This window comes from Psychrobacter sp. UBA6291 (assembly GCF_002439405.1).
In the GTDB taxonomy this organism is placed as follows: domain Bacteria; phylum Pseudomonadota; class Gammaproteobacteria; order Pseudomonadales; family Moraxellaceae; genus Psychrobacter; species Psychrobacter faecalis.
Window position 1 is genome coordinate 1 of sequence record NZ_DJUD01000069.1, and the last position, 57,671, is coordinate 57,671.

A 57,671-nucleotide genomic window follows, 5' to 3' on the forward strand; every position below is an offset into this window, starting at 1 on the left:
GGTTATGTATTGGTATGGTCATCAGTAGATTATACTATATATTTTGGGTTTGGTATAAGTTTTAAAAAATAAAAGCCCGCTATATAAAATGTAGCGGGCTTTTTGTTGCGTTAATTTTTCTTGATTAGTTTTAAAATTAATAACAACACAACCGCTATCAGCTGACTCTATTAACCACTTGTAATGGCAAATGCTTCATCGCTTGACCGACAATCGACCATGGCAAACTTGGCACGCAAGCTTCGTCTACTTCCGCCTCAATCGCAGCGACGATTGCTTTGGTGCCTGTTTCTGCATCTACTTCAAACGGTAAAGGTTTGGCATTTTCATTGATTTCGGTGCGCACATAACCTGGATAAATAGTCGACACCTTAATCGGCAATTTGGTCAATAGCATATCGGCACGGATACCTTCTGCAAGATGCGCTAAACCCGCTTTACTTGCGCCGTAAGCGGTTAAATGCTTAGGCAGGCCGCGCATCGCTGACATACTAGATATCACCACCAGATGACCGCTATTTTGGGCTCGGAAAATATTCATCGCCGCTTCACATTGGGCAAGCGCTGAGATGAAGTTAATCTCGACGGTTTTGCGATTGGTATCAAAGCGCCCTTTGCCAATGCGGCGGCTATCACCGACGCCCGCATTGACCACCACGCGATCAATATAACCAAAATCCGCTGCGAACGCATCAAACACCTCGAATATCGCATCGTAATCACTGACATCCAAAACACGGTATTCAATACGAATATCAGGATACTGCGCTAATAGCTCGGTTTTTAAATTTTCTAAACGATCTGCACGGCGAGCGCAAATGGCAAGATTATAACCAAGTTTTGCAAAGAGTCTTGCCATACCCTCGCCCAATCCAGAGCTTGCGCCAGTGATTAAAATCGTTTTGCCATGCCCAACCTGCTGCTTATTTAAACCTTTAAGATAACGCGCCGGCTGAATGGCACTAAATAACTGATTTTTATGGTGGTTAGCGCTACTGGTCACTAAGTTTATTAATTTATTTTTCATAAACCATCCTGTTGGTATCCATATAAATGACGTCGATTGTCTATCATAGCGTAAATCTACAGAGTAAGTTTAGCAGTTATAGCCTAAAGCAAACACGCAAGCAACCTAAAGCAGCATAGAATTAAACTAATTTAAAGATAGTAATGAAAGCTCATGTAAGAAAGCGGCTACCTATTTACAGTAACCGCTTTATGATGTTTTTAAGTAGCTTCTTAATTATTGCTTTAAGATTTCATTTATTACTTTTTTAGCGCCAAGTCACAAAGCGTTTACCTTCAGCAAATAAATGACTGTATTCGTTCAAAGACAACAGGCGACTCCGTTCATTTTTAAGTGTCAGCGATGTCACGCCAGTGTTGACCAAGCTTTTATTGATTTGATACGCGGTCGAGCTGCCTTGTTGCAACAACTGGGCGGTAATCGCAGCGATGATACCACCTGAGGTAAATACCAACACCGTACTATCAACGCCTAACTGCAAATTGGCAACTTGTTGACGAACCTGCTCAAGCGCTTGCTTGGCACGCTCATTAAACTGTAGCCAGCTTTCGATATAATCACTGTCGTTTTCGCCCGCATGCCAACGCTGCATCGCGTCGTCAAACAACTCTGCCAGCCGTGTGACTGGCACCTCTGCTTTAGCAATCTCAGCAGCAATTCCCACACGACTAGCAAAAGCAGGATTGGATTTTATCAGTACATCTTTATGATTAAACTCATCAAATTGCGGCAGTACATAGCTATCAGGCTCATCTAGATTGATAGCAGTTACGCTTGGTTTTTCGTTACTCTCGCCAAAAGATGATTGATAACTTTGCCAAAAATGGCGCGCAGAATCTTGCTGCCTAACCAAACTACCGCTAAAAATCGCATCGATTCGGCGCTGGGTCATTGCATAATGCTGACCCAGCATTTGCGCCTGCATACTACCAAGCTCTGAGAGCTGGTCATAATCCTCTTGCCCAAATGACGCTTGACCATGACGCGCTAAAAGTATGGTTGTCATAAAAAACTGCCTTATTAATCGTACTTTTCTAAGTTTTTTAGATTGAATCAACGGCTATAAATTTGTGCATTTACTATGCGTTTAAAGCGCTTATTCTTTAGCTTTAGAATGACTTTGTCCAAAATAGCTTTTTGGTAAAATGCCCTTGATAACCGTTTGAATCGGACTTGGCAGTTGCTCGATCATCGACGCATCGACGCCCATATCTTGCAGATGCGGTTGCACGTGGCTTATAAATAAAGCCTCACCTTCATACTGAGCAATCAGCTTGAGACATTTAGCATGTAAGACATGGACGATAATCCAAAAGTTCTTAAAAGCTGGATTGCTGGTTTGTTTATTATAATAACGATAATAAATCTGCTGCACGATACTGGCTAGGCGAAATAGTCCAAACACTTCATAAAACGTCCAGTTGTCTATCTTAAGGCCCGTCTTTTCAAGATAATAGGTTACCACTTCATCACGGGTCATCATGCCTTTTAAATGCGTTGGCTGACGGCGAGATTGCTGCATGATGATGTTGTCATCTTCTTCAATCCAATACGCTAACGCGCTGCCTAAATCCATCAAAGGGTCGCCTAAGGTAGCCATTTCCCAATCGAGCACACCGATGACCTTGGTCGGATCATCAGCCGCCAAAATCACATTATCAAAGCGCCAATCATTATGGATAACACAAGTTTTACTATCGGCAGGTGTGTGCTTGCCAAGCCATTGTCTTACCAAGGCAAAGCTTGGCACATTGGGCGTTTTGGCTTTGACATAACGCTTATCCCAGCCCGTCACTTGGCGCTCACAATACCCTTCGCCGCGACCAAGATTTACCAAATCAGGGTGCTTGGTATAATCGACTTCATGCAACTCAATCAAAGCATCGATGACATTGGTACATAACTCGCGTGTTTGCGCTTCGTTTAAATCAACGCCTTTTGGCAAGTTAGCCCGCGGAATGATACCTTCCATTCGCTCCATGACATAAAAATCTGCGCCAATAACGTCTTCATCAGTACAGAGCGCGACCATTTTCGGTACATACGGATAAGCGTCCTTTAAAGCTTTTTGCACGGTATATTCGCGCACCATATCATGTGCCGATTTGGCCTTGGTGCCTTTTGGCGGACGGCGTAAGATCAAATCTTGGCTGTCACCTTCGCCTTCATATTGCAGCCGGTAAGTCCAGTTTGAAGCGCCACCTGAGAACTGGGTAACGGTCGGCTCGCCTTTTATATCAACGCCTTGCTCGCGTAGCCAGTTGCTGACCGCTTTGGCGTCAAGCTCTTCGCCCTCGCGCACTTCGCCGCCTTTATCTAGGACTTTATTAACGGTTTGATTGTCAGCATCAGTATGGTTGGCATGATGTTCAGTTGCCATAAGACATTCCTTATCGTGTGGTCGTTTGTTTTTTACCAGTTACTTGTTGTTTATAAAAGCTTAAGAGTTAAAAATTCACTATCAAATCATTGATAGTGAATTTTTGGTCATATAATTTAAATGACAATGTAGCCGACTTTTTAAGATTTAGCAGGTTTAGACGAGCGGCTAAAACCTTGACGTTTTAATTCTAATTTGGCAATCATGGTTTTATGCACTTCATCAGGACCATCGGCTAAACGTAGTGCGCGAGCTTGGGCAAAGAAAGCAGGCAACATCGTATCTTGACAAACACCCATGCCACCGTGAATTTGAATCGCCATATCAACCACTTCTTGCAAGACAGTCGGCGCAACCACTTTAATGGCAGAGATTTCACTTAGGGCCGCTTTGGTCCCCTTCGCGTCCATTTTTTGCGCCGCGTATAGTGTCAATAAACGCGCTTGATCAATTTTGATACGGGCGTCAGCAATACGCTCAAAGTTACCCCCTAATTGCAGTAGTGGCTTACCAAACGCGGTACGCTGCATACCACGCTTAACCGCGAGCTCAAGAGACTTCTCAGCAGCACCAATACAGCGCATGCAATGGTGAATACGACCCGGTCCTAAGCGACCTTGCGCAATCTCAAAGCCCATACCAGGCCCACCGATAAAGTTATCAGATGGCACACGTACATTGTTAAAGCTGACTTCGCCATGACCGTGCGGTGCATCGTAATCACCAAATACCTTTAACATACGCTCGATGTTAACGCCTGCGGTTTTTGCTGGCACCAAGACCATCGAATGCTGATGGTGACGGTCTTTATTCTCATCAGGAGTATACGCCATGACAATCAAAACATCGACCGCAGGGTCACCAAGACCCGATGACCACCACTTGCTACCATTGATCACAATCTCATCGCCATCGACGACAGCAGTCGCTTGCATATTGGTTGCATCACTTGACGCCACATCAGGCTCAGTCATACAAAATACCGAACGCGTTTTACCTTCTAATATCGGCGTCAGCCACTTGTCTTGCTGCTCCTGTGAGCCATAACGCCATAACAGCTCCATATTACCGCTATCAGGGGCATTACAGTTAAAGACATAAGGCGCGAGCAAACTGCGACCGGTGAGCTCGGCAATCGGTGCATAATCAGTAACCGACAGCCCAGCGCCAAGCTTATCATCAGGTAAAAATAAATTCCATAAACCCGCTTCACGCGCTTGTTTACGTAGGCTCTCGTACTTTTCTGGCCAGCGCCAATTTTTCCAATTACCATCTGGATTTTGCGCATGGCAATCCGCCCAAAACTGTGCTTCTATTGGTTCGATTTGGGTTTCGATAAATTCTTTGACTTTGGTATGCATGGCTTGACCATGTTCGCTGGCGGTAAACATTAATGTGTCGGTAGACATAGTTGACATCCTTTTCTTTACTGATGATTAATGGCTCATAAAATTCACATCAAGATTCTATATATCAATAATTTATATATCGAGATTTCATAAAAAGATTAATGAGACTTTATAGTGTACGTGCGTATACTCTGTTTTATCTGCCCCATTTATAACACAGCATTTGCGATTAAACAGCAAAAAAGGCGCGACCCGCTAGGACACGCCTTTTACAAAATGCAAACAATGCACGATTCGCTGTTGAAATACTAGAACGCTAGCTATCAATTAACCTAATGATATTTAAACTTATTTTAGGATATTTAAGCGAGTGTCTAAATCAAAACGTGCCAATGCATCTGGTAACTTATCAATCGCCATGCTGAGTGTTGCTTCTGCGGCTTGTGATAAACCCAATTTTTCGGCAAGCGTTGGCTTTTGACGTGAATGCAGCGCGTACACTTCATTATTTTCCATACGCTCTAAAATATAACTGTCAGAGGTTTGCAAGCTATCAATTAAGTTAAGTTTCAATGCATCTTCTCCATACCAATGCTCACCAGTGGCGACTTTCGCAACATCCAGTGTTGGACGATAGGTATTAACGAAGTGCTTAAATAACTCGTGCGTCTGCTCCAGCTCTTCTTGGTATTTGGCGCGGTCTTCGGCGTCATTTTCACCAAACACGGTCACGGTGCGCTTATAGTCGCCTGCGGTGAACATCTCGTAATCGACGTCGTGATTTTTGAGCCATTTATGGAAGTTTGGTAATTGCGAGACCACACCGATTGAACCAATTATCGCAAAGGGTGCGGCAACGATATTGTCGGCGACACAAGCCATCATATAACCGCCACTGGCCGCGACTTTATCGACACAGACGGTGAGTTTTAGACCCGCGTCTTTTAAACGTGCTAATTGTGCCGCTGCCAAACCATAGCCATGAACCAAACCGCCTCCTGATTCTAAGCGTACGACGACTTCATCGCCTTTATTGGCAGTACTGATGAGCGTGCTGATTTCTTCGCGTAAATGCTTCACCGCCGTGGCTTTGATATCGCCATCAAAATCAAGCACAAAAACTTGCTGCTTCTCATCGCTATTATTCTTTTTGTTTTTACTCTTATTTTTTACTTTTAATGCTTGCTTGGCTTTTTTCGCCATGGTTTTTTTAAGTTGTTTAAGCGCCGCTTTTCCTTGCGTCGCCTCCATCAGATCTTCACGACGTTGCTCTTGGCTTTTATTGAGATGGATAACTCTTAGCTCAACAGGATTTTTAGAAGGATGAAAAAGCATGAGCAGGATTCCTTGATAGTTGAAATAAATAATTTTAATAAATAATTGAAGGGGTTTTAATACGGTTTAATAAGTTAGCTTGATATGCGCACAGTGACTAGTATTTTCAAGCAAAATGATAATATTTAACCCAAGACAAATACTACTGCATAAATACCACCTCTACTGATACGTCCCTACCCTTCGTTTGAACACTACTGATTGGACGCCACAGGTTGTATAACAAAGGCAGATTAGGCATAATATGCGTTTACACCAAATTTTCTGCAGCCAACGTGATGACCATTTGTCTTATATCGCGTTATTCGTGCTTTTTTAGCTAAATGCTCAAAGGCACGGCGCTTATATTACACGCTAGCGGCTGCATTATTGTATTTCGAATTGGGCTGACAACTGGATAATTATATTATGACGCAAAGCACTATGACGCATAGCGAATACCGAGACGAATATTGCGGCGCTGTAACCGAAAGCTTACTTGAGCAAACCATTAGCATCGTAGGCTGGGTACATCGTCGTCGCGATCACGGTGGTGTGATTTTCTTAGACATGCGTGACCGCGCAGGCATCTTACAAGTTGTCGTTGACCCTGACACCCCAGAAGCGTTCGCGACTGCTGATGCGGTACGTCCTGAATATGTTTTAAAAATTACCGGTCGCGTTCGCCGTCGTTACGAAGGCACTGAAAACGCTAATATGACCAGTGGTCAGATTGAGCTATTGGGTAAAGAGATTGAAGTATTGGCAAAATCTGAAACCCCGCCTTTCCCATTAAATGATGAGAAAACCACGGTATCAGAAGATCTGCGTTTAAAATATCGCTACCTTGATATGCGTCGTCCGCAAATGCAAGAGCGTATGGTTTTCCGTGCTAAAGCCACCTCAACGATTCGTCGTTATTTAGACGACCATGGTTTCTTAGACGTTGAAACCCCTATCTTGACTCGTGCCACACCAGAAGGCGCACGTGATTATCTAGTGCCTTCACGCACCCGTCCGGGTAACTTCTTTGCCCTGCCGCAGTCACCACAGCTATTTAAACAGTTGTTAATGGTGTCAGGATTTGATCGTTATTATCAAATCGCTAAGTGTTTCCGTGACGAAGACTTACGTGCTGACCGTCAGCCTGAATTCACCCAAGTCGATATTGAGACTTCTTTCTTAAATGAAGAAGAAATCATGAATATCAACGAAGGTTTGATTAAGCATCTATTTAAAACCATGATGGATGTGGAGTTTGAAGATTTCCCACGTATGACTTACGCGGAAGCCATGCGCGACTATGCCTCAGACAAGCCTGACCTACGTATTCCATTAAAATTGGTCGACGTTGCTGATTTAATGAAAGACGTTGATTTTAAAGTCTTTGCCGGTCCTGCCAACGACCCTAAAGGCCGCGTTGCTGCTCTACGTATTCCTGGCGGCGCGTCGCTCAGTCGTAAGCAAATCGATGCTTATACCAAGTTTGTGAGCATCTATGGTGCGCGTGGTTTGGCTTATATTAAAGTCAACGACGCCAATAACATCAACAACGGCGTGGATAAAGAATCTGGTCTACAGTCGCCTATCATTAAAAACATGACCGATGACATCCTAGCGAGCTTGATTGAGCGTACGGGTGCCGAGAGTAATGATATTATCTTCTTCGGTGCTGATAAAGCCAGTGTCGTCAACGATGCCATCGGCGCACTACGTCAAAAAATTGGTCTAGACTTAGAGATGCTGACCTGTGAATGGGCGCCTCTTTGGGTGACTGACTTCCCAATGTTTGAAGAAACGGATGATGGCCGATGGACGTCAATGCACCATCCGTTTACTAAGCCAAAAGGCTCTGTTGAAGAATTAAAAACCAATCCTGAATCAGCGCTTTCTATCGCTTATGATATGGTGTTAAATGGTACTGAAATCGGCGGTGGTAGCTTACGTATCAATACCCTTGAGATGCAAAAAGCGGTATTTGAAGCGCTAGGTATCGATGAGGCTGAGGCCGAAGAGAAATTTAGCTTCTTACTTGATGCTCTAAAATTCGGTGCGCCTCCGCATGGTGGTTTAGCATTTGGTTTGGATCGCCTCATTATGCTAATGGTCGGCGCAAGCTCTATCCGTGACGTGATCGCCTTCCCTAAAACCAAAACTGCTGAAGACCCATTGACGCAAGCGCCTGCTCCGGTAGATAGCAAACAGCTACGTGAACTTGGTATCCGTGTACGCGAAAAGGCCCAGCCTGATACCAATAAACCTGCACAATAATTGGTTTAGTCATGCGCAGATATTGTTTGCATTACCCGTTATGCGATTCATCACTGTGTGAATGGTCATGAATCCGTACCATCTCTTCAAATTCGTGCCGCTGTCTGTTTTACAGATGCTGGCACGTTTTGTTGCCTGGGTAATATTACGCCTACCAAATGCTAGTATCATGCGCACTGTGCGTATCAATATGGCGCTGATTGCGCCGTCGTTATCTGCTCATCAAAAACGCGCATTAACCAAAGACATTATTTATCATCAGTGTTTAACCAGTATCGAATCTATCAAAAGCTGGGCGATGCCACCGCAGTGGAGCATTGCCCAGATTCGTGACGTTCATAATAAAGAGTATTTATTAGAAGGGCTTGCCAATCCCAATGGTATGCTAGCGATTGTCCCACATCTCGGTACGTGGGAGATGATGAACGCGTGGCTTAATCAGTTTGGCGCGCCAACGATTATGTATAAGCCTGTTAAAGGTGAGCTGACTAACGATTTTGTCTTGCAAGGTCGCTCGCGTCTTAATGCCACACTGGTTCCGACCGATGGTAGTGGCGTCAAAGCGGTTTTTAAAACCTTAAAACAAGGCGGTTTTAGCATCGTGTTGCCTGATCACGTTCCTGAACCTTCAGGTGGCGTAATTGTGCCCTTTTTTGGTATTGAAACTTTAACCAGCACATTGGCGTCAAAACTGGCAAGCAAAACCAAGTGTGCCTTGGTTGGCTTATCCTGCATACGCCGTGACGACAGGCAGGGTTTTGATATTTATTGTTATAAATTAGACGATCCAGCGCTCTATGATCGTAATACCGAAACTGCTGCTCATGCGCTCAATATTGCCATGCAGCATATGATTGAAGCTCATTACAGTCATTATATGTGGGGTTATCGCCGTTTTAAACAAATCCCTTTATTAGACAACCCTTATAGGGCTGACGAAAAAGCTTTGGCTGATTTTATCAACGGTAATATCCAAAAACATGCCTTACATGATAATAAGCAAATGTCGAATAATTCTGAATTTTAATTCTAATAAGCAACATTCGTACAATCAGTTAAGCATCTAGAAATATCGTCAATGATAGCTATGCTAATATGAGCAAGCGGTTATTTATTAGGATATTTTTTGGCTGACTAATGACTGAACAAACCTTCCTTGACTTTAATATGAGTACATTATGGCGACTGACGTAACCAGCCTTTCATCGACCGAGCAACTACAAACCGATCCTAGCACTGCCGAGCAGCGTTATATTATTTGTATGAAATGGGGTGATAAATATGGTCCTGAATACGTCAACCGTCTTTATAATATGGTCAGTCGTCATTTGACCTTAGATTTTCAAATGGTTTGCCTAACCGATGATAGTACTGGCATCGACCCTGCAGTTGCTTGTTATCCCATTCCAGAAATGGATTTACCAGCAGGCCCTGAACGTGGCTGGAAAAAATTGACCACTTTTAAGCCAGAGTTATATGATTTAAAAGGTGTCGCCTTATTCTTAGACATCGATATTGTTATCGTCGATAACATTGATGCTTTTTTCACTTATAAAGCTGAGTATGAAGACAGCGTGGTCATTATTCGTGACTGGAAAAAGCCCTGGCGCATGATTGGCAATAGCTCGGTTTATCGCTTTAATATCGGTATGGGTACCTATCCTGATTTGCTCGCAAACTTTGAGCGCAACTTTGAAACCATTCGTACGCAGGTTCGTCATGAGCAAGCGTATTTATCTAATTATTTACGTGAGCATCACCATTTAGAGTACTGGGATAAAAACTGGTGTGTCAGTTTTAAATATCAGTGTATGGCGCCTACTCCGTTGAATTTTGTACGTGCACCGACGTTACCTGAAGGCGCAAAAATTGTTATCTTTCATGGTGAGATTAATCCACCAGACGCCATCAAAGGTGGCGGCGGTAAATGGTATCGTCATGTGAAGCCTAGCCCTTGGTTGCAAGAGTATTGGGTGTAACTAAGTTATAGAAACATCTGGAACTCAACATGGAATTACCTCCTAGCGCCACTTTTAATATTGACAATCAGAGTGTTGGTATTTCTGCTTTTGATGCAAGAGAAGCTGAGCAAAACCTTCACCAGCAAGCAGTCAATATCATTGCTTCTGGGCCATCGATTGCAGATTTAGCATTTGCGAACTTAGTAGATACGGCAACTATTTTTGTGAATGGCAGTATTAGCCTAATGGCTCAATACAATTTTACCAATGTTGTCGGTTATGTCGTTAGTGATGCGCGCTTCGTCAAACATCAACCAGATATTTTAAACAAGTACTACACAGGCCAGCCTTTGTATGCAACTCTAGCAGTGTTTGAGGCATTAGCAATCTCACACCCCAGCATGATAAGCAAATACCATAATGCAATGCGTATTATCTATCCTGCCGATCGAGCTTGGAGCGTAAAAACAAATAAGTCTTGGTTTGGTAGACTTTTAACAAAAACACTCTCACATAATAAAAAGATACCGCTAGCATTATTGGCCAATCAACCTAACTTTGTTATAGATACGCAGCATCAGCCTGCGCCTATCGGCCTATCTTTAGATATGACATATGGGTTTATAGAGGCAGGAACAGTAGCTTACGTCGCCGCCCAGTTGGCTTATTCACGTCATGCTGGCACGATTCACTTATATGGGATTGATTTATTGAATAATAACCAACCTCGATTTTATGAGAGTAAAGGCGATAGCGCGCCTTGTAAATTAGATAAGGCAATCACTGATCGGATTGTGCCGTCTTTTAACCTGCTAGGTAAGATTTATAAAGAAAATAACGTGCCTGTTGTAAATCATTCACCAGTCTCTCAGGGTCTATTTAGTGCACTAGATTAATTGCTATTTTTTAAATGAATTAGTAGATAAAAATTTTTGGTCAGATACACGCTTCAATCAATATATAAACATTTACGAATAGGGTTTGTATTAAATGACAGCACCGAGTGGATGGCGAAGAAAAGCGATTTTACTGTTTAAAAGTGAAAAACAATTAAATGCGGGAAAAATCGTCAAAACCTTTATGAATAAAAGCCTTGATGAGATGAAAGCCTCTCTAATCACAGATGCTATGTGCGATGCTTCAGCCTTAACGCATAAACCGCGAACCAATGATTTAACTGCTCATTTGGAGAATTTAAAACATCAGTTTATCGGGCAGTCAGAGCTTTGTTTTTATCATGCCACACTCGTAGTATTACTACGTCGCAATTATAAGCCCAAAGAAATTTTTTCTGAGTTTGAGCAGTTATGGAATACAGAAACAGACTATCTGTTAGAGCATTTGTCTTTACGCTGGGTTGTTTCTGCCTGTGACACCTTTGTTGATCATTCAACCGATAGCATCAGGGCTGCTATTTTGATGAACATCACTACGCTTGTGAATACTTTAAGAATTTATGAAACTAAACAGTTTTTGCTACAACCTGCTAATTCTGAATCTTTGCCCCTGCTCGACGACAATATTGAGGCATTTTATCGGAATGACATTCCTTTATACGACGGCTTGACTTATTTTCGTATTGGCTCTGATGATACTTTAAAAAACATGCGTAAGCGTTATGAGAGTTTTTATGGGTCCGATAAGCTAGCGACGACAATGCTATTATCCGTTTTTGACAAGCTTCAAAAAAACAACAGTGCTTTTTCTACTATGCGCTCTTTACATAAAAGTAAAAACTCTGAGTGGTGGTTAGATTAAAATCAGTTACTAATACTACTGGATATATTTGAAATACTTATCTAATATAGCGCCAGAAAATCTCACCATTCGTGTTTTATTATTAAATTTACAGAGCTTTCCATGACTTCAGCTTCAACTCCATTATTCTTTGAAAAAATCAGTGCACCGGATAGCTTTATCGTATGTTGTTTTTATACCGACAGTTATCGCAGTCATGCTTTAAATCTAAAGCAATCGCTCGATGAATTTAACCTCAATTACTACTTTAAAGAAGTGGAAGATGCGGGTTACTGGGAGGCAAATACTCGTATCAAACCACACTTCATTTTAGAATGTCTAAAAAAATTCCCTAATAAAAATATTTTATATTTAGATGCCGATGCACTGGTCAAAAAACCTTTAGATTATTTTAATACTATTGATGCTGATGTCGCATTTTATAAGACTAAAGGACTGCCGGGCATGTCGCACGACTATCTGGCTAGTACTATGTTTTTTAGCAATACTGCCAATACTATGGCTTTAGTAGAACAATGGATAACCGAACAAGTAGACGGCAAACAAACTCAAGTAGATCAAGACAGTTTGGATGTCGCTATGGAGAAGCTTGGCGACACCTTAACCGTAGAAGCACTCAATCCCGGTTATATAAAAATATTCGATAAAGACTATGATGGTGATATTTATATTGAGCAATATCAGGCCAGCCGTGGTCATACCAAGCTTAAGCGGCAAAAAATACGACAGCGTAATAGATTTATAGGCGGTATCGTATTGTTAATTGTTATAGCTATCGGTATTTTATTAAATAAATAACTATTGTCTAGAGTATATCCTAATTTTGAAAATACCAGAAAAGGTTGGGTAAGTTTTTTTGAGTTAAGAGCTTACCCTAAACACGGTTAAATACTCATTACTTAGCCTATGTTTGTTTAGCAAAGCTTTCTGCAAACGCTAAATATTTTCTAGCGATGGGAATAGGTAGAAGTGCTTCATTAAAAGGAGCAGAGAATTGTTGTGAGTCTTTCATAGCTTGGTTTAACTTCTCACTGATAAGGGTGATATCATCTGTTGGCATCAAATTCTTTTTTGGTAGTAACTCTTTGGGTCCAGATTGACAATCGGTACTAACTACAGGTGTAGATAACGCTAGAGATTCTGCAATAACTAAAGCGAACCCTTCCCAATTAGAGGTTAATACTTTAAATCTAGCATGTTTAATATAAGGAAATACATTTTCACAAAACCCGAGAAGAACAACTTTATCTGACAAATCGAGATCTATAATTAATTGTTCTATTTCACCTTTAAGCTTACCTTGACCCGCTAATAACAATGGCAAAGACTGATCTGTCTGCGCATAAGCTTTTAATAGAATATCGTGGCGCTTTGCTTCCTTAAAGCTACCAACGTGAATGATATAGTCTTGATACTCTGGAATAAAAGCTTCAGCTAAATTCTGAATACCATCTCTATCAATTGGGTTATGAATAGCAGTTACTGGGTTACTCTCACCAAAATATCTTACAAAATCTTCTTTAACACCCTCGCTTACACACACGCAAGGATGTTTTGAATATCTATCTCTTAGTGTTAACTTCAAATTATCACTATCTGTTTCATTAAACTTATAATATAACGATAACGTATTATGGATAACATAAATAATATTTGGCAGCTTACTATAACAAAAAATACTGTCTGAACGCTCCAGATTAGATAAAAGCAAAGTAGGCTGACCAATATTCTTAAGAATATAGTTGTCTACTTTTTTGGCAATAACTGAATAGCGTATCTTACCTTTTGGTAACCAACGATAACGCTCGTAGTCTATTAAATGATAAGTTAAGTTTTCATCTAACGTAAACTCTACTTTAGCATTAAATCGCAATACATGAACATCAAAGCCTAATTGATGAAAAGCTGCCCCTATTGTTAAAACAAATCGCTCGGCACCCGCGCCTTGTAGAGAGTTGATAGATAGGACAATCTTATCTTTTTGTGACGCCATAGCACGCATCAAGTATCCTCAATCGTTTTTTATAAAGTTGCATGCTACCTGTATTTCAATATTATTGACAGTTTATAAGTTAAATAAACGCGAAAAAAATGACTTACCATCTTTTCGACGGGTTATTTTATTACCCTTATAACGCTTATGTGTTTTTTTCGGAAAATGACCAAACGGCGAGACGCGGTAATCATCTAGTTTATATCCAGCAGCAAGTGCTTCATTATAATAACTATCAAATAATTCACTAAGCTCAGTTCTTGGATGTGGCATTATTTTACCATCGAACCAATGTTTAAACCCCTCTTCCTCGACTCTTGCAAGCGCGTATTTATGACTAAACTGCGTGCCCATGTCTGAATAATGTAATATCTTAATCTGTTCTAATGCCAAGTCTTCACCATCGATACAATTATAGCTATCTTCATAAGGTTCAACGAGTTGAGGGTTAAACTTAATTAGATCCATCATTTTTTGATGACTATCAACATCTTGTCTAAGCTGCTCAATTGGCAGTATCTTGCTTTTCGCTTTGGTACAATCCCATAGGCAGGTACATAACCTCGTCATATCAGCATTCGTTTTCGCAGCTACGATAGCTTGGCCTTCAATAGGATGTTGCCATAGTTGAGCCAAGTCGCTCAAGATGACCACATCAGCGTCCATATAAATTGCTCTGCCAGAATAGTTACAATATTCTGGAATTGCCCAACGGAATCCTGAAAAAGGGGTTGCCCACTTAGCCGTATTCCAACCTTCTCCTATTTCAGGGTTAGAATACCAATAACTATCTGGATTGCGTGATAGCTGCATCCATATGATTTCAACTGGCGATTTGGTATGTTTATGAATACTATACTCTAGAACCATCATTTGCTCTAAATCACAGTTATTAGGATCGCATCCTACAAAAACTTTGATAATCTCATCACTCATAATTAAATCCTAATAATCAAGTACAATAAAAATTATTATATGTTAATGGTTTTTAGTAACTAAGAATTCATAATACGACAGATAAAAATCGTGCCCGACTATGCCTATCTATCAATTGTCTCTATAATACGGAAAAACTTATAGACCAGACTTACTTTAAGTTGATTGTATATTATAAGGCTCGTATTATGACACCTACTGAACAATCGTCCTCTTATGCTCAGCCTATAAATAATGGCATGGATACTAACTCTAAACAACAACCTATAGAATCTAAATCTTGGCGCTGGTTTGGGCTATTTTTAATGGCTTATTTTCTAATTTGGTCTATCACTCCAAGCTTTCTAGCCAGCAGTGTACCCTTCGATGTTAGCGAGGGTATAAATTGGGGCAGCGAATGGCAATGGGGCTATTATAAACATCCCCCATTATCGTCATGGATATTATACAGCTTTTATCAATTGTTTGGTCATGTTGGCCCTTATTTACTCAGCCAATTATCTGTCTTACTGACCTTAGTCCTAATTTATCAGTTAGGTAAGAAGATTTGGTCACCAACCACCGCTCTAATTGGTAGCGCGTTAACTTTAGCGGTTCTGTACTACACTTACCCTAGCCTTGAGTTTAATCACAACGTCGCTCAGTTTCCCATTTGGGCAGGATTGTACTTAGCGTTTTATCAATCTTTGACTCAAAACCGTCTCAGAGATTGGATATTACTGGGTGTGCTCGGTGGACTTGGCATGCTAACCAAGTACACCGTGATATTTTTACTGATACCAATGGCATTGTATTTAATGCTGCCAAGACAGTGGCCATTATTAAAACAACCAAAACCGTGGATAGCGGCTTTTGTTATGTTGGCCATCTTCGCACCGCATTTATATTGGTTAGCAACGCACGATTGGTTGCCACTTAGTTATGCCAGTGGACGCTCGCAAGAGGTTGCTGCCGGGGCGTATAACATCAAGCGGCATTTTAGCTGGATAGGATTTATCATTGCTCAGCTTGTTGCTCATATTCCGCTACTCATTATGCTTGCTGTTAATCGCAAGCGTTTATTAAAAACTCATGATTACAAGCACAGCTTACCGCAGAACGCAGCATTACTTTGGTATATGTGGTTATCACCAATCGCGGTATTGGTTGTTTTAAGCTTAGTATTTGGGGTGGGCTTACGTGATATGTGGGGTATGCCAATGTGGGCACTGTCAGGGTTGCTTGCTGCCTCCTTGATAGCACCTGCCACTCAATTATTAACTGCCATCAAGCTACGAAAAGCTCTGACTATTTGGTTGTCCCTTGTCACCGTACTAATGGTAGTATATGTGGGCTTTGGCGACAAGATTCGTCATAAACCTTCTCGTATGCAGTGGCCGGAGCAGGCATTGGCAGTTCAAGCACAGACTACTTGGCAATCATTGAGTAGCTGTACACTTGATAGCGTTTCAGGTGATCGCTGGCTTGGCGCATTAGTGGCGATGAATAGCGGCTTTCCCTCACAAATGATATCCGGTCCTGCAAGCCACTCGCCCTGGATGAACACCCAGCGCCTACAAGAAAATGGCACGTTAGTCATGTGGCAAGAGGGCGAAGAAGATATCGTCCTACCGTTGCTTGATGATGTTGATGCTATTGCCACTACTGAAGTAGAGAATAGCCATAACAACGCTAATCCCTTAATTAAGCAGCAGGGTCAATGGCAGATTGATTGGCGTGACGGTAAGATAGAAAAGCCGTTATTGATAAACTGGGTAGCTTATGTCCCAAGTCGCTGCTTTCAGCATTCTAAATAAAACTTTGCCTATCAGCATTTACTTATCAGCGGCTGGTAAATAGCCATTTATATGAATAAAATAATTGAGTGTTTATGCTAGATCAGTTGTCACAATCTCGCCCTTATTTGTCGATTATTATGCCTGCGTATAATGATGCGGAAGCCTTACAAGTGTTTTTGCCAGAGGTCTTTGCCTTTACGCAGACACTACGCGCGCCAGTAGAGATAGCATCGGCCGAGCAAAATCTAAGGAGCTCAACAGCAAGAATAGCAAGCTGTGAGATTATTATTGTTGATGATGGTAGCCGCGATAACTTAGTCGAGGTAGTCACACAGTTAATGCCTACTCGTCCAACAAATACAGAATTAGAGCTCATACGTTTATCGCGTAATTTTGGTAAAGAGCCTGCGCTCAGTGCTGGTCTAGCAGCTGCGCGAGGCGAGATGGTTGCTATGATTGACGCCGATGGACAGCATCCCTTAGCAGTATTAGCACAAATGCTAACGATGATTGAGCAATCGGATATTGATATGGTCGCGGGTATTCAAGCCAATCGCCCGCATGAAAGCCGGCTTGCAAAAACTTTAAAAGGCAGTTTTTATCATTTTATCCAGGACAGTCAGCGTTATGAGATTCGTCCTAATGCCGGTGATTTTCGGGTGATGAATCGCAAGGTGCTAAATGCTTTACGCTCATTACCCGAGCGCCAACGCTTTATGAAAGGTTTGTATGCTTGGGTTGGTTTTAATACGGTCTATTTGCCCTTTACCGCTGCCAATCGCGATACTGGTGAAAGTAAATTTAACTATGGCAGTTTGTTTGAGTTGGCACTTGTAGGTATTACCTCCTTTTCTCAGCGACCACTGCGGCTGATTTCACGCATAGGTTTTGCAGTCTCTGCATTGGCTTTTTTATACGGCTTATATATCGTGATAGATACCCTAATATTTGGTAGCGATGTCGCAGGCTGGGCAACGGTTGCCGCAGGAATTATGTTTTCTACTGGTATACAACTGGTTTGTATTGGCGTGATTGGCGAATATGTCGGTAGACTCTATGAAGAGGTTAAGCAGCGACCACTGTATTTAATCGATGAAGTCATCAATAGCAAGTCTGCGCATACTACTCATCAATACGCTGATAATTACCTACAGGCGACGGCCAAAAGTGCAATGGACAAACCAGCTGATGAATAACACAGCAGAAACGCAATCGAATTCTATGCAAGCCCTTTGGTTTTTAGCCGTTGGTGCCAGTGCGGCTTTGGTGCATTTTTTAGTATTGGTCAGTATTGTTAATTTCACGACTGCCACGCCAGCATGGGCAAACGTAGGCGCTTTTTTAATTGCTTTTGTGGTCAGCTTTTTCGGGCATTTTTATTTTACCTTTAAACAATCAGAGTATTCAGATAAGAGCATTCAGCACAACAATAATCATATTCATAAAAAAAGGCATCTTCCTGCTTTAGGAAAATGGTTTAGTAGTTCTGCTGCAGGATTTATTGCCAATCAAGGCTTATTCGTTTTAGGGTTACGTTGGTTTGGCGAGCAGTATTATATGCTGATATGGCTACTGGTCACGGGCGTTATTACCGTTATGACCTTTGCCTTGGGCAAGTTTTGGGCATTTAAATCATGAGCCATCCTCGTTATAAAGAGCAAGCTGCTGCGCTATCTAACCATACCCGCCCTGTGATTATTAACGTTGATGATTTAGGATTGTCGACTGCCGTCAACGATGCGGTCATTCATCTTGCTGAACTTGGACGTATTGGTGCCAGCAGCTATATGGTTGGCGGTACAATTACGGATAGCAATATCAATCGTCTGAACCAACTCAATGTCGATATTGGCTTGCATTTAGATTTGACGGGGATATTCCCATCTGCCCTACGTGGTTCATTAAAATCAATCATTATTGCAAGCTACTTGCGTCGTTTGAATCCCATGCAAGTAAGCGATGTTATTAAACAACAATTAGATGGATTTGAAGAACGCTTTAATCGTGCGCCTGTATTTATTGACGGACATCAACATATTCATCAGTTTCCTGTTATTCGTGAGAGCTTGATTAAAGAGCTAGCTAACCGCTATAGTGATGAGATAGCAAAAGACATGCTGAGCGCACGCGTTACTACACCGCTTATCAATGACGTAAAGTCTTGGATCATTTATATACTAGGTGGTTATGCTTGGCGAAAATCTTGTCAGCATCATCAAATTCTAACCAATGATAAATTTGGTGGGGTTTATGGTTTTGATGCTGATCGTCAGCAATTAGTAATGTTATGGGAAAAGTGGCTGCAAGCTGCACCGCGTCATACAGCTAACCTAACACCTACTCTGATTATGTGTCATCCTGCTGTTCCTGAAAGTGGGAGTAATAGCTGGCAGGATGAAATCAAAGCGGCTCGTGAGATTGAGTATAAGTGGTTAATCAGTGAAGAGTTTGCAGAGTTATTAGCTCAGTATGAAGTAAAATTGATGCGCTGGTCAGATATAACATCACCCTCTTGAACCTTTAATAATTAACAAAGCCATAATAAAAATGACCAATGACAAATAAAAAAGCTAAGACTTATCAAGAGTCTTAGCTTTTTTATTCATACGATCTGGTTTTAAAAATGAAATGTAGCTTTAAAAATTAATCAATAAAGCTTAACCAATCCATATACTGCTCATTACGGCCATGTACCACATCAAAGTATAAGGTTTGTAATTTCTCAGTCAATGGACCACGACCCCCATTACCGATGACACGGTCATCGTATTCACGAATAGGCGTCACTTCAGCCGCGGTACCTGTCATAAAGATTTCATCAGCTAAATAAAACTCATCACGAGTGATACGGCGCTCAACGACTTTGATACCCAAATCATCAGCGAATTGAATGATAGTACGGCGAGTGATACCGTCAAGGGCGCCGCCACCTAAATCTGGGGTATGCAGTACACCATCTTTGACTAAGAACAAGTTCTCGCCCGCGCCTTGGCAGACATAACCTTGTGGGTCCATCAAGATAGCTTCATCATAGCCATTACGCGTGACTTCTTGGTTAGCCATGATAGACACAGGATAGTTGCTTGAGGCTTTAGCTTTACACATGGTCACGTTGGTCATGTGATGGGTAAATGATGAGGTTTTTACACGGATACCGTTTTTGATACCGTCTTCACCAAGGTATGCGCCCCAATGCCAAGCAGCGACCATCGCATTGATACTATTGTCACGCGATGATAGACCCAATTTCTCGGCGCCAACCCAAATAAGTGGGCGAATATAGGCTTCTGCCAAGTTGTTTTGCTTAACCACATCTTTTTGCGCTTGCTCAAGTGCGGCTGCATCAAACGGTACATTCATTTGAAATATTTTGGCAGAACCCAATAGACGATCGGTATGGTCTTTTAAGCGAAAAATTGCGGTGCGATTGTCAGCCGTTTGGTAAGCACGTACGCCTTCAAACACCGCCATGCCGTAATGCAAGCTATGCGTAAGCACATGAACCTTGGCATCTGGCTGTTCAATCATCGTGCCATTCATCCAAAGCTTACCTTCTTGTGTTGCCATATTCATTTAATAGTCCTTATGCTAGCGCTGACGTCTAACTTTTCTTGTTGAGTGTTAATGGTTAAATAAATGTTTTAAGTAAAATTGCCTGCTGACACTGAGTGCCTATTTTCAGATGCAATTTCAAATGCAATTCTTCTATCTGCAAATTTAAGGTGCCAGTGATTATAGCACCGGCACGAGAGGCAAATACAATATTTTAGTTTATCACTGCATGGCTTTTATTCATATACCATTCGTTACAATGGCTATCAAAGCCCTACGCTTATTACATTTTACTTATAACGCCGCATCATTGTTTTATGGCAGGATTATTCAGCAGATTCTACGCCCATCAAATGCTGCCACTGCGCTTGTACCAGTGCTCGCGTCTCTGTCCATAATGACTCATCCATCAGTAACGATTGCTCAGATAGTGCCAATTGATGGGTGGCAGCGCGGATACGTAAATACGCATCGGTCAAATCTTGGCAAACTTCTACTTCCCAAATACCAAGCGCGGCGACTTCTTCAAAAATACGCACGTTATCACTCCATTTGGTCAAGCTTGGATGCTCGTGCGAATAAGCCAATACCGCAAACTGCGCGAGAAACTCAATATCGACAATGCCGCCCGCATCTTGCTTAAGGTGAAACTTGCCCGCTTGCTGCTGGTGCTGACTGGTGCCCAGATGCTTTTGCATTTTAATACGCATACTGGTGACTTCGATACGGACTTGCTCAATGGTACGCGGTAGCGCCAAAACGGTACGACGAATGTCACAAAAACGGGCGGTCACGCGTTTATCACCGCAGATAGCCCGCGCCCGTACCAATGCTTGATGCTCCCAAGACCACGCTTTCTCAAGCTGGTAGGTTTCAAACGCATGACAAGAAACCACCATCATGCCCGCATTGCCCGAGGGACGCAGGCGCATATCGACTTCATAAGCACGGCCATCACGGGTTTGGGTATTAAGATAAGTCATCAGCTTTTGTGCCAAACGGGCGGCAAACTTCATACCACTGACCGATTTTTCACCCGTGGTCATGCCCTGTTCTTTTATTTTATGCAAAAACACCAAGTCTAAATCAGATGAATAGGATAACTCAAGCCCGCCAAGCTTGCCGTAACCAATGATGGCAAAGCCGCAATCCGCTTCAGTGACCGGATCGCCATCTTGACCAATTGGGTAACCATAACGTTTGACGATTTCGGCAAAGGCGCGCTCAAGCGCCGCTTCTAACACCACAGCGGCAATATAAGTCAGTGAGTCTGACACTTTCATAATTGGTCGCTCTGCCAGCACGTCACTGGCAGCCACTGCGAGCACTTGGTTCTTTTTAAACAATCGCAGTACGCTCAGCAGTTCTTCTTCATCGTTCGGCTCTACGCGCAACAACTGCTGGCGCAAAATATCACGCAGCTCAAGCTTGTCTGGCAGATGTCGATAGCGCTGCTGTAAGAAGGTATCTAAAAGTACCGGATAATGCGCCAACTCCTTAGCAATCCAAGGGCTAGCCGACAACATCGGAATCAGCTCAACCGTGGCATTGGGGTTTTCTGCAATCATCACCAAATAAATAGAACGGCGGCAAATGGCTTCTAGCAAATTTATTAAACGCGGCAAAGCGATATTAGCAAGTTGCTGCTGCTCTTCATGGACAAGGAGCGCGTGGACAATCACAGGATACGCATCATCCAAACGCTCACGCGCTTCATCGCTCAAATTGGCGACCATTTTTGACTGCCAAAAACCTTGTAAACGCTCACGATTTTCTTCAGTTAATACCTCATTTAAGCGCGCAATCTGCTCGTTTAGATGTTCAGGCTCAAACTCATCATCGTCTTGATCGGGTATCTGCCGTTCGGTAACCATACGCTCAAACGGCACATTGACATGATAGCGGTGCTGATTAAGTGTCGCTAATAACCCTGTCCAATCATCAAAGCCAAGGGTAATGGCCAAATTATGCTGCCACTCTGGGTCATGCGGTAAGCGCTGCGTTTGCTGATCGTTAATCGCTTGAATACCGTGTTCAAGGCGCCGTAAAAAACGATAAGCAGCCTGTAGCTCTTGATAAGTAGTTTCTTCTAAATACCCAAGTTGACACAGTGCCTGCATCGCTGCCAAACAAGACTTAACCTGTAACTGCGGATGCCGACCACCATAAATCAGTTGAAAGGCTTGGACGATAAACTCAATGTCTCTGATACCACCCGCGCCAAGCTTGATATTATCTAAGTCTTCGCGCTGAGCGACTTGATTTTGAATCAGAGACTTCATCTCTCGCAAAGCTGAAAAAGCACTATAATCAACGTAATAACGAAACACAAAAGGCTTAATCAGCGCTTGTATGTCGTCAAAAAACGGCTGCTCGATGTGCCCAACCACACGCGCTTTGAGCCAAGCAAAACGTTCCCATGCCCGCCCATGCTGGGCAAAGTACTTCTGCAATGCGGATAAATGAATCGCCAAATCGCTGCCATCGCCCCACGGACGCAAACGCATATCGACCCGAAATACAAAACTATCAGCGGTATTATTATCGAGCAGCCTAATAATGCCTTGTCCAAGCCGGGTCATAAAACGCTTATTATCAATACTGCGCGTGCCTTTTGCTTTGTCACCGTCCGTTTCACCGCGCGCCTGATGGACGAAAATCAGGTCGATATCACTGGATAAATTCAGCTCATGCGCGCCAAGCTTACCCATTGCCATAATCGCCATATCATCGATTTGCACATTACCTTTGGCATTAATAAAGGTCGGTTGCCCATACTGCACAATCAGCTGCTGATAGGTATAGTCTTTGGCAAATAAAATACAGCCATCGGCAAATTCAGACAGCTCATCGGTCAGTTGCTCAAGCTCAATCATGGCCAAGGCATCTTGCCAAATCCAGCGCATCATTAGCAGCATACGCAAATGCCGCAAACCACTCATTACCTTGTCTTCATTGGCGAGCTGATAATTCTCATCCAACGTATAATCTTGAATCAAATCATCAATTTGTTGGCGCGTTAACGTGCTCTCTAGCGGATAACTGCGCAAAAACGTCTGGCAAGCGCCCGTTCGACTTTGCCAAACCTGATAAGCAAACTCGCTGGCAGTCTGTAGCACTTGTAGCTGCTCTGAGCTAGGCTGAAAGCCTGTACTACTAGGCATGGTAGATAGCATAACGACAACAACTCCTTGCAGCATAAAGCTATAAAAACCACATCAATCGCAAAAATTATTTTTACAATATTAACGCGGCTATAAACAATCTTATTTTAGGATTTTTATAGTAGCATAAATCCTCAGCCATGCTACTGACAGCACTTTACTGATTAAGAACTGACGAACATAAGAAAGTTTTGCGAATAATGCTACAATAGCCAATACTTAAAAGGACTTAAAACCTAAACCTAGAAATCTTGAGTTTTAAACACTTTGGGTCTTAAAAATCTTGAGACGCTGTGTTTTTTCTTTATCCTCATTCATCATAAGTGACACTGCGATTATGACGACCACGACCCCGCTATTATTAATTACTGCTGATCCCAGCCATCCGCTGGCACATCTAGCGTTACGCTATGCGCGTACCTATCTCGCAAACACTGACACAAATAATAATGACACGAACAATAATAATGAGACCGATAGCAGCGATAACAGCGATAACAATGAAAACGTACCCGCGCCATTGCATGTTTTTTTCTATGCCGATGCCGCCAATACCGCCAATCGCTTGCGCTGGCAGTCAGCAGACCAGATGAATATCACTCAAGAATGGCAAAAGCTTGCGGCGCAATATCAATTAACGCTGCCCGTTTGCGTCAGTACGGCGCTTAGCCGCGGTATTTCAGATAGCGAAAATAGTACACGCCATCAATTAGATAGCGAAAATCTGGCCGCTGGTTTTAAGCTGGTAGGACTGAGTGAGCTTGCCATGATGATGCAAGGTAACTGTCGTTTACTGCAGCTTTAAACAGCGTTTTGCATGACAACTCACTGTCAAAACAGCCAACTTAACAATAACCAGATGAATAATAGTGGTTGGCGATAATCAGATTAGGAATACATCATGAAATTACTCATTCGCTTGCACACAGCTACCGAGATGGTAAGTTATGAAGGCTGCGCGCTGGCTTTAACGTTAGCGACTTTTGGTCATGAGGTGCAGCTGTATTTGGATGCGCCGGTCTTTGGTTTTTTAATGCAGCCTGAATCACGTTTGCATGGCATGATTCAGTCGCTTGAGTTATATGATATGCCAGCCGCTTGGTTACCGGACGATGTGTTTAGCGGTTGGATCGCGGGTATGTTACCGGCAGATTTGGCGACGCAGCTGACCTTGATACCAGAGGTGGTAAATTCGCAAAAATTTGACCAGATTTTGGTCTTTTAGTAGCAACTTTTTGGGCTAGGACGAATTTACATTGTTAATATTTATTTTAATATGACAATAAATACAGTAAGTAAGCGGACACGATTATGGCAACTTTATACCAATTACATAGCAGTATGGATACGCTCAGACGCAGCACAGAACAAATGACATCGACGTGGCGTGCGGGTGACAGCATTATATTACTGGGTACAACGGTCGCTTTTATTGACTGGTTTAATGCTTATTTGGAAGACCTTGAGGACATTGAAACAAAAGAGGTAGCGGCAATTTATGCCCTCGCTGAGGACGTAGCGCAGCTGAACGATAATACAGTAGCAAAGCTCAATTTATCCGCCAAATTAACGGCTATTTTGAGCGATGATGAGTGGGTCGCCTTAACTCAAAATACTTATGCGAATGGCGCTACCTTTGATAAAGTGGTAACAATTGCTCTATGATGAATTCTAAAGATGGTATTACACCTGCTGAGAAGATGACTGCAGTGGATTTAGACCAAGACGGGCATTTATGCGACCATACGATTTGGACGCCTGCGATTGCGCAGCAGCTCGCGAATACTCTAGATGTAACTTTAAATGCTGAACATTTAGCCATCTTACAGCAGGTACGCGCATTTTTTACCAAATTCAATCACGCGCCAGCGACCCGCCCGCTGATTAAATGGCTACAGCAAACCTTGCCTGAGCATGACATCAGCAATCAAAAGCTCCAGCAGTTATTTAATACGGGTTTGGTTGCCCGTCATGTCAACCGGCTTGCTGGCCTGCCAAAACCGCCAAATTGTTTATAAAAAACGTGGTTTATAAAAAAAGCAGCAAAAAAAGCGGTTAAAGAAAATTAAACAATAATTTTCTTTAACCGCTTTTTAACTTAACTACCCTACTAGCTTCTCTATCTCTTCTCTATTTTGGGTCATAAACGGTCAAGGTGTCATAACCGATACTGCGACCTTCATCGCCGTCAAATCCTTGCTGTCGCCAAACTTCATACAAGCATATTGCCACGCTATTAGAAAGATTTAAACTGCGCGAATCCGCAAGCATTGGTAAGCGTAGCCAGTTATCAGCGCCGATATCGGTACGGATATCCTCCGGCAGCCCTGCCGTTTCAGAACCAAAGACCAGCGCCACATGATGTGATGAGGGGCTATTAGACGCACTGCTATCTAAATGCTGAGTCGTTTGTCCGCTAAAATCATAGTCATAAAACGGTTTACTCAGCTTGGTCGTCAGTGCGGTGATAATCTCGCAACCAGCCGCTTGTAGCGCTTGCTTGGTCATTGCCCAATCGTCATGTACTTGCAGATGAGCGTATTCATGATAATCGAGACCTGCACGGCGTAGCTTCTTATCGTCGAGCTCAAACCCTAACGGCCTGACCAAATGTAGCTGCGCCCCACTATTGGCACATAAGCGGATAATATTGCCAGTATTGCTAGGCATCTTTGGCGCTACCAATACGATATGAATGGTCATACAAACTCCATAAATGATTTAAGCATTTTGTCTAAACGTATATAACAGACGTAATCAAAAGTTACAGTTTACTGCCAATAATTACATTTTGATACTGGGCACAGATTTTAACTTTGATTATCATGACCCTAATGGATAGCGAGATAATTTAAAAACATTGTCCTTGTATCCTGTAACCCCTCAGTGAAACTTATGTAAAACGCTAGGTTCCATTGTTATGACTTATAACACTCTATCTTTTTTGAGGAAAAAATTATGAAAAAATTAGTTATCGCTTCTTTGACTGCTATGTTTGTACTAACTGGTTGCAACACTTTTAAAGGTCTAGGCCAAGACGTATCAAGTGCCGGTGGCGCTGTAACTGGTACTGCACAAGAAGTACAAAACAAAATCTAAGCCTTTTTAGGCTTATATTAAAGAAGCTTATCATTTGGTAAGCTTCTTTTTTTGTCTGCACACTTTATAAAAATATTCTTAAGATCTGATTAAGATATCTTCTACCCAACGCCGTTGGCTGTAAGTGTTCATTATCATCTACTAAAAGCCCTTGTTTAATAAGTTGACTTACTTCTAGAGCAATATTGTCATAGCTCAGCCCTGTTCGAGCTTCAAACAAAGACCATGTCACGCCTTCATGCAAGCGTAGAGCATTGAGCATAAACTCACTGACCAGCTCATCACTCGCAATTGCCTGCCAGCCGACCATTTTTGGCGCGTCCTCTTTTTTTATATTATTCATCGTGTCGATATTAAAAGTCATATAGTCTTTTGGCATACGAGATTTGCTAAAGCGATAAATACCCGTCTCTGTTGATACCTTTTTCAATACCTCATCAGACACTCTATCAGCCGTTAATGTTTGATTTCCATATCTATCATCAATGGTGACTTTACCGTGCGCACCAGCACCAATCGCTAAATAATCACCAAATTGCCAATAATTGACGTTGTGACGGCAAGGTTTATCGGACGCACCTGCCCAGGCCGACACTTCATAGTTGTCATAGCCCAAATGCTCAAGCAATGTCTGCCCCGCTTGCTCAATATCTGCCAAACTATCTTCATCGGGTAAAATCGGCTGACTGCGATAAAACACCGTATTTGGCTCAATCGTTAGCTGATACCATGAAATATGAGTAGCACCTGCGTCATGTGCAATTTGAATGTCGTTCAGGGCTTCACTCATCGTTTGCTGCGGTAGCCCATGCATCAAATCGACGTTGACACGTTCAAATCCAGCGCGACGAGCGGCTTTAATAGCTGATAGTGCTTGGGCGGGATCGTGAATACGCCCCAGCGTGGTGAGCTGGCCAGCAGCAAAGCTTTGTACGCCAATCGACAAACGATTGATGCCTACGTCTAAATACTGTGCAAATGGTGCATGCTCAAGGGTGCCTGGATTGGCCTCCATCGTCACTTCAATGTCACCGGCAAACTGAAAAATCTCACGCAAACCGTTAAATAAACGCTGATACTGGGCAATGGGCAGTAGCGACGGTGTACCGCCACCGATAAATATTGAGCTGATTTCTCGTCCTTGGGTTAACGTTTGCTGTGACGCTGCATCAAGTAATAGCGTATCGACGTACTCATCGTACATAGATAGCTGACTGTCCATCGGCAGCTCATGCGAATTAAAATCACAATAAGGGCATTTTTTCACGCACCAAGGAATATGGATATAAAGTGATAACGGAATATCTTTCACTATAAGCGCACTTGTTTCATTACGACTATTAGCGTCAAGATGATTCGAAAAATGAGAGGATTTGATATTTGACATAAGCGGACTTATCTATAAAGGAGTAGCTGCGGTCGTCAGCAGAAAGTAGCGCTAGGATAACGGCTGGACGCGCTAAAGAAAAGCCTAATCAGCATAAATTGGCCATAAAAGTATTGGGAACAATCGGCGTTTATAGCAATGGCCGATAGTGGTAATGCTAGATAAGCTAGATGACTACAAAGAATGAAAATAAATATGGAATAAAAATAGATGATGAGCAGCTTTTAAAGCCATCACTATGAAACCATTATGATTACATTAATAATTTTACAAGGATAAAAACAATGGCATATTGGCTTATCAAATCTAATCCCCGCTGTTTTAATATAGAAGACTTACAACGTGCAGGCACGGAGATGTGGGATGGGGTACGTAATTATCGCGCCCGCAACTTTATGCGTGACGATATGAAAGTTGGTGACAAAGCATTTTTTTATCACTCTAGCGCCAAACCTTCTGGCGTCGCTGGTATCGTGACTATCAGTAAAGCTGGTTATCCCGACCCCACCCAGTTTCACCCCGAACATCGCCATTATGATCCTAAAGCAACTGAAGATGAGCCGCGCTGGTACATGGTAGATGTGACTTTTGAGCAGGCTTTTACGGATATACTGCCATTAGCGCAGCTTAAATTTTTGCCGGCGCTTGAGGATTCTTTATTGCTAAGAAAAGGCTGTGAGCAGCTGACCATTTTGCCGCTTGAACCCAAGCATTGGAACACGATTATGGATATGGCAGGAGAGCTGAATCTGTTGCCAAATTCGCCTAGCGCCATTTAACCATAACGTAGGACTGGTAAATCATTAAAATTTGAAAAATACCAATCCTAATGCGAATTTAACAAAACTTTCTTATCTTGACCTCTCAATTCTACTTACGGATTGACGGGTCATTTTTCATTTTAGTCTTAACTGTTTAATTTTTTACTTTATCGGCATGTTGTTATTAATAATCATTAAAAATGGACTTGCTCATATTATTTATCGGAGTATTATCGTCGCACCAATCCTATTTCACTGTTTCGCTATTAACTTGTTGATGGCAGCATTTGCTCATCCACAATAATTACTGCAAAGAATAAAAAGTTGCTCATTATGGTTTTCCCATTGTCCTTTAGAGATTTTAAAAGTTACAGCTTACGCTTAGGCGTACTCGCCCTCCCCATCTTAATTACCCAGTTTTGCCAAGCAGCGCTTGGTGTCGTCGATGCCATTATGGCCGGTAAAGTCTCCGCCCTTGATTTGGCAGCCGTGGCCGTCGGCTCCGGTATTTGGCTACCACTGTTTTTATTGGCGACCGGTATTTTGATTGCCACCACGCCGCTTATCGGCGAAGCCATCGGCCAAAACAATCATAGCCAAGTGCCGCATATTACCCAGCAATCGTTATGGACGGCCGGCGTCATTGGTATTCTCGGCTTCATCATTGTCAATCTAGCGCCCAATATACTTGGGGTGATGGGCGTGCCTGAAAACATCCAACCCATCGCTGCGCAATATTTACATGGGGTATCGTTCGGTTTTCCGGCAATCGCGGTCTATGCCGTGCTGCGCAGTTATTGTGAGGCGCTCGGCCGACCTGAGCCGGTGACGGTTATTAGTATCATCGGGCTGCTTGCCGATATTCCGCTTAACTATATTTTTATCCATGGTTTATTTGGTATGCCCGAAATGGGCGGCGCTGGTTGCGGGGTAGCAACGGCCATCGTACTTTGGATTAATGTCCTATTACTAGCGACATATACCAGCTTTACCAAGCGTCAACAGTTTGCCAGTACGCGCTTCTTTTATGCTTTTGCCAGCCCTAACCGCACGCAAATTAAAAAACTATTAAAACTTGGCATTCCGATTGGTATTTCTATCTTTTTTGAAGCCAGCTTATTTAGTTTAGGGGCGCTAGTTATCAGTCCGCTCGGTGAGATTGCGACCGCTTCGCATCAAGTGGCACTTTCGGTGACCTCGCAGCTGTTTATGATTCCCATATCAGTTGCGATGGCGCTAACCATTATGATTTCTAACCGCTTTGGTGAAAAAAATCTGATGGCGCTGCGTCAAGTGTTAACTACAGGGCTTGTATGGACGGTTATCATTGCGCTGACGTCTATGCTCGGCGTTTGGTTATTTAGGCCGCAATTGGCGGCGGCATTCACCGATAATCCTGTGGTACGCGCGCAAGCCATGCACTTACTCATTTTTGCCCTCGCTTATCAATTATTTGATGGCTGGCAAGTCAATGTCGCTGGTATATTACGCGGTATGCAAGATACCACTGTGCCGATGTGGGTGACGCTATTTTGTTATTGGTTGGTTGCTTTACCGCTTGGCGTTTATCTCGTGCGCTTCACCGACGTTGGCGCACAGGGTTTTTGGATGGCGCTCATCACTGGGTTATTCTTATCGTCTATATTATTAAGTCTGCGTCTGCGCTATCAGCAAAAACGCTTGACAACATTATGGGCTTGATGCGGTCGCTTGGTTCAAACGTAGCGTCTAGTAACCATGACTGGCGCTACCTTGTGACATCGACTATGATAAATCATTGAATATTTCTTACGCTTAAGCACGCTTACGTCATAATATGTAAAAAAACTCAGTTAACAACTGTACATTGATTGCTCATTGGCGTGAATACAGGTATCATTAGCAATTACCAATACAATATTTAGTTACACTATTTTTTCTAGAAATTAGTACAAGGCAAAATTAAAATTATGGATATTGAAAAAATACGCACCCTGATCGCACTCATGGAAGAAAGTGAACTGGTTAATTTAGAAATCAGCTCAGATGACGAACACATCAGTTTGACTCGTCACTATGATGCGCCAGCACCGACGATGATGGCTGCGCCTGCCGCAGGTGCTGCACCTGTCGCTGCCGCCGCAAAAGCCGCTGTCAAAGCTGGCAGCGTTGAAACCTCGCCGATGGTGGGTGTTTATTATTCAGCGCCAAGTCCTAATGACCCGCCATTTGTAAAGGTCGGTCAAAAAGTGCAAGCAGGCGATACGCTTGGTATCATCGAAGCCATGAAAATCATGAATCCTCTTGAAGCGACTCAAAGCGGCGTCATTGATGAAATCTTAGTGGATAATTCTGAAGTGGTACAGTTTGGTCAGCCAGTCATACGCTATAAAGCGTAACGCTATCTACCAACCTTTACTTTGTAATGATTGAGACCTCGTTATTATTCATCGACATCAGCGCTCAATTTGTCTAAATTTGATGTAGCGCCGTTTGCTGTTACGATGTCCAAAATAGCGAGGCTATCAATGACTGCCGCTTCGACAAGGATGACCCCATGATAAAAAAACTGCTCATCGCCAATAGAGGTGAGATTGCCCTACGTATCGTTCGAGCTTGCAAGGCGCTTGGCATAGAGACCGTCGGCGTCTATTCAACGGCGGATGCCAATTTAATGCACCTACGCTTTGTTGATGAAGCAATCTGTATTGGCAAACCCAATGCCAACCAAAGCTATCTCGATATTAGCACCATTTTGACCGCCGCTGAAATCACTGGCGCTGATGCCATTCACCCTGGTTATGGTTTTTTGGCAGAAAATGCTGAGTTTGCTGAACGCGTCGAAGAAGCTGGCTTAACCTTTGTCGGTCCCAATGCTGACCACATTCGCTTAATGGGCAATAAAGTATCAGCCATTAATGCCATGAAAAAAGCAGGCGTACCAACAGTTCCTGGTTCAGTGGGTGCCGTCACTTTGCATAACGCTGAAGAGCAAGCGCGCAATATCGGCTTTCCGCTTTTGATTAAAGCTGCTTCTGGTGGCGGTGGCCGCGGTATGCGCGTTGTTGAACGTTTTGATGAGCTTATCGGCCAAGTACAAGCCGCCAAGCAAGAGGCTGAGCTATGGTTTGGTGATGATACCGTTTATATGGAGCGTTATCTCCAAAATCCGCGCCACGTAGAAGTACAGGTACTGGGCGATGGTAATGGCAATGCCATTCATCTGTATGACCGCGATTGTTCATTACAACGTCGTCACCAAAAAGTCTTAGAAGAAGCACCTGCCCCAGATATCCCTGACGATGTGCGTCAGCCTATTTTAGATGCTTGCGTCAAAGCTTGCGAGCTGGTCAAATATCGCGGCGCGGGTACGTTTGAGTTTTTATTTGAAAATAATGAATACTTTTTTATTGAGATGAATACCCGCGTGCAGGTTGAACATCCAGTCACTGAGATGATTACGGGTATCGATGTCGTCGTTGAACAGCTTAAAATCGCGGCTGGCTACGGTTTATCGTATCGTCAGAGCGAGATTGAAATTCAAGGGCACGCCATAGAGTGTCGTATCAATGCCGAAGATCCAGCGACCTTTATGCCTTGCCCAGGTACGGTCAATCAGTTGTTTGCCCCAAGTGGCGCGGGCGTGCGTTTTGACTCGCACCTCTACCCAGGTTATGAGATTCCAAGCTATTATGATTCCTTGATTGGCAAGCTGATCTGTCACGGTCAAACACGTCAGCAAGCGATATCTAAAACCCTGCATGCGCTTGACGAATTGGTGATTGAAGGTATCAAAACCAATATATCCTTGCATCGTGATGTTATTTTAGCGGATGATAAATTTGTTAATGAAGCGCAAAACATTCACTACCTAGAAAGAGAATTATTAACATCTAATAAAGATAAAGCTGATTCTGCTTCTTAGTTAGTCTTAGTCTTTTTGTTTAAGCAGAAATTAAAAAAACCGCTACCTAAAAGATAGCGGTTTTTTTATATGTCTAAATTTTATAAATAATGCCAAAAAAGTACTAAGGTAATATTCTGGTGAAATTCATAAAGCATTCTGTACCCTCAGGATCGGCGCACCACTGCATTTTATTGCCTTCATGGTTCAAAAACGCTATTAATGCCTCGCCAGTTTGATCTACCTGATTGCCCGAGCAATCGACTTCGTTATTATCATAAACCGTTTTTAGCGCAATAATAGGTAAGCCTTCATCACGATGGGTGACTAAGTAGCGCCCGTAGGTCCACTCTTTACCACTAACTGCCCACATTTCATTATCGGCAGCAAAGTTATAAATCTCTCGACATTGAGTAGACTTAGCGGTTAACAGGTTTTTACTGCTAGTTGGCTGCACCTTGACGATACGCTTTTCATTTTGGGTCAACACGCCACCCTCAGCGCCAGTGCCTACTTTTGGTTCATCAATTTTGCCCAGCTCCATCTTTGACGCCGCTTGCTTAGCTTGCGCTTCTTTGGTCATCGTAATACCACTGTCTAAATCTATCTCCCACTGTCCGGCAATAGCGGGACTGATATGGGTGGTAACGGTAGGTTTGCTAACCGCTTCACCGTTCACTGGCAGTGACGCTAAAATAGAAGCCAATGAAAATGAAGCAAAAGATATAGGTTCCATAATTAACCTTTTTTAATATTATAATAATAAATAAGACGTACATTAGCGTAAGTCTTAGACACCGAAAACACAAGTAACATTATGCTATTAGTCGTACGACTTTGACCAACCCTGACCTCAACGTAAACCTTCATCAATAAATTCATGCCCAATATTGTTTTTAAAACTCACCTACCAAATATTAAGTGTATACACACAAAAATAACGCCATGGCTAATTTGCAAAAGCCATGGCGTTATAGATTAACATCGTAAATCGAACTATTTTATTATCGGCTAAAGGCGATATTAAGCAGCAACTGGACTAGCCGCTTGAGCAAAAGCAGATAACGCCCCTTTAAGCATCGCTGATACCGTGCTACTACAAGTGCCGATGCCTGAGTAAACATCACCGTCGACATTTAGTTGAATGTAAGCTGCGGCATTGGCGTTGGTTTTATTGTCATTGTTGGTATCATCATCGATACCATCACCGCTGTTGTGCTGCGGATTAATCGCGTGTTCAGCGTAGTTGATAACCTGGATAGATTTACCCGTGTGCTGCGCAAGCCCATCAATAAACGATGACAAAGGACCATTACCGGTTCCGTCAATAGTAATGGTGTCGCCATTCATCTGTACTTGACCGTTAAAGTAGACCTCGCCGCCCTTGTTATTGACACTATAATCTAGAAGCTCGAAGCTGCCTTGCTGCAAATATGTCTCTTCAAAGGCTTGTAAGATTTCATCGTTTTGCAATTCACGAGCCGCGCTTTCCGCTTGTTTTTGGACCACGCCGCTAAAGTCAATTTGCATCCAGCGCGGTAAATTAAAGCCATAATTGCGCTGTAAGATATAAGCAACGCCGCCTTTACCAGATTGGCTATTGATACGGACCACATCTTGATAGCTGCGACCGATGTGCGCCGGATCAATCGGCAGATAAGCAACGTCCCAAACGTTATTGGTTTCATCTTGATGTTTTTCATTGTAATCAAGAGATTTTTTAATCGCATCTTGATGCGAGCCACTAAAGGCGGTAAACACAAGCTCACCAACGTACGGATGGCGCGGATGTAGGGGCAAGTTATTACACTCGCTCACCACTTGTACAATCTCGCTCATATTACTAAAATCAAGCTCGGGGTCAATACCTTGACTAAACAAGTTCATCGCCATCACCATGATATCCATATTACCCGTACGCTCGCCATTGCCAAGCAAAGTGCCCTCGATACGATCGGCACCAGCAAGCACGCCAAGCTCGGCAGCAGCTACCGCACAGCCACGGTCGTTATGTGTATGTAAGCTTACCGTGACATGCTCACGCTTGGCAATATGACGACAAAAATACTCAACTTGGTCGGCAAATACGTTTGGCGTTGATGCTTCAACCGTCGCCGGCAAGTTTAAAATCACTTCTTGGCCGTTTTCAGGCTGCCAAACCTCACACACCGCGTCACAGACTTCGACCGCATATTCAGTTTCCGTTTGGCTAAAGCTTTCAGGCGAATACTGAAATACCCATTCTGTTTCAGGATATTTGGCTGCGTATTCAACCAATAAATTAGCGCCAGTAATGGCTATTTCTTTAATTTCTGCTTTATCCTTAGCGTATACTTTTTCGCGTTGTACGCGGCTGGTTGAGTTATAAACGTGGACGATAGCACGCTTCGCGCCTTTTAATGACTCAAAAGTACGGGCAATCAAATGCTCACGCGCCTGCACCAATACTTGCAAGGTCACATCGTGAGGGACATGATTTTCTTCAATCAACTTGCGAGCAAAATCAAACTCTACTTGCGCCGCCGACGGAAAACCAATTTCAATCTCTTTAAAACCCACATCGACCAAGGTTTTAAAAAAGCGCATTTTTTGTTCAATGGTCATCGGATCAATCAGCGCCTGATTGCCATCACGCAGGTCCACGCTTGCCCAAATTGGTGATTTCCCAATCGTCTTGCTCGGCCATGTACGATCTGCTAGCACAGGAGCAAACGCAAATGGACGATATTTACGGAAATCAAAAGCGGCATTTTTTGGGGTGACTTTTGCAGGCGCGCGGTCTGCATTGCGTGTTGCTTGATTAGGCATAATCAATCCTTAGATAACATAAAGAGCTGAGTTGAAGTATAGGTTTTAACTGGGCAACTAATGACCAAGCACTCTTTATCATACGAGATAATAAAAGTTTATGCCATTATAATAACAAAGTTTTTGTACTAGAAATCAGCTTTATTTAGCTACTATTTATAATATTTTAGTGAAATAAACCACTATCTCACCTATAATTAGATTATTTCACTAGATAGACGATATTCGATGTTAAATAATCATACGAACAGTGTTTTACCTATAGATATTGATGCTACCGACAAACAGTTATTACGCTTACTACAAACCCAAGCACGTATGAGTATTACCGAGCTTGCCGAAAGGGTTAACTTATCGGCGACCCCTTGCGCGCGCCGTATCAAACGCTTGGAAGAAGCAGGTATTATCACCGGCTACCATACCCAGACCGATGCGCAAAAGCTTGGCTATCCTTTAGCCGTTTTTATTGCGATTAGTATGGATCGCCATACTGCAGATCGCTTTGAGCTTTTTGAAGAGAAAATCCAAAGTTTTGAGGAAGTGGTGAGCTGTAGTATCGTCACCGGTCGCACTGAAGACTACTTAATCAAAGTACGGGTGCGTGATATGGCGCATTATGAAGAATTTTTATTGCATAGGCTCAATCGCATCGAAGGTGTGGCACAAGTGCATACCAGTTTTGAGCTACGAGAAGTCTTTAGCCGTAGCGTGGTTTAGTTTGACTGCTTTTGAGTTTGCCGCTGAAAACAGAAGACTAAAACCAATCCCACTAATAAACCGCTAGCCGCGACCAATAAACCCGCGTTAAAATTATCTTGTTTCCCTGCCAGCGCCACCGTGACCAACGGTCCTATGAACTGCCCTATGGCATAAGCCAAAGTTGCCAGTCCAATCAACAAATTTGAGTAAGCGGGATTGATGTTTTTAATCAAATTAAGCGTCATTGACACCATACCGACAAAGGTCAAACCTAAAATCACCGCATTACCGTACAAGCCAACGGCGCCATCAAACCATAGCGGCAAACACATGCCAAATGCTTGCAACAACGTCAACCCCATCAAGGTTTTACTTTCGCCAATACGCTTGGCAAGCGCGCCCCAAATAGGGTTTGACAACATGGCAAAGATACCAACCACTAGCCATATCAGTAGCCCTGCATAGCTTTGTGCCGTCAGGCGCTGCGTTGCCATGACTGGCAAAAAAGTCGCCGACGTAATATAACCAAACCCCGCCAGCACATAACTTGCCGACAGTAATGCAATCGCCTTGCTATGACCAGCGGCCGCTTCATATAACGAACGTTTAAAATTACGATAAGCTTGCGGTACAGATAGGCGTTGATTGCTGCGGTTTAATTCGGCAGGCTTCGATTTGAGAGCCTTTTGCTGAAAGGATTGTAAATTAGAGGACGTAGATTGAGATGAGTGTGAAGCGGACGAAATCAAGCTTTGCGGTCTGATAGCATAAAGTAGCCATAATAACGGCAGACTGATAATTCCTGCTACCAGCCAAATGATATCAAAATGATAACCGAGCGCTAATAGCCACCATGTCAAGACGGCAGAGGCACTAATACCGACGCCAATCCCCGCATAATGTAAGGCTGAAAGTACCGAGCGGCGCTCATCACTAAAGCTTTGAATCACCAGCGATGAGCTTAAAATCATGGCCACCCCGCTGGCGATACCCGATAGTAGCCGAATGACATACCAGCTATTTAATGACAGATTTGGCACCACCAATAGCATGGTGGTCACGATGCTGACGGCTGTCCATGTTATGAGCATTTGCCATGTCAAACGCTGAGGCACAAACATCGCAATCAGCGCCCCAATAAAATAACCACTATAATTGACCGAAGCCAGCCAACCTGCAATGACCGTCGATAACGATAATTGCGTCATGATATCAGGTAAGGTGGCGGTAAATAAAAAGCGCCCAAACCCCATCACTACTGCCAGACAATACAACCCTATGCAAGCAATCGCCGTTTGATGGGTAATAATAGTAGCAGCACGGCTTTTAAGAGCAGTCATCATGACAGAGCCATTTTGTGGCAAAACGCCCACAATCCTTTGTGTTAAAAAAAGCCATACCTAACCAATTAAAAATAGAAAAACGTCTCAATACAACACTTACTGCTATCAGGTGCTTACTACTAAGAAATATTGCGAATTGGATTGCTTGCTTGTTCAGCTGCTTCCGTCTGCCCTAGCATTTGCACGCGCTGATCGCTAAACATATCCATGTCAGGGGCAAGCGTGCGCATAAAGCGATCAAAATAGAGCATTTGCTTGGTCAATAAGGCAAAGTCGCGTGGGAAATGAATGCCATGACGCTTGCCGACCTCAACAATCTCTAGCATCATTTTATTTAATTCATCAGCTTGCTCTTTACTATTAAAAGGCACACCGCTGGTAAAGGCTTTGTCTTCTGCCATAATGGTTTTCATCATACGCTGCAAATCATTGCCCAATGCCGCGACCTCAACTTGATTGCCGCCATGGGTCATCTCCATATCAATCATATGGCGCGCCATGGCTTGATAATCACTGTCTTGCATTGCCTGCATCATACCCATACAGGCGCGCCAGCTTTCCGCTTTTAATTTACCAACGATACCGAAGTCTAAGAAACCAATACGCCCATCGGTTAATAGCATCAAGTTACCCGCGTGCAAATCTGCATGGAAGCTATTACAGAGCATCAAACTGGCAAACCAAGTATTAAGGGTATCTGCCATCACTTGCGCCGGATCATTACAATACTGACGCATGGCGGCTTCATCTACCATAGAAACGCCGTATAAGCGGCTCATAGTCAGCACGCGCTTGGTGGTCAGCTCCTCATAGACAGTTGGCGCAACGACGCGTGTATTTCCTGATATCGCTAAAAATTGCTGAAAATCGCGGATATTTTGCGCCTCAGCGATAAAATCGGTTTCGGCCAGCATCCGCAGACGAATCTCATCGATGATTGGCGCAATACTGGCAAAGCGCATTGAAGGCATTAGGAGCTCAACCAATTTAGTCACGCCATGTAAGACGCCCAAATCCGTTTGCATAATGGTTTCAACGCCAGGTTTTTGTACCTTTAACACCACTTCATCACCATTATGCAATCGCGCGGCATGCACTTGGGCAATAGACGCTGAAGCGAGTGGTTTTTCGTCGATATAGGCAAAAATCTCTTCAAGCGTCAGGCCAGTGGCGGCCAGCTCTTCTTTTAATACCTGTTCGATATAAGTGTAGGATAATGGCGTCGTTTGATCCAAACAGCTTTGGAATGCTTGAACATATTCACGCGGGAATAATGACGGCGTACTGGCGATAAACTGCCCGATTTTAATGTAAGTCGTACCTAATTGTTCAAAGGTTTCCTTTAGCAGCATGGCATCAGGTTTTTCACCCTTTGCAATTCTAAGCGCTGACAAACCAGCAACGCTTGCAGTTTGGCGAACACGATTAACGACATTAAAGGTATGCTTTAATAAATGCGGGCGATGAATTTTCATAAGAAACAACTATGGTAATAAAAAGGAGATTATGAGGATACAGAGACTGAAAATGGTTAAGTATTTGCTAATGTTTGGCACAAATCGGACAATGCACATCTTTGCGATAGCCCATCAGTCGTTGCTGCATCTGGCTACCATCCCATATTAACAGCTTATTTGTCAGTGGATTTTTGGTTAATCCTAGATATTGTAGCGCTGCATTGGCTTGCAAGTTACCCATAATAGCGGGCGTGGTGGCGAGTACCCCTGAATTGGCACAAGTACGTTCATCCGCCGCTGCATCGTCTGTTACCGAACCAAAGACGCAATGATAGCAGCCGGTATTTAAGTGCGGCTCATATAGTGCCAATTGTCCTTGCATGGCTATCGCTGAGGCGGATAATAACGGAATCTGGTAACGCACACTAATGCGGTTGATGATATCGCGAGTGGCAAAATTATCCGTGCAGTCTAAAAGTAAGTCAGGCTTACCAGATGCCATCTCAAGCAGCTCATAAGCATTGTCTTCACTCAATCTGGCCACTGTCCCACGCGCCCTAACCAAAGGGTTAATTTTGGTCAGCATATGAGCTGCCGTGAGCGCCTTAGGTTTGCCGATATCTTCAGGTAAAAATAGCGTTTGGCGTTGTAGATTACTGGCTTCAATCACATCATCATCAATCAGCTGCACTTGCCCAAGCCCTGCCCGCACTAACATCTCAGAAGCAGGACAACCGAGACCGCCCGCCCCAATCATCACGACTCGCGAGGCTTTCAAACGTAGCTGCGCATCGATATCCCAGCCATCAAGCAAAATCTGCCGCGCATAACGCAGCAGTTCTGCATCTGTTAGCTGCCCTGTTTCTTTGGAGTGCGTCATACTTTCTACCACTATTTTTTACCACAAGTTATAAGCAAAATATCTATTATTGAAAACCTATTCTTAAAGACTCACCTTTAAAAACTTACTCTTAAAAACCAATTATAACAGCTGACCTAAAGTCACCCTGTCATTACCGCCAAAGTCTTGCACAGTATGAACAGACTCAAAGCGATTGTCCAAAAATAGCTGACTAACTTTCGCACCTTGATCAAAACCATGCTCAATTGCTAAAAGCCCAGCTGCATTCAAGTATTGCGGTGCCTGCTTAACAATAAGCGCTATATCGGCAAGTCCATGATTGGGGGCGCTTAAGGCGCTAATCGGCTCGGCGACCAGTCTTGCTAAATGCTCATCTTCTTCATCGATATACGGCGGGTTGGATACAATCACATCAAATAATGGCTCATCCTGAACAGACAGCGCCTCATACCAACTGCTTTGGATAAACTTAATATCAGCAGCCACCTCATTTACCATTGCATTATGCCTAGCCACTTTTAACGCCTCTAGCGATAAATCAACGGCAACCACTTGCCATCTCTCAGCCTTATTGTTTGGCTGACGCTTATTTAACTCATGCGCGAGGCTAATCGCTATACAGCCTGAGCCAGTGCCCAAATCTAAGAGGCGCTTTGGTTTATTATCGTCATCGTTGCGGTTTGGTTGAGCGTTTATCCAAGCTAAAACTTGTTCAATCAGTACCTCAGTATCGGGTCTCGGTATCAATGTATGCTCATTGACTGTAAAATTCAGCGACCAAAATTCTTGCTGTCCCGTTAAATACGCCAAGGGCGTGCCCTGCTGCATCTTAGTCACACCCGCATAAAATTGCGTAAGCTCGCTATCGGTCAGTTGATAGTTTTCATCCGTGATTAAAAAAGAGCTTGGCTGCTCAATGACAAACAACAGCCAATCCGTGAGCCAAAACGAGGGCAAATGACTATTTTCACTATCGTTTAGCCACTGCTGAATTTGTTGTTTTATTTGACCAATGGTAGCTGCTGTCATAGATAACTCGTAAAGTCACTGTTTATTGAATAAGCCTGTTGAACTTGCTATATGTCATGCATTAACTACTCTGAGGCGCGGGGCGGCTCTTTGGTATCCGTTAGGTTTGGATTGGCTTTGGCTAACTTATCGCCAATACCGCTGCCGCCTTCACTATCGCCATTATTGTCATAAATATCGTCGTTATCACCAATAACGATATGTTTATCGACAAAGTAAATCAGCGCTAAAATTGGAATACCAATCGCAAAGGTAAAAATAAAGAAGAACGGATAGCCCATACTATCAACGATAGAGCCTGAATAACCACCCATGACTTTAGGAATAAGCGTCATTAATGAAGAAAAAATAGCGTATTGTACCGCGGTAAAACGGATAGAAGTCAATGCCGATAAGAAAGCAATAAATACGGCGCTAGCAAGACCAGCGGCTAAGTTATCAAAAATCACCGCCATATACATAATTGGCAAGCTGCCAGGATTATAAGTCAGCACCACAAATAATAAATTGGTCGCACAAGCTAGAATGGCGCCAATCATCATGGCGTGCATGATACGAAAACGCTGCGCCAATAGCCCGCCTAAGAAACCGCCAGCAATCGCCATAATGACGCCAACCAGTTTGACCGCATTGGCAATATCGGTTTTACTAAAGCCCATGTCTTGATAAAAGACGTTTGATATCACCCCTGCCACAATGTCTGAGATACGGTACAAACCAATCAAGGCCAATAACAATAACGCCTTTTTACCATAGCGTCTAAAGAAATCTAAGATAGGCTCAATCCAGGTCGCCATCGCAATTTCTTTTTTCACTAAACCAACTTTAACCAAGGCATAACCCGCTGCCAGCGCTACGGCTAAGCTTGTCAGCAAATGCAGCGTCTCACTGATAAAGCTGACAAACACGCCATCAAACTCTGGCAATCCTTGTCCTATCAAAACATAGGCGGCGATAAATGCGACGACGGCAAACACAAACAATAAAACCAATCTGACATAGTCTTCGCGGGTTTCTGCCACCAATGGCGCTTTATTGATAATTTTAGGTTGATTAATCATAAAATAAAGCAGCAGCAATGGCGCACAAGCAACCAATACTAAAAAGTAGAACTTAATGCTCGGCATGGCTATCAGCGGTATCAGCGCAATGCTACTATCAAAAACTTTATTAATCAGAATATTGACAAGATATATGGCGCTAAACAACAACGCTGGTATTAATAGTAACGCTGAGTAAATCAAGAAAATTTTGAGGTTATTTCTTTGTTTATTATTTTGCAGAATCTCGGCGGTTGGCTCATAACTGGCAAAGGTGGTCAATATGCCTAAAGTCATGACTCCGGCCATAATATAATAGGTATTACGCCACGCTTCATAACTATAAAAGCTTTCCGTCGAACCAAAATAATCTGCTAAATACAGCGCACCTGCCCCAGCGACAATCATACCAATGCGGTAACCTGACACATAAATAGAGGACAAAATAGACTGCATCGATGGCGGTGCCAGCTCAATGCGGTAAGCATCAATAACGATATCTTGGGTAGCGGAAGAAAAGCCCAGCAAAACCGCCGCACCCGCCATATAAACCAAAACGTCTTCACTAATAGGATTGACCGTCGCCATCAAAAAAATAGCCAATACAATCAGCAGCTGCGATACCACCATCCAGCTACGGCGGCGACCCAACCATTTGGTCAAAAAAGGCACTGGCAGCGCGTCGATTAATGGCGCCCAAATAAACTTAAATGAGTATCCCAATGCTGCCCAACTGAACATAGTGACGACACCGCGGTCAATGCCTGCTTCTCTTAGCCATAACGACAGACTGGAAAAAATCAGCAAAATAGGAATACCGGCCGAAAACCCTAAAAACAGCATGATAATAACGCGCGAATCTAGATAAGCCTTGGCGGCTTCTGCCCATGATTTTTTGGCAATCGGTTGTTCAGGCGTTACAGGTTGGACAGCAGACATAATCACTCACCAAAAATTGAGATAAAAAACACAACTGCGCACAATTTTTATCAATCATTTCTCAGTAATACGGATAAAAAAGATCGATAAAAATTGCTCAGCGTTGTATAAAAACCATCGTTAGCACAAAATTGAATTATGGTACTTGAGAACGCTAACCTTGACTAGATGTTTTTGCATTAACTTAATAACCATAGCATTTGGCAACATATTTTATTTCTTTATGGTAACGTCGTGTATCAGTAGCTCACCCAAACATTAAAACACTCTTTCTTTCGTTGTCTATTGCTCCAAGCACCTATTGTCAATTTAAGAAAAATAAATTACTATATATTCCAAATTAGTATAAATTCATAGCCATTTATTATATACGAGAATAATAACTTTGATTTACACTAGCGACTTATTGAATGCTTGTAGTTTTTTATTTTTATATACAGACGAGGTTTGTATATTTATACATAGGGTTAAATGATGGCAATCGACGTAGTGGTCAATCAGCGGCATCTACAAATCCAGCTCAAACAGTTGGAAACAGTGTGGCATACGGTAATCAATGGCTATAATTTAAGTCAAGCGGCCACCGTGCTGCATACCAGTCAATCGAGTCTATCAAAGCATATCGCGGCACTTGAGAACCAGCTCAAAACCGAAGTGTTCGTGCGCCAAGGCAAACGTCTAACAGGACTGACGACCATGGGTACAGCGCTGATGCCGCATATCGAATCTATCTTTGCTGAAATCCGGACCATTGAAAACCTCAGTTTGGATTTTAATAACCCCAATATTGGCACACTGACCATTGCGACCACCCATACGCAAGCGCGTTATGTATTGCCAAGAGTGGTCAAAGAATTTAAAGATCGTTTTCCCAAGGTCAATTTAATCCTGCAACAAGCAGATCCCGAAACCATCGCGCAGATGGTTATTCGTGGGCAGGCAGATATTGGCATTGCGACCGAATCCTTGTTGCACAATGATTATCTACGCTGCTACCGTTATTACGACTGGACGCATCGGGTTATTGTACCGAGCGACCATGAGCTGGCGGGTTTAGAATCGATTGATTTGCCAACCCTTGCCAGCTACCCGATTGTCACTTATCACGGCGGCTTTACGGGACGCGGCGCGATTGACAAAACCTTTAGCGACGCAGGACTTGAGCCTGATATTGTACTCGCAGCTCTTGATGCCGACGTGATTAGCACTTATGTTGGATTAGGATTGGGCATTGGTATTATCGCTGAAATGGCATTTGAGCCAAGCCATTATCATAATTTAACCGCCATTCCTGTCGATCATTTTGGACGTTTTACCAGTTGGATGGCGGTACGTGATGATGCAGAAATCCGTCAATACGGACGCGCCTTTATGGAACTATGCCAAAAGCAATTTAGTCAGTAGTTATTAACTGAGCCAGTAGCTTTTTAAAGAGTAGCTTTTTAAAACTCAGCACTTAGGCAATGAATAATAACTTCAAGCATTCTGCTTAATCATGATTTCTTTGATAAATACAAACGGCACCGTTCTCAATAGATAGCGGTGCTTTTTTGCTCTTATATACGCCGCAAATTATTATGATTTGTTACTATCTTAAGTGCTGACCTTTATATTCTCTATAACTGCCCCATCATATGAGCTATTGAATCATCAGCCTGCTTTTTATTCCTGATATTTAAAAACTAACTATAAAAACGTCGTTGCAAGGCGACCGCATAAAAATAGGTGAATCATGAGCAACACAATTCCATTATCATTTTTAGACTTAGCACCCGTTCCCGAAGGCAAAACCATTGCTGAAGGCATTGCCCAAACCGTTGCTATCGCGCAGCAAGCAGAAAAATCTGGCTTCAACCGCTATTGGATGGCCGAGCATCACAATATGCCGGGTATCGCTAGTGCGGCGACGTCGGTGCTGTTATCGCACATCGGTAGCCAAACCAAGCGCATACGCATCGGGGCTGGTGGCGTCATGCTGCCCAACCATGCACCGCTTATCATTGCTGAGCAGTTTGGTACCTTACAGGCGTTATACGGTGACCGTATCGATTTAGGTTTAGGCCGCGCGCCAGGTACCGATGGTGCAACATTTCAGGCGCTGCGCCGTCAAATGCAAGATGCCGATCGTTTCCCGCAAGACGTCCAAGAGCTTATGTATTTCTTAGGTGATGGCACCGATGACAGTCCTGTCCAATCATTCCCAGGGGCGAAATCTAATATTCCTATTTGGATACTGGGCTCGTCTCTTTTTGGCGCCACTCTAGCAGCGCATTTAGGCCTACCCTATGTGTTTGCCTCGCATTTTGCGCCGCAGATGATGGCACAAGCAATTAATGCCTATCGCGAACAGTTTAAACCATCGGCGCATCTAGATAAGCCTTATGTGATGCTGGCGGCTAACCTGCTACTGGCTGACGACGACGCAACGGCGCGTTATCACTTTACTTCAGCGCAGCAAAGCTTTGTCCGCTTGCGCCGCGGTGAGCGTGGACAAATGCCAATGCCAACTCATGATATGGATAGCATCTGGAGCCCGGCGGAAAAAATGACGGTAGACAACGCTTTATCGGTGTCATTTGTTGGTTCTGTCGAAACGGTCAAACCAAAACTGGCAGAATTTATCGCAAAGTATCAACCAGATGAGCTGATTGTCACTGCCAACGTTTACGATCAAGCAGCGCGTCTGCGTTCACTTGAACTTACATCTGAGTTAAACTTGTTTACTTTACAATAACCTGCGCCGCTTGCATAATTATTGATAAACCTTAAGGAGATTATGGTCATGGAACCTTCTGCCTTTATCGGCTCATCAATATTTTTATATATCGTCGCTTTTATTGTGGTCTTGATTATTGGCGGTTATTTGACGTATCGTGTTAGCCCTAAACGCAAACATCGCCGCGTGAATAAGCATGATAAAGACAATATGAGATAACGACAATAAATGTTAAAAGTCCCCTTTTCCAATTGGAAAAGGGGACTTTTTTATAACGACTGTTTTTATTTTTATTAAAAGCGAAAGCATTTCTCATATACCTAACATTATTATCGATGCTATATCCACCCTAATCCGCGTAATATCGCCGCGCCAATCGCCATACCAAACATTGCCACCACGGTGGTAAATGCTAAAATATTGGCCGCCAATATATCATTACCGCCCATGGCTTTCGCCATCACATAACTGGCCGCCGCTGTCGGTGACGCCACCATCAAAAACAGCACGCCCATATGCACGCCTGATAAGCCAAAACCCAATCCGACTGCAATAGCGATTATAGGCGCAATCACAATACGTCCAATACTGGCTTGCATGGATAAACCTGACGGATGCAACATCGACTTTAAATCGATACTTGCACCCGCGCAAATCAGTGCCAACGGCAATGCCACCGCAGCTAGTAAATCGCCAGTGGTATGAATGACGCCGCTAATAGGCGGCAGCGGCAGGGCTTTATAAGCAAAAGCTGCGACCAAGGCGATAATTAACGGATTGGTAAACAGTTTTTTGACAATCATTATGCTGCGACTGATCCACGTATCGTCCGCGCTTTTAGACACCCGGCTTAAGGTAATGACCGCTAAGATATTAAATAATATCGTCACCACCCCCATATAGACGGCACCAATACTTAAACCCTGCTCGCCGTAGGCATTAGCGACGGTTGCCAGACCGATAATCGCCATATTACTGCGAAAGATACCTTGTACAAACACCCCTTGGTCGGCAGGCTTATCGACAAAAGCCTTGGCATAAATTTCTGCGCCTATAAACAAAATAAAGGTCACGACAATACCAGCAATGATTAAAGTCATTTGTTTGGCATAATCGACCTCACTATCAACCACGCTAAAAAACAGTAAGCACGGCAAGCAGTAATTAAAGACAAAGCTGGATGCTTGATCGATAAAAGCTTGGCTTGCCTCGCCGCGCCTTTGCATAAAAAAACCCAACCCCATCAAAACAAGGTTGGGCAATACAATAGTGATAGCAAAAATAATAGCAGCGGTCATAAATAAGCTCAGGTTATGAATATATCCAAAGCTATATTGTTAAATAAACAGCAATGGTGAGTAGGTATTTTAAAATGGGTTAGCTTGGATAACGGAAAGCTATTTTATTATAGTGTATATAACGCCGCTATTGCTGATTTGAATACGAGGGCGTGTTCTCAATTCAATCGATATATATCTAAATGGGCTAAAAATGGTTAAAATTTTAAAATGAAAACACGCCCTAATCAGACTTTTTCACCCACTTGCCGTCCGAGTTTTTCTCATAACTGTTTTCGACAGCGGCCCATGCGGTAGCAAACCAGCGTGATTCATCGTCATATTGTTTACTGGCGCTATTGAATGCGGCCAAAAAGATTTCTTGCGCGTGCTTAGGCAGATTACCTTTTACCGAATCGGGCAGTTCAGATAATTTATCGTAAGGCATATCATTACTCCTTGCTAATTATTTTTCTTTTATCCTACTCTTAAACGAGCACGTCTTAAATTATCAAGTTTTAAATCAGGAAACTGTTTTGAAATTGTTAAGGTATTTGCCATAAAGAAGCCCGTAACGCTTTGTCATTACGGGCTTCTTTTATAAACACAGTTTAAAGCTTTAAGATTTGCTAAACCATTATTATGAGTTTAACGCTGCTTGGGCTTTTTTCTGCTTCTTGACGGTCATCGCCAATAGCTGAATGGCGGCAGGCGTGACCCCGCTGATGCGTACCGCTTGGGCAAGCGTGGCAGGACGAATTTGCGCCAGCTTTTGCACAATCTCATTGGACAATCCCGACACCACACTATAATCAAAATCCATTGGCAAGGCAGTATTTTCCAAACGCTTCATCTGATCGATATCTTCTTGCTGACGGTCAATGTAGCCGGCGTATTTAACAGAAATCTCAATCTGCTCACCGACTTGGCTATCAACCTCTGAACCAGTAATCGCCGCGATATCAGTAAAATGTATTTGCGGACGTTTTAATAAATCATACGCAGTCGATTCTTTAGACAGCACCTCGCCTGTCTGCGCCGTGACTTGCTGACCTAAAGCATTAGCAGGAGTTGCCCAAATGTCTTTAAGACGCGAGGTTTCGGTAGCAATGGCTTCCATTTTTTCTTGATAGGCTTGCCAGCGTACGTCATCTACCAAACCAAGCTTGCGACCAGTCTCAGTCAAACGCTGATCAGCATTGTCTTCACGCAGTAGCAAACGATATTCGGCGCGGCTGGTAAACATACGATATGGCTCAGTGGTACCATGCGTAATCAAATCATCGACCAGTACGCCAAGATAGGCTTCATCGCGGCGCGGCGTCCAAATATCAAATTCACTGTTTTCACAGGTGACCAATGCCGCATTGGTGCCGGCTAATAAACCTTGGACGCCCGCCTCTTCGTAGCCTGTTGTACCATTGATTTGACCGGCAAAGTATAAGCGGTCGATTGACTTGGTCTCAAGCGTTGGTTTTAGGTTCTGCGGATCAAAATAATCATACTCAATCGCATAGCCGGGACGAGTGACGTGTGCGTTCTCAAGACCCTTCATACTATGGATAAAGTCTAATTGCACATCAAACGGCAAGCTGGTTGAGATACCGTTTGGATATAGCTCATGTGTAGTCAAACCTTCGGGCTCAATAAAGATTTGATGGCTGTCTTTATCGGCAAAACGGTGAATCTTGTCTTCAATTGATGGACAATAACGCGGCCCAACGCCTTCGATTTTGCCTGAGAACATCGGTGAGCGGTCTAGGTTTTCACGGATAATGTCATGGGTGCGCGCATTGGTATGGGTGATATAGCAATTGACCTGTTCAGGATGCATGGACACATCGCCCATATAGCTCATCACCGGCAGCGGTGTATCGCCTGGCTGCACTGTCATCACGCTAAAGTCAACGCTACGCGCATCAATACGTGCTGGCGTCCCGGTCTTCAAGCGACCCACCGGTAATTTCAATTCACGTAAACGATCTGCAAGCTTGATAGAAGGCTGATCTCCTGCGCGTCCACCTTTTGAATTTTCCAAACCAATATGAATGACACCGCCTAAAAACGTTCCTGAAGTCAGCACCACAGTTTGGGTGTTAAAAACAATCCCCGTTGCCGTCACAACAGCGGTCGCGCGACCATTTTCGACTAAGATATCATCTGCTGCTTGTTGGAATATATCAAGATTTGGCTGATTCTCTAACGTATGACGAATGGCGGCTTTATAAAGAATGCGATCCGCTTGCGCACGCGTGGCACGCACGGCAGCACCTTTACGACTATTAAGCACTCGAAACTGGATACCAGATTTGTCAGTCGCCAGTGCCATCGCACCGCCAAGCGCATCAATCTCACGTACCAAATGCGACTTACCAATACCACCAATCGCAGGGTTACAGCTCATCTGCCCTAGCGTTTCAATGTTATGCGTCAAGAGTAACGTTTGCGCACCCATACGTGCGGCCGCCAAAGCTGCTTCTGTGCCAGCATGACCGCCGCCGATCACTACCACGTCGTAATTTTTTGGGTATTGCATGTATGCCTCACTTGACTCTCGACGCAACCGTGAGCGTGATGCTATGTCAAATAGCATGGCTGCCGGTCAATAAACGTCAGTCGAATTTAAAAAAGAGATAACGACTCAGATGAGCCATTAAAGATAGGTAAAATAGCCGGTAATTATAACAATTTTTTACCGTTTAAAAAACGTTATACGAAAAACTATTTAAATTAACTGCTATTGCCATTAATCATAAAGGTGCATCAATAAAAGCTTGATAAACCTCGAATGGATTTATTTACCAGGACTGAGTGGTACAATGCGGTCAGCCTGCCCACTGGCCAGCATATGGTGGCTGCCGTAAGCTTCTGGGTTAATCTGCAAATAGGCATTCATCTGCCCAATAGCGTCGCCGTCATTGGTCGCCAAGATTTGCTCTTTAATCATCTCAACAGGCGGCAATGGCAAGTTTTTTAGCAAAGCCAAACGCTGAGCGTTATCACCCTTTAGCACAACCATCTCAATAAGTTGCCGCGCATCGATGGGTAAATCAGGGGTGTTTTGTGCCAATAATGCCAAATGATAAGCACCAGCTGCATCTTGATCCGCGACGATACGCTGCTCAATGGCAATATAAGTCGCTTCGGTTGCGCCGCCTGCTACGCTAAGCTGATGGATACATTTAAGGGCAGAATTTGGCTCACTGCCCGCCATATCGATTAAACGGGTTGATTCGTTTTTTAGATACTCGCGGCGTTTTTCGATAGCCGCTTGTTCAGCCGCCTCCTGCTGCTCCGTTAATTCTGTGTTTGGCAATTCCGTGTTTGCTAAGTGATTACTCATATAACTCTCGCTTTTAGGCAAAATATATTTATCTTGGACACTATATGGGGCTAAAAGCGATAAAAACAATAAATTGCATAGACAATAAAAAACCCGAATAGCCTTTCTTCATAAAGTAGAATGGCTATTCAGGTTTACTTTGCTGCAATTTCTAAATGATTTATTGAGGCTTATTAACTGCCCAATAAAAACGCTTAATCATTAAGCAGCAGGACTATTGGCTTCAACCAAAGGTTTTAGCTCGCCTGATTGGTACATCTGTAAAATGATGTCTGAACCACCCATCAATTCACCGTCAATCCATAATTGCGGGAACGTTGGCCAATTAGCAATCTTCGGTAACGTAGCACGAATTTCTGGGTTTTCTAGAATATTAACATAGGCAAACGGACGGCCAATTTGGGTCAAAACCTCAATCGACTTAGCAGAAAAACCACACTGTGGAAACTGCGGCGTGCCTTTCATATAAAGGATGACTTTATTGTCTTTGATTTGATCACGAATCAGCTGTTCAACATCGTTTGCAGCAGTATTTGGGGTTTGCTCACTCATAAAAGCTCCTATTTATTAAAACTATTATCAAAAAGAGATATGTCACGCTAAATTTGGCCTGTGGCTGCTACATGGGGCGATTGCCGTTTATTGCAACCATCATGACTCACTACTAAGCCATTAGGGATTAAACATTAGGCATATTAGCATCTGAAACGTTAACATCAGAAATAGTATTGCTAGCCATATTGTCGTCAGACATCATCATATTTGGTACCAATAATACCACGGCATTGGCCATAATGCCCTCTTGGCGACCGGTAAAGCCCAATTTTTCAGTCGTTGTGGCTTTAATGCTGACATTACTCACAGCTGTTTGCAAGTCACTGGCGATATTTTCGCGCATCGCCAAATTATAGGGTGCCAATTTTGGGCGCTCACACATCACAGTAATATCAGCATTGCCTAAAGTATAACCGGCAGCTTGGACTTTACCATACACATAACGGAGTAGGACGCGCGAATCCAAACCGGCGTGCGCGGCATCGGTATCTGGGAAATGTTGCCCAATATCCCCAAGTGCCAATGCACCAAGCAGTGCGTCAGCAAGCGCATGGAGCACCACATCGCCATCAGAATGCGCAAGCAAACTATGGGTATGCTCTATCGGCACGCCCGCCAGTATCACGTATTGCTGCTGCTCGCCCGTATTATGAAACGCATGAACATCGATACCTTGACCAATTTTTATCATTATTATTCCAAGTGAATTACTAAGTGAATTACTAAGTGAATGAAGAGTGATTAAAATAATTTAGAACCGCTATCTAAATTTCTAAAGCGCTTTTAGACAACATGAGCGTGCATAGCTCGCCACCGCTTACGATTAACTGTTATAATATGACGCTTATTTTATCACAATACCCAGTCCAAAATACCCCGTCCAAAAAATGAGATGACCTTATCCGCTGACTAAGTCTATCACTCTTAGTCTTTTTATCGATGAATAGGGGCATTTTATACTTTGGGTAAGGTATAAATTGTTGAGCAATTCTATGTCAGCCACGCCAAACACCTCAAGTCTACCCGTTTCAGACGCTTTTAGCATCCATCGTCCTTTGACGCTTGCCAATATTGACAATCCTAGCAGCAAGCACGTCATCGTTGGTATGTCAGGCGGCGTCGACTCTTCCGTATCTGCCGTTTTGCTCCAGCAAGCAGGCTTTAAAGTGGAAGGTCTGTTTATGAAGAACTGGGAAGAAGATGACGGCACCGAATACTGTACGGCGATGGACGACCTAGCAGATGCGCAAGCGGTATGTGACAAAATCGGTATCAAGCTGCACACCGCTAATTTTGCGATGGAATATTGGGATCGCGTGTTTGAGCATTTCTTAGCAGAGTACAAAGCCGGACGCACGCCAAATCCAGATATTTTATGCAATAAAGAAATCAAATTTAAAGCGTTCTTAGATTATGCGTTGACCCTCGGTGCTGATTATATTGCCACTGGTCACTATACGCGCCGCAGCGTGAACTATGAAAATAACAACGGTGAAACCGTCGCCCAGCTCTTGTGTGGACTAGATAATAATAAAGACCAAAGCTACTTCTTACATGCGGTCGGCGGCGATAAAATCGCTAAAACGCTGTTCCCGGTAGGCGAGCTTGAAAAACCAGTCGTGCGTCAAATCGCTGAAGAACATGACTTGGCGACGGCTAAAAAGAAAGATTCTACTGGTATTTGCTTCATTGGTGAGCGCCGTTTTAAAGACTTTTTACAACAGTACTTGCCAGCACAAAAAGGCGATATCGTCACCGACGACGGTCATGTGATAGGTCAGCATGATGGCTTGATGTATTATACTTTAGGTCAGCGCGGCGGCATCGGTATCGGCGGCGTCAAAGACCGTCCAGAAGAGCCTTGGTTTGTACTAGCAAAAGATTTGGCTAAAAACCGTTTGATCGTCGGTCAAGGTCATGAGCATCCGATGCTGATGAGTAATGAGCTACAAGCTTATAAGCTTGACTGGGTCGAAGGCTTGCCGCCTGCCGATATTTTTAGCACGGAAGGCTTACGCTGTATGGCAAAATCTCGCTATCGTCAGCCCGATCAGGCCTGCCGTGTTTACGCGCTAAATGATGATGGCAGTGAAGTCCGTGTGGTATTTGATGAGCCGCAACGAGCCGTTACGCCTGGTCAATCAGCGGTATTTTATATCGATGAGGTGTGTCTTGGTGGCGGTGTGATTGCCGCTATCGATGCGCCTTGTGGGTTTTGATTTTAAATAACTTTCAACCTTTCTTCATTTTTGCTTATTTTTAACACTTTTACTCCTGTTACTTTTGACAACTATTTGAGGCATCACTATGACTCCACTTACCGCACTCTCTCCAATCGATGGCCGTTACGCATCTAAAGCCGACAGCTTGCGTCCTTATCTATCTGAATTTGGTCTGATTAAAGCTCGCGTTACCGTCGAGATTCGCTGGTTACAGTCATTGGCAGATAATAGCGCAATTGGTGAGTTGGCAGCGTTTGATGCCGATACCAATGCCTTTTTAAACAGCATCGTTGACGACTTTAGCGAAGCGGACGCGCAAACGATTAAAGATATCGAAGCGACGACCAACCATGATGTCAAAGCGGTTGAATACTTTATCAAAGACAAATTTCGTGGTAATCAGCAGTTAGAAGACAGCTTGGAGTTTATTCATTTCGCTTGTACCAGTGAAGATATCAACAACTTGTCATACGCATTGATGCTAAAAGACAGCCGCGAGATTGTGGTTGCAAAAATGCAACAAGTGACCGATAGCATTGTTGATTTGGCGATTACTCATGCTGACCAGCCAATGCTATCACGCACGCACGGTCAAACTGCAAGTCCAACGACTTTGGGCAAAGAGATGGCAAACGTCGCTTATCGCTTAGCCCGCCAAATCAAACAAATCGGTCAAGTTGAGCTACTCGGCAAAATTAATGGCGCGGTTGGTAACTATAACGCGCACTTTTCAGCCTATCCTGATGTTGATTGGCAAGCACACGCTGAGCAGTTTATTGACCAGCACCTAAAGCTAACCTTTAACCCTTACACTACCCAAATCGAGCCGCATGACTATATCGCTGAATTGTTCGATGTGGTCAAACGTTTTAATACCATCTTGATCGATTTTAACCGTGATATTTGGCAATATATTAGCTTAGGCTATTTTAAGCAGCGCCTAAAAGATGGTGAAGTGGGCTCTTCTACCATGCCGCACAAAGTCAATCCGATTGATTTTGAAAACTCAGAAGGTAACTTGGGCGTGGCGAACGCGATGCTTGCACATTTGGGTGAAAAACTACCAATTTCACGTATGCAGCGCGATTTATCAGACTCGACTGTACTGCGCAATATCGGTGTTGGCTTAGCGCAAAGTATGATTGCTTATGATGCGTGCCTAAAAGGCGTTGGTAAACTTGAATTGAATGCACAGCGTTTAAATGACGACTTAGATAACGCGCAAGAAGTATTGGCTGAGCCGATTCAAACGGTCATGCGTCGTTACCGTGTTGAGAACCCGTACGAAAAACTCAAAGCCTTGACCCGTGGCAATGCCATGACACGTGAGGCCATGCTGACTTTCGTAGAAAGCGATGAATTATCTGCGGTTTCAGATAGCGATAAAGCGCGCCTACGTGAGCTGACGCCTGCGACTTATACTGGTAATGCCGCTGAGCAAGCTCGCACGATTAAAGACTGGATTGCTAAGATTTAATCTCTGATCAAGCTTGAAGTAGCTAGCGGACATATTTTGAAATAGATATAAATGAGTAGGACTGCCTATTCATTTATATTAAGAAAAACATTAACCTTACCTACTATTACTTGTCTTAAAAGACAGTTAGTTAATGGGTAAGGTTTTATTTTTTATCTTTTTTATCATCGTCATCACTGTCGCCCGGTATGATGGCTTTACCGACCGCCACTGTGCCTTTGACCACGCCTTTGGTGGTTTTATAAGCGATTTTAGCTGGCACGGTCACAACCTTGTGCACACAAGCTTGTAATAAAAATACGCTGGCGATAATAACGATAAAATGTAATTTTTTCATAAACTTCCTACGATTGATGAGGTGTTCTGACAGCAACTATTCATACGGTAATACTCGCTATCAGCTAGGCGATAATCATAAACTATTAAAACTTTCCTATAAAGCATCTCTTGTTATTTCTCTTATACCCATTTTTAGACATGGATTTATCAATGACCACAATTTCTCTTTGCTTGCCCGACTCTATCACGCCTGAGCAATTTTTAAGTGAATATTGGCAAAAAAAACCGCTCCTTATTAAGCAAGGCTTACCGCAGCTAATTGACATGTTTGAGCCAGACGATATGCTTGGTCTTGCTATTGAAGAAGACGCGGCTGCACGCCTGCTCACCCAAGCCGCTACTAAGCAAGACGGCCTAGCGCAATGGCAACTTAAAAAAAGTCCCTTAACTGAAAGCGATTTTGACAATTTGCCTGAACAATGGACGGTACTGGTACAAAACCTTGAACAATGGTCGCCTGAGCTCGGACAGTTGTGGCAAGCGTTTGATTTTATCCCGCAGTGGCAACGCGACGATATCATGGTGTCTTATGCGCCAAAAGGCGGCTCAGTCGGCAAGCATTATGATGATTACGATGTGTTTTTAGCGCAAGGCTACGGTCAGCGTCGTTGGCAGCTTGGCAAATTTTGTGATAAAAACACTGAGTTTGTCGCCGATGAGCCGATTAGATTGTTCGATGATATGGGCGAGATTATTTTTGATGAGATATTAGAGGCGGGCGACGTACTTTATGTGCCGCCGAAATTATCACACTTTGGCGTCGCGCAAGATGATTGCCTAACCTTCTCTTTTGGTTGTCGTCGTCCGAATTTGATGCAAATCATCGACAGTCTGGCTGATATTGCTACCAACGACAGCGATTTATTTATTCCAATGCTACTGCCACAAACACTACAAGCGTCGGGTGAATTGACAGCAAGCAGTATCGAGGCGATTAAAGACCAGCTCTTACAAATGCTCCAATCTGAGCGCGGCAACGATATCATTCGTCAAGCAGTATCCGAAGTTGTTAGTAAACGCCAGTATGATGCGCTGGTGCCAGAAGAAACGCTAGATACTGATGAGTTGATGCAGGCCCTATCAGATGGCGCAACGCTACAAGCCGACTATAGCAATCGTTTGCTGTATAGCCAAACCAATGATGGCGTGACGCTATATGCCAACGGTCAGCGCCTTGATGGTTTGGATGCGGAAGCGGCCGCTGTGCTAATGCGTTTAGCCAATGGTAAGCATTTACAAACTCAAGATGTTAAAAATATTGACCCAGATGATTTAAGCGAATGGTTAGAGAATGGTTGGGTGTGGCTACAATATCCCGAATGATACGGTAGCCATAACCACTCAATAATTATGAGTGTTGTTGAAAAATTCACCTTGAAATAAGCTGGCTATTTGTCAGCTTATTTTATATCACCCCTTTTTTATAACGGCTCATGCCAGCAATGACTGTTTCTTCAATCACTCTATCGTCGCCAAGCATCATCAGCACAAATAACTGCTCATCGAGTGATTTTGTCTGCCTCATACGGCGCGTAAGTAACTCTGTCGCGCCCATGTCTATTATTACAAAATCCGCTTCTTTATCAGGCATAAAGTTACCGATTTTATCGTCTAATAATAGCGACTGCGCGTTACCCAAAGTAATCTGATACAAGCCTTGATGCGCGGATAATGGGTTGTTTTGTAATTGTTGCACTTTATAAGCTTCCGATAACGTCGTCAGCATCGACAAACTGGTTCCTGCCCCTACATCGGTGGCGATACTAACGCCGGTATAACGTAAAGTCTTAGATAAATTAAACAAACCACTACCCAAAAATAAATTGGACGTTGGACAATGGGCAATTTGCGTCCCAGTATCACGCAGCACCTCATACTCTGATGCTTCAAGATAAATACCATGAGCTAAAGTAGTTCGCCTTCCCAGTAACCCCAAATCATGATAAACGTCGAGATAGCCCGTATGTTTGGGATAAAGCTCACGTACAAAGGCAATTTCAGCCAGGTTTTCGGCCAGATGCGTTTGCAGATATACACTCTCATAGCTGCGATATAACTCACCAGCCATTTGCAGCTGTTTTGGCGTCGATGTGATGGCAAATCTTGGCGTAATCGCCACATGTTGACGCCCGTGCTCGTGCCATTTGTCAATAATATTTTGCGAATCGCGGATACCTTTCTCAGTCGGTACACACAAATGCTCGGGCGCATTTTGATCCATCAGTACATTACCGGTAATCATGCGCGTATTTAGGCGAGTACTTTCTTCAAAAAACGCTTCAACAGACTCAGGATGACTGGTCGAAAACACCAAAGCGCTGGTCGTACCATTGGCAAGCAGCTGGTTTAAAAAGAACTTTGAGGTATCGTGCGCAACTTTTAGATCACCAAAATTGGCTTCGGTGACAAAGGTGTAATTGTTGAGCCAATCAAGCAATTGCTCACCAAAGGCGGCAATCATATCTATCTGCGGATAATGCACATGAGTGTCAATAAAGCCTGGCATGATTAGCTTGTCTTGATAATCGTGAATCTGTACGGGCGCTTTGCTCTGTTGTGCGCTACTACTAGCATATCGCGCCATAATCACATTTTTACTGCCATAGTCTAGCACGCGACCGCTCACATCATCGACGACCAAAGCACCTTCGGCAATATACTCAGGATAAACATTAATACCTGCGATTACAGGGCGCAATATGACGTTTTTATCAACCACTGGTAGTGTGGCATCATTGGCATGTGTATCGTTAGTGCTTGTATCACTGCTGTTGGTGCTTTTTTCTCTCTTAGCCAGATTGTCTTCGGTTAGATAATGCAGCAGTCGTGCTTGATAAATATGTATGGTCATAAAGGCGTCTCACCTAAATAGAGTAAAAGGCAATAAAGTTTTACTGATAAATGTTAATTAGAAATAATATTTATGCTTGATGATACAGCTGCAAAATTTGA

52 protein-coding genes and 1 pseudogene (1 of these 53 running past the window's edge) are annotated in these 57,671 nt (G+C 43.3%); 26 read left to right on the forward strand and 27 right to left on the reverse strand.

Going from position 1 to position 57,671, the window contains the following annotated elements; all coding sequences use genetic code 11:
• Positions 1-157 precede the first annotated feature (157 nt).
• From B3R91_RS11390 to sohB, 5 genes are all read right to left on the reverse strand, one after another.
• Positions 158-1,027, reverse strand: a complete 870-nt coding sequence (locus B3R91_RS11390; protein WP_286797711.1) for an SDR family oxidoreductase — start codon at positions 1,025-1,027, stop codon at positions 158-160.
• Positions 1,028-1,274: 247 nt separating this feature from the next.
• Positions 1,275-2,033 carry a histidine phosphatase family protein gene (locus B3R91_RS11395; RefSeq protein ID WP_286797712.1) on the reverse strand — a complete coding sequence of 253 codons (759 nt, stop codon included), beginning with the start codon at positions 2,031-2,033 and terminating at the stop codon, positions 1,275-1,277.
• A gap of 90 nt (positions 2,034-2,123) precedes the next feature.
• On the reverse strand, positions 2,124-3,407 hold the full coding sequence (locus B3R91_RS11400) for a phosphotransferase family protein (protein ID WP_286797713.1): 1,284 nt from the start codon (positions 3,405-3,407) through the stop codon (positions 2,124-2,126).
• 140 nt (positions 3,408-3,547) lie between these two features.
• Entirely contained in the window at positions 3,548-4,798 is a 1,251-nt protein-coding gene (locus tag B3R91_RS11405) for an acyl-CoA dehydrogenase family protein (protein WP_286797775.1), read from the reverse strand.
• A gap of 306 nt (positions 4,799-5,104) precedes the next feature.
• Positions 5,105-6,097: a protease SohB gene (gene sohB, locus B3R91_RS11410; protein ID WP_349681545.1), complete on the reverse strand. Its 993-nt coding sequence runs from the start codon at positions 6,095-6,097 to the stop codon at positions 5,105-5,107.
• Between the two features lie 417 nt (positions 6,098-6,514).
• On the opposite strand from sohB, the gene aspS reads away from it, so the two are divergent.
• The 6 genes from aspS to B3R91_RS11440 all read left to right on the forward strand — a co-directional run bounded on the left by aspS (position 6,515) and on the right by B3R91_RS11440 (position 12,858).
• Positions 6,515-8,341 (forward strand): aspartate--tRNA ligase, encoded by a 1,827-nt coding sequence (gene aspS / locus B3R91_RS11415; protein ID WP_286797777.1) that lies wholly within the window; start codon positions 6,515-6,517, stop codon positions 8,339-8,341.
• A gap of 67 nt (positions 8,342-8,408) precedes the next feature.
• On the forward strand, positions 8,409-9,368 hold the full coding sequence (locus tag B3R91_RS11420; protein ID WP_286797717.1) for a lysophospholipid acyltransferase family protein: 960 nt from the start codon (positions 8,409-8,411) through the stop codon (positions 9,366-9,368).
• A gap of 151 nt (positions 9,369-9,519) precedes the next feature.
• Positions 9,520-10,320: a glycosyltransferase gene (locus tag B3R91_RS11425; protein ID WP_286797718.1), complete on the forward strand. Its 801-nt coding sequence runs from the start codon at positions 9,520-9,522 to the stop codon at positions 10,318-10,320.
• A 29-nt stretch (positions 10,321-10,349) separates the two neighbouring features.
• Positions 10,350-11,198, forward strand: coding sequence for a hypothetical protein (locus tag B3R91_RS11430; protein ID WP_286797719.1), 849 nt, complete (start codon positions 10,350-10,352; stop codon positions 11,196-11,198).
• A 94-nt stretch (positions 11,199-11,292) separates the two neighbouring features.
• Complete coding sequence (locus B3R91_RS11435) at positions 11,293-12,060, forward strand: hypothetical protein (protein WP_144296934.1); 768 nt, start codon at positions 11,293-11,295, stop codon at positions 12,058-12,060.
• Between the two features lie 102 nt (positions 12,061-12,162).
• Positions 12,163-12,858 (forward strand): putative nucleotide-diphospho-sugar transferase, encoded by a 696-nt coding sequence (locus tag B3R91_RS11440; RefSeq protein ID WP_144296933.1) that lies wholly within the window; start codon positions 12,163-12,165, stop codon positions 12,856-12,858.
• A gap of 106 nt (positions 12,859-12,964) precedes the next feature.
• On the opposite strand, the gene B3R91_RS11445 is transcribed toward B3R91_RS11440, so the two are convergent.
• A complete protein-coding gene (locus B3R91_RS11445) occupies positions 12,965-14,062 on the reverse strand; it encodes a glycosyltransferase (RefSeq protein ID WP_223808507.1) in 1,098 nt (365 codons plus the stop codon).
• Positions 14,063-14,125: 63 nt separating this feature from the next.
• On the reverse strand, positions 14,126-14,989 hold the full coding sequence (locus B3R91_RS11450; RefSeq protein ID WP_286797720.1) for a glycosyltransferase: 864 nt from the start codon (positions 14,987-14,989) through the stop codon (positions 14,126-14,128).
• A 188-nt stretch (positions 14,990-15,177) separates the two neighbouring features.
• On the opposite strand from B3R91_RS11450, the gene B3R91_RS11455 reads away from it, so the two are divergent.
• The 4 genes from B3R91_RS11455 (at position 15,178) to B3R91_RS11470 (ending at position 19,283) form a co-directional block, all read left to right on the forward strand.
• Positions 15,178-16,785 (forward strand): glycosyltransferase family 39 protein, encoded by a 1,608-nt coding sequence (locus tag B3R91_RS11455; protein WP_286797722.1) that lies wholly within the window; start codon positions 15,178-15,180, stop codon positions 16,783-16,785.
• 74 nt (positions 16,786-16,859) lie between these two features.
• Positions 16,860-17,963, forward strand: coding sequence for a glycosyltransferase family 2 protein (locus B3R91_RS11460; RefSeq protein WP_193030167.1), 1,104 nt, complete (start codon positions 16,860-16,862; stop codon positions 17,961-17,963).
• Positions 17,956-18,405 carry a GtrA family protein gene (locus tag B3R91_RS11465; RefSeq protein ID WP_193030169.1) on the forward strand — a complete coding sequence of 150 codons (450 nt, stop codon included), beginning with the start codon at positions 17,956-17,958 and terminating at the stop codon, positions 18,403-18,405. Before B3R91_RS11460 ends, B3R91_RS11465 begins: the two co-directional genes overlap by 8 nt.
• Positions 18,402-19,283 (forward strand): ChbG/HpnK family deacetylase, encoded by an 882-nt coding sequence (locus B3R91_RS11470; RefSeq protein WP_286797723.1) that lies wholly within the window; start codon positions 18,402-18,404, stop codon positions 19,281-19,283. Before B3R91_RS11465 ends, B3R91_RS11470 begins: the two co-directional genes overlap by 4 nt.
• A gap of 127 nt (positions 19,284-19,410) precedes the next feature.
• Here B3R91_RS11470 and B3R91_RS11475 read toward each other — a convergent pair whose 3' ends face one another.
• Both B3R91_RS11475 and glnE read right to left on the reverse strand, forming a co-directional pair.
• Positions 19,411-20,340, reverse strand: a complete 930-nt coding sequence (locus B3R91_RS11475; protein ID WP_068408726.1) for a branched-chain amino acid transaminase — start codon at positions 20,338-20,340, stop codon at positions 19,411-19,413.
• A 305-nt stretch (positions 20,341-20,645) separates the two neighbouring features.
• On the reverse strand, positions 20,646-23,495 hold the full coding sequence (gene glnE / locus B3R91_RS11480) for a bifunctional [glutamate--ammonia ligase]-adenylyl-L-tyrosine phosphorylase/[glutamate--ammonia-ligase] adenylyltransferase (protein WP_286797724.1): 2,850 nt from the start codon (positions 23,493-23,495) through the stop codon (positions 20,646-20,648).
• Positions 23,496-23,820: 325 nt separating this feature from the next.
• Here glnE and tusD point away from each other — a divergent pair, with 325 nt between their 5' ends.
• From tusD to B3R91_RS11500, 4 genes are all read left to right on the forward strand, one after another.
• On the forward strand, positions 23,821-24,288 hold the full coding sequence (gene tusD / locus B3R91_RS11485; RefSeq protein WP_286797725.1) for a sulfurtransferase complex subunit TusD: 468 nt from the start codon (positions 23,821-23,823) through the stop codon (positions 24,286-24,288).
• Positions 24,289-24,384: 96 nt separating this feature from the next.
• Positions 24,385-24,708, forward strand: coding sequence for a hypothetical protein (locus B3R91_RS11490; protein WP_286797726.1), 324 nt, complete (start codon positions 24,385-24,387; stop codon positions 24,706-24,708).
• A gap of 86 nt (positions 24,709-24,794) precedes the next feature.
• Positions 24,795-25,148: a hypothetical protein gene (locus B3R91_RS11495; protein ID WP_286797727.1), complete on the forward strand. Its 354-nt coding sequence runs from the start codon at positions 24,795-24,797 to the stop codon at positions 25,146-25,148.
• Positions 25,145-25,501, forward strand: a complete 357-nt coding sequence (locus B3R91_RS11500) for a TusE/DsrC/DsvC family sulfur relay protein (RefSeq protein WP_414707570.1) — start codon at positions 25,145-25,147, stop codon at positions 25,499-25,501. The genes B3R91_RS11495 and B3R91_RS11500 overlap by 4 nt, the downstream gene beginning before the upstream one ends.
• 112 nt (positions 25,502-25,613) lie before the next feature.
• Here B3R91_RS11500 and B3R91_RS11505 read toward each other — a convergent pair whose 3' ends face one another.
• On the reverse strand, positions 25,614-26,186 hold the full coding sequence (locus tag B3R91_RS11505; RefSeq protein ID WP_286797729.1) for a tRNA (cytidine(34)-2'-O)-methyltransferase: 573 nt from the start codon (positions 26,184-26,186) through the stop codon (positions 25,614-25,616).
• 255 nt (positions 26,187-26,441) lie between these two features.
• On the opposite strand from B3R91_RS11505, the gene B3R91_RS11510 reads away from it, so the two are divergent.
• The gene (locus tag B3R91_RS11510; RefSeq protein WP_144296920.1) at positions 26,442-26,582 is read left to right on the forward strand and encodes an entericidin A/B family lipoprotein; all 141 of its coding nucleotides are present in this window, start codon (positions 26,442-26,444) and stop codon (positions 26,580-26,582) included.
• Positions 26,583-26,646: 64 nt separating this feature from the next.
• Here B3R91_RS11510 and hemW read toward each other — a convergent pair whose 3' ends face one another.
• Positions 26,647-27,969 (reverse strand): radical SAM family heme chaperone HemW, encoded by a 1,323-nt coding sequence (hemW, locus tag B3R91_RS11515; RefSeq protein WP_286797731.1) that lies wholly within the window; start codon positions 27,967-27,969, stop codon positions 26,647-26,649.
• Between the two features lie 284 nt (positions 27,970-28,253).
• Between hemW and B3R91_RS11520 the strand changes: the two genes are divergently transcribed.
• The 4 genes from B3R91_RS11520 to accC all read left to right on the forward strand — a co-directional run bounded on the left by B3R91_RS11520 (position 28,254) and on the right by accC (position 32,634).
• Entirely contained in the window at positions 28,254-28,748 is a 495-nt protein-coding gene (locus B3R91_RS11520) for an EVE domain-containing protein (protein WP_286797732.1), read from the forward strand.
• 315 nt (positions 28,749-29,063) lie between these two features.
• On the forward strand, positions 29,064-30,431 hold the full coding sequence (locus B3R91_RS11525) for an MATE family efflux transporter (RefSeq protein ID WP_191690966.1): 1,368 nt from the start codon (positions 29,064-29,066) through the stop codon (positions 30,429-30,431).
• Positions 30,432-30,679: 248 nt separating this feature from the next.
• Positions 30,680-31,108: an acetyl-CoA carboxylase biotin carboxyl carrier protein gene (gene accB, locus B3R91_RS11530; RefSeq protein ID WP_144296917.1), complete on the forward strand. Its 429-nt coding sequence runs from the start codon at positions 30,680-30,682 to the stop codon at positions 31,106-31,108.
• Between the two features lie 158 nt (positions 31,109-31,266).
• The gene (gene accC, locus B3R91_RS11535; protein WP_193030191.1) at positions 31,267-32,634 is read left to right on the forward strand and encodes an acetyl-CoA carboxylase biotin carboxylase subunit; all 1,368 of its coding nucleotides are present in this window, start codon (positions 31,267-31,269) and stop codon (positions 32,632-32,634) included.
• A 103-nt stretch (positions 32,635-32,737) separates the two neighbouring features.
• On the opposite strand, the gene B3R91_RS11540 is transcribed toward accC, so the two are convergent.
• Positions 32,738-33,349, reverse strand: coding sequence for a hypothetical protein (locus tag B3R91_RS11540; RefSeq protein ID WP_144296915.1), 612 nt, complete (start codon positions 33,347-33,349; stop codon positions 32,738-32,740).
• Positions 33,350-33,636: 287 nt separating this feature from the next.
• Complete coding sequence (gene leuA / locus B3R91_RS11545) at positions 33,637-35,421, reverse strand: 2-isopropylmalate synthase (protein WP_286797733.1); 1,785 nt, start codon at positions 35,419-35,421, stop codon at positions 33,637-33,639.
• Between the two features lie 228 nt (positions 35,422-35,649).
• On the opposite strand from leuA, the gene B3R91_RS11550 reads away from it, so the two are divergent.
• Complete coding sequence (locus B3R91_RS11550; RefSeq protein ID WP_191690894.1) at positions 35,650-36,138, forward strand: Lrp/AsnC family transcriptional regulator; 489 nt, start codon at positions 35,650-35,652, stop codon at positions 36,136-36,138.
• Here B3R91_RS11550 and B3R91_RS11555 read toward each other — a convergent pair.
• From B3R91_RS11555 to B3R91_RS11575, 5 genes are all read right to left on the reverse strand, one after another.
• On the reverse strand, positions 36,135-37,463 hold the full coding sequence (locus tag B3R91_RS11555) for a YbfB/YjiJ family MFS transporter (RefSeq protein ID WP_286797734.1): 1,329 nt from the start codon (positions 37,461-37,463) through the stop codon (positions 36,135-36,137). The genes B3R91_RS11550 and B3R91_RS11555 overlap by 4 nt on opposite strands.
• A gap of 119 nt (positions 37,464-37,582) precedes the next feature.
• Positions 37,583-38,938, reverse strand: coding sequence for an ABC1 kinase family protein (locus tag B3R91_RS11560; protein WP_286797735.1), 1,356 nt, complete (start codon positions 38,936-38,938; stop codon positions 37,583-37,585).
• Positions 38,939-39,005: 67 nt separating this feature from the next.
• Positions 39,006-39,800, reverse strand: a complete 795-nt coding sequence (locus tag B3R91_RS11565) for a HesA/MoeB/ThiF family protein (RefSeq protein ID WP_144296910.1) — start codon at positions 39,798-39,800, stop codon at positions 39,006-39,008.
• Between the two features lie 102 nt (positions 39,801-39,902).
• Positions 39,903-40,811, reverse strand: a complete 909-nt coding sequence (gene prmC, locus B3R91_RS11570; RefSeq protein ID WP_200661990.1) for a peptide chain release factor N(5)-glutamine methyltransferase — start codon at positions 40,809-40,811, stop codon at positions 39,903-39,905.
• A gap of 65 nt (positions 40,812-40,876) precedes the next feature.
• The gene (locus B3R91_RS11575; RefSeq protein WP_286797736.1) at positions 40,877-42,790 is read right to left on the reverse strand and encodes an AmpG family muropeptide MFS transporter; all 1,914 of its coding nucleotides are present in this window, start codon (positions 42,788-42,790) and stop codon (positions 40,877-40,879) included.
• Between the two features lie 474 nt (positions 42,791-43,264).
• Between B3R91_RS11575 and B3R91_RS11580 the strand changes: the two genes are divergently transcribed.
• The 3 genes from B3R91_RS11580 to B3R91_RS11590 all read left to right on the forward strand — a co-directional run bounded on the left by B3R91_RS11580 (position 43,265) and on the right by B3R91_RS11590 (position 45,725).
• Entirely contained in the window at positions 43,265-44,194 is a 930-nt protein-coding gene (locus B3R91_RS11580) for a LysR substrate-binding domain-containing protein (RefSeq protein ID WP_191690903.1), read from the forward strand.
• 328 nt (positions 44,195-44,522) lie between these two features.
• Positions 44,523-45,524 carry an LLM class flavin-dependent oxidoreductase gene (locus tag B3R91_RS11585; protein WP_349681544.1) on the forward strand — a complete coding sequence of 334 codons (1,002 nt, stop codon included), beginning with the start codon at positions 44,523-44,525 and terminating at the stop codon, positions 45,522-45,524.
• Between the two features lie 48 nt (positions 45,525-45,572).
• A complete protein-coding gene (locus B3R91_RS11590) occupies positions 45,573-45,725 on the forward strand; it encodes a hypothetical protein (protein WP_156508559.1) in 153 nt (50 codons plus the stop codon).
• A 119-nt stretch (positions 45,726-45,844) separates the two neighbouring features.
• On the opposite strand, the gene B3R91_RS11595 is transcribed toward B3R91_RS11590, so the two are convergent.
• The 6 genes and pseudogenes from B3R91_RS11595 to ispF form a co-directional block, all read right to left on the reverse strand.
• Positions 45,845-46,804 (reverse strand): AEC family transporter, encoded by a 960-nt coding sequence (locus tag B3R91_RS11595; RefSeq protein ID WP_068408685.1) that lies wholly within the window; start codon positions 46,802-46,804, stop codon positions 45,845-45,847.
• 223 nt (positions 46,805-47,027) lie between these two features.
• Positions 47,028-47,231, reverse strand: coding sequence for a ChaB family protein (locus tag B3R91_RS11600; RefSeq protein WP_191690910.1), 204 nt, complete (start codon positions 47,229-47,231; stop codon positions 47,028-47,030).
• A 192-nt stretch (positions 47,232-47,423) separates the two neighbouring features.
• A complete protein-coding gene (gene mnmG / locus B3R91_RS11605; RefSeq protein WP_286797739.1) occupies positions 47,424-49,319 on the reverse strand; it encodes a tRNA uridine-5-carboxymethylaminomethyl(34) synthesis enzyme MnmG in 1,896 nt (631 codons plus the stop codon).
• A gap of 258 nt (positions 49,320-49,577) precedes the next feature.
• Positions 49,578-50,126: a hypothetical protein gene (locus B3R91_RS11610; RefSeq protein ID WP_102077193.1), complete on the reverse strand. Its 549-nt coding sequence runs from the start codon at positions 50,124-50,126 to the stop codon at positions 49,578-49,580.
• Between the two features lie 201 nt (positions 50,127-50,327).
• Positions 50,328-50,678: a Grx4 family monothiol glutaredoxin gene (grxD, locus tag B3R91_RS11615; protein WP_068408679.1), complete on the reverse strand. Its 351-nt coding sequence runs from the start codon at positions 50,676-50,678 to the stop codon at positions 50,328-50,330.
• Between the two features lie 217 nt (positions 50,679-50,895).
• Positions 50,896-51,372: pseudogene (gene ispF, locus B3R91_RS11620) on the reverse strand (2-C-methyl-D-erythritol 2,4-cyclodiphosphate synthase); the annotation flags it as partial.
• A gap of 301 nt (positions 51,373-51,673) precedes the next feature.
• Here ispF and mnmA point away from each other — a divergent pair.
• Positions 51,674-52,900 carry a tRNA 2-thiouridine(34) synthase MnmA gene (gene mnmA, locus B3R91_RS11625; protein ID WP_200662097.1) on the forward strand — a complete coding sequence of 409 codons (1,227 nt, stop codon included), beginning with the start codon at positions 51,674-51,676 and terminating at the stop codon, positions 52,898-52,900.
• Positions 52,901-52,988: 88 nt separating this feature from the next.
• Entirely contained in the window at positions 52,989-54,380 is a 1,392-nt protein-coding gene (gene purB, locus B3R91_RS11630) for an adenylosuccinate lyase (protein ID WP_286797741.1), read from the forward strand.
• A gap of 145 nt (positions 54,381-54,525) precedes the next feature.
• On the opposite strand, the gene B3R91_RS11635 is transcribed toward purB, so the two are convergent.
• On the reverse strand, positions 54,526-54,717 hold the full coding sequence (locus B3R91_RS11635; protein ID WP_068408670.1) for an NF038104 family lipoprotein: 192 nt from the start codon (positions 54,715-54,717) through the stop codon (positions 54,526-54,528).
• A gap of 152 nt (positions 54,718-54,869) precedes the next feature.
• Here B3R91_RS11635 and B3R91_RS11640 point away from each other — a divergent pair, with 152 nt between their 5' ends.
• Positions 54,870-56,042 carry a cupin domain-containing protein gene (locus B3R91_RS11640; RefSeq protein ID WP_286797742.1) on the forward strand — a complete coding sequence of 391 codons (1,173 nt, stop codon included), beginning with the start codon at positions 54,870-54,872 and terminating at the stop codon, positions 56,040-56,042.
• 82 nt (positions 56,043-56,124) lie between these two features.
• Here the strand turns inward: B3R91_RS11640 and guaD are convergent, their stop codons facing one another.
• A complete protein-coding gene (gene guaD / locus B3R91_RS11645; RefSeq protein WP_286797743.1) occupies positions 56,125-57,570 on the reverse strand; it encodes a guanine deaminase in 1,446 nt (481 codons plus the stop codon).
• 70 nt (positions 57,571-57,640) lie between these two features.
• Positions 57,641-57,671 carry the 3' end of an XdhC family protein gene (locus tag B3R91_RS11650; RefSeq protein WP_286797744.1) on the reverse strand. It continues 962 nt past the right edge of the window, so only the last 31 of its 993 coding nucleotides appear in the window; its start codon lies beyond the right edge, outside the window; its stop codon occupies positions 57,641-57,643.

Bases quoted from the DNA above. Each gene is read 5' to 3' on its own strand.
- B3R91_RS11390 (WP_286797711.1), bottom strand. From the start codon at position 1,027: ATGAAAAATAAATTAATAAACTTAGTGACCAGTAGCGCTAACCACCAT.
- B3R91_RS11395 (WP_286797712.1), bottom strand. From the start codon at position 2,033: ATGACAACCATACTTTTAGCGCGTCATGGTCAAGCGTCATTTGGGCAA.
- B3R91_RS11400 (WP_286797713.1), bottom strand. From the start codon at position 3,407: ATGGCAACTGAACATCATGCCAACCATACTGATGCTGACAATCAAACC.
- B3R91_RS11405 (WP_286797775.1), bottom strand. From the start codon at position 4,798: ATGTTTACCGCCAGCGAACATGGTCAAGCCATGCATACCAAAGTCAAA.
- aspS (WP_286797777.1), top strand. From the start codon at position 6,515: ATGACGCATAGCGAATACCGAGACGAATATTGCGGCGCTGTAACCGAA.
- B3R91_RS11420 (WP_286797717.1), top strand. From the start codon at position 8,409: ATGAATCCGTACCATCTCTTCAAATTCGTGCCGCTGTCTGTTTTACAG.
- B3R91_RS11425 (WP_286797718.1), top strand. From the start codon at position 9,520: ATGGCGACTGACGTAACCAGCCTTTCATCGACCGAGCAACTACAAACC.
- B3R91_RS11430 (WP_286797719.1), top strand. From the start codon at position 10,350: ATGGAATTACCTCCTAGCGCCACTTTTAATATTGACAATCAGAGTGTT.
- B3R91_RS11435 (WP_144296934.1), top strand. From the start codon at position 11,293: ATGACAGCACCGAGTGGATGGCGAAGAAAAGCGATTTTACTGTTTAAA.
- B3R91_RS11440 (WP_144296933.1), top strand. From the start codon at position 12,163: ATGACTTCAGCTTCAACTCCATTATTCTTTGAAAAAATCAGTGCACCG.
- B3R91_RS11445 (WP_223808507.1), bottom strand. From the start codon at position 14,062: ATGCGTGCTATGGCGTCACAAAAAGATAAGATTGTCCTATCTATCAAC.
- B3R91_RS11450 (WP_286797720.1), bottom strand. From the start codon at position 14,989: ATGAGTGATGAGATTATCAAAGTTTTTGTAGGATGCGATCCTAATAAC.
- B3R91_RS11455 (WP_286797722.1), top strand. From the start codon at position 15,178: ATGACACCTACTGAACAATCGTCCTCTTATGCTCAGCCTATAAATAAT.
- B3R91_RS11460 (WP_193030167.1), top strand. From the start codon at position 16,860: ATGCTAGATCAGTTGTCACAATCTCGCCCTTATTTGTCGATTATTATG.
- B3R91_RS11465 (WP_193030169.1), top strand. From the start codon at position 17,956: ATGAATAACACAGCAGAAACGCAATCGAATTCTATGCAAGCCCTTTGG.
- B3R91_RS11470 (WP_286797723.1), top strand. From the start codon at position 18,402: ATGAGCCATCCTCGTTATAAAGAGCAAGCTGCTGCGCTATCTAACCAT.
- B3R91_RS11475 (WP_068408726.1), bottom strand. From the start codon at position 20,340: ATGAATATGGCAACACAAGAAGGTAAGCTTTGGATGAATGGCACGATG.
- glnE (WP_286797724.1), bottom strand. From the start codon at position 23,495: ATGCTATCTACCATGCCTAGTAGTACAGGCTTTCAGCCTAGCTCAGAG.
- tusD (WP_286797725.1), top strand. From the start codon at position 23,821: ATGACGACCACGACCCCGCTATTATTAATTACTGCTGATCCCAGCCAT.
- B3R91_RS11490 (WP_286797726.1), top strand. From the start codon at position 24,385: ATGAAATTACTCATTCGCTTGCACACAGCTACCGAGATGGTAAGTTAT.
- B3R91_RS11495 (WP_286797727.1), top strand. From the start codon at position 24,795: ATGGCAACTTTATACCAATTACATAGCAGTATGGATACGCTCAGACGC.
- B3R91_RS11500 (WP_414707570.1), top strand. From the start codon at position 25,145: ATGATGAATTCTAAAGATGGTATTACACCTGCTGAGAAGATGACTGCA.
- B3R91_RS11505 (WP_286797729.1), bottom strand. From the start codon at position 26,186: ATGACCATTCATATCGTATTGGTAGCGCCAAAGATGCCTAGCAATACT.
- B3R91_RS11510 (WP_144296920.1), top strand. From the start codon at position 26,442: ATGAAAAAATTAGTTATCGCTTCTTTGACTGCTATGTTTGTACTAACT.
- hemW (WP_286797731.1), bottom strand. From the start codon at position 27,969: ATGTCAAATATCAAATCCTCTCATTTTTCGAATCATCTTGACGCTAAT.
- B3R91_RS11520 (WP_286797732.1), top strand. From the start codon at position 28,254: ATGGCATATTGGCTTATCAAATCTAATCCCCGCTGTTTTAATATAGAA.
- B3R91_RS11525 (WP_191690966.1), top strand. From the start codon at position 29,064: ATGGTTTTCCCATTGTCCTTTAGAGATTTTAAAAGTTACAGCTTACGC.
- accB (WP_144296917.1), top strand. From the start codon at position 30,680: ATGGATATTGAAAAAATACGCACCCTGATCGCACTCATGGAAGAAAGT.
- accC (WP_193030191.1), top strand. From the start codon at position 31,267: ATGATAAAAAAACTGCTCATCGCCAATAGAGGTGAGATTGCCCTACGT.
- B3R91_RS11540 (WP_144296915.1), bottom strand. From the start codon at position 33,349: ATGGAACCTATATCTTTTGCTTCATTTTCATTGGCTTCTATTTTAGCG.
- leuA (WP_286797733.1), bottom strand. From the start codon at position 35,421: ATGCCTAATCAAGCAACACGCAATGCAGACCGCGCGCCTGCAAAAGTC.
- B3R91_RS11550 (WP_191690894.1), top strand. From the start codon at position 35,650: ATGTTAAATAATCATACGAACAGTGTTTTACCTATAGATATTGATGCT.
- B3R91_RS11555 (WP_286797734.1), bottom strand. From the start codon at position 37,463: ATGATGACTGCTCTTAAAAGCCGTGCTGCTACTATTATTACCCATCAA.
- B3R91_RS11560 (WP_286797735.1), bottom strand. From the start codon at position 38,938: ATGAAAATTCATCGCCCGCATTTATTAAAGCATACCTTTAATGTCGTT.
- B3R91_RS11565 (WP_144296910.1), bottom strand. From the start codon at position 39,800: ATGACGCACTCCAAAGAAACAGGGCAGCTAACAGATGCAGAACTGCTG.
- prmC (WP_200661990.1), bottom strand. From the start codon at position 40,811: ATGACAGCAGCTACCATTGGTCAAATAAAACAACAAATTCAGCAGTGG.
- B3R91_RS11575 (WP_286797736.1), bottom strand. From the start codon at position 42,790: ATGTCTGCTGTCCAACCTGTAACGCCTGAACAACCGATTGCCAAAAAA.
- B3R91_RS11580 (WP_191690903.1), top strand. From the start codon at position 43,265: ATGGCAATCGACGTAGTGGTCAATCAGCGGCATCTACAAATCCAGCTC.
- B3R91_RS11585 (WP_349681544.1), top strand. From the start codon at position 44,523: ATGAGCAACACAATTCCATTATCATTTTTAGACTTAGCACCCGTTCCC.
- B3R91_RS11590 (WP_156508559.1), top strand. From the start codon at position 45,573: ATGGAACCTTCTGCCTTTATCGGCTCATCAATATTTTTATATATCGTC.
- B3R91_RS11595 (WP_068408685.1), bottom strand. From the start codon at position 46,804: ATGACCGCTGCTATTATTTTTGCTATCACTATTGTATTGCCCAACCTT.
- B3R91_RS11600 (WP_191690910.1), bottom strand. From the start codon at position 47,231: ATGCCTTACGATAAATTATCTGAACTGCCCGATTCGGTAAAAGGTAAT.
- mnmG (WP_286797739.1), bottom strand. From the start codon at position 49,319: ATGCAATACCCAAAAAATTACGACGTGGTAGTGATCGGCGGCGGTCAT.
- B3R91_RS11610 (WP_102077193.1), bottom strand. From the start codon at position 50,126: ATGAGTAATCACTTAGCAAACACGGAATTGCCAAACACAGAATTAACG.
- grxD (WP_068408679.1), bottom strand. From the start codon at position 50,678: ATGAGTGAGCAAACCCCAAATACTGCTGCAAACGATGTTGAACAGCTG.
- mnmA (WP_200662097.1), top strand. From the start codon at position 51,674: ATGTCAGCCACGCCAAACACCTCAAGTCTACCCGTTTCAGACGCTTTT.
- purB (WP_286797741.1), top strand. From the start codon at position 52,989: ATGACTCCACTTACCGCACTCTCTCCAATCGATGGCCGTTACGCATCT.
- B3R91_RS11635 (WP_068408670.1), bottom strand. From the start codon at position 54,717: ATGAAAAAATTACATTTTATCGTTATTATCGCCAGCGTATTTTTATTA.
- B3R91_RS11640 (WP_286797742.1), top strand. From the start codon at position 54,870: ATGACCACAATTTCTCTTTGCTTGCCCGACTCTATCACGCCTGAGCAA.
- guaD (WP_286797743.1), bottom strand. From the start codon at position 57,570: ATGACCATACATATTTATCAAGCACGACTGCTGCATTATCTAACCGAA.